Source organism: Mesorhizobium sp. WSM4307 (assembly GCF_007003945.1).
Taxonomy (GTDB): Bacteria; Pseudomonadota; Alphaproteobacteria; order Rhizobiales; family Rhizobiaceae; genus Mesorhizobium.
The window spans coordinates 391,197-447,612 of record NZ_VFTB01000002.1 but is presented as its reverse complement, the minus strand read 5'-3'; the positions used below and the strand labels follow the sequence as shown (position 1 = coordinate 447,612).

Annotated in this window: 52 protein-coding genes and 2 tRNA genes (1 of these 54 running past the window's edge); 35 read left to right on the top strand and 19 right to left on the bottom strand. The window is 63.1% G+C overall.

Annotated features, from left to right (window positions below):
* Positions 1–432: the start of an enoyl-CoA hydratase/isomerase family protein gene (locus tag FJV83_RS05765; RefSeq protein WP_142876373.1), read on the bottom strand. 612 nt of this gene lie to the left of the window's left edge; the window shows 432 of its 1,044 coding nt (coding positions 1–432); its start codon is at positions 430–432; its stop codon lies beyond the left edge, outside the window.
* A gap of 185 nt (positions 433–617) precedes the next feature.
* On the opposite strand from FJV83_RS05765, the gene FJV83_RS05760 reads away from it, so the two are divergent.
* The 3 genes from FJV83_RS05760 (at position 618) to FJV83_RS05750 (ending at position 3,653) form a co-directional block, all read left to right on the top strand.
* Positions 618–1,439, top strand: a complete 822-nt coding sequence (locus FJV83_RS05760) for a DUF2066 domain-containing protein (RefSeq protein ID WP_142884755.1) — start codon at positions 618–620, stop codon at positions 1,437–1,439.
* Between the two features lie 146 nt (positions 1,440–1,585).
* On the top strand, positions 1,586–2,617 hold the full coding sequence (gene hemB / locus FJV83_RS05755) for a porphobilinogen synthase (RefSeq protein ID WP_142884756.1): 1,032 nt from the start codon (positions 1,586–1,588) through the stop codon (positions 2,615–2,617).
* 388 nt (positions 2,618–3,005) lie between these two features.
* A complete protein-coding gene (locus FJV83_RS05750) occupies positions 3,006–3,653 on the top strand; it encodes a dihydrofolate reductase family protein (protein WP_142884757.1) in 648 nt (215 codons plus the stop codon).
* 139 nt (positions 3,654–3,792) lie between these two features.
* On the opposite strand, the gene ppk2 is transcribed toward FJV83_RS05750, so the two are convergent.
* Positions 3,793–4,713: a polyphosphate kinase 2 gene (gene ppk2 / locus FJV83_RS05745; protein ID WP_095770448.1), complete on the bottom strand. Its 921-nt coding sequence runs from the start codon at positions 4,711–4,713 to the stop codon at positions 3,793–3,795.
* Between the two features lie 281 nt (positions 4,714–4,994).
* Between ppk2 and FJV83_RS05740 the strand changes: the two genes are divergently transcribed.
* Positions 4,995–6,038: an aldo/keto reductase gene (locus FJV83_RS05740; protein WP_142884758.1), complete on the top strand. Its 1,044-nt coding sequence runs from the start codon at positions 4,995–4,997 to the stop codon at positions 6,036–6,038.
* 3 nt (positions 6,039–6,041) lie between these two features.
* On the opposite strand, the gene FJV83_RS05735 is transcribed toward FJV83_RS05740, so the two are convergent.
* Positions 6,042–7,028 carry a glycosyl transferase family 90 gene (locus FJV83_RS05735; RefSeq protein ID WP_142884759.1) on the bottom strand — a complete coding sequence of 329 codons (987 nt, stop codon included), beginning with the start codon at positions 7,026–7,028 and terminating at the stop codon, positions 6,042–6,044.
* Between the two features lie 196 nt (positions 7,029–7,224).
* Here FJV83_RS05735 and FJV83_RS05730 point away from each other — a divergent pair, with 196 nt between their 5' ends.
* Positions 7,225–7,371: a hypothetical protein gene (locus tag FJV83_RS05730; protein ID WP_142884760.1), complete on the top strand. Its 147-nt coding sequence runs from the start codon at positions 7,225–7,227 to the stop codon at positions 7,369–7,371.
* Between the two features lie 54 nt (positions 7,372–7,425).
* On the opposite strand, the gene FJV83_RS05725 is transcribed toward FJV83_RS05730, so the two are convergent.
* Complete coding sequence (locus tag FJV83_RS05725; protein WP_010915577.1) at positions 7,426–7,686, bottom strand: DUF982 domain-containing protein; 261 nt, start codon at positions 7,684–7,686, stop codon at positions 7,426–7,428.
* Positions 7,687–7,788: 102 nt separating this feature from the next.
* Complete coding sequence (locus FJV83_RS05720; RefSeq protein ID WP_095770451.1) at positions 7,789–8,454, bottom strand: GntR family transcriptional regulator; 666 nt, start codon at positions 8,452–8,454, stop codon at positions 7,789–7,791.
* A 117-nt stretch (positions 8,455–8,571) separates the two neighbouring features.
* On the opposite strand from FJV83_RS05720, the gene FJV83_RS05715 reads away from it, so the two are divergent.
* A complete protein-coding gene (locus tag FJV83_RS05715) occupies positions 8,572–9,825 on the top strand; it encodes a multidrug efflux MFS transporter (RefSeq protein WP_142884761.1) in 1,254 nt (417 codons plus the stop codon).
* 24 nt (positions 9,826–9,849) lie between these two features.
* A complete protein-coding gene (locus FJV83_RS05710; RefSeq protein WP_142884762.1) occupies positions 9,850–10,215 on the top strand; it encodes a DUF423 domain-containing protein in 366 nt (121 codons plus the stop codon).
* Positions 10,216–10,232: 17 nt separating this feature from the next.
* On the opposite strand, the gene FJV83_RS36340 is transcribed toward FJV83_RS05710, so the two are convergent.
* Complete coding sequence (locus tag FJV83_RS36340; protein WP_095770454.1) at positions 10,233–10,382, bottom strand: hypothetical protein; 150 nt, start codon at positions 10,380–10,382, stop codon at positions 10,233–10,235.
* A 358-nt stretch (positions 10,383–10,740) separates the two neighbouring features.
* On the opposite strand from FJV83_RS36340, the gene FJV83_RS05705 reads away from it, so the two are divergent.
* Positions 10,741–11,817 (top strand): substrate-binding domain-containing protein, encoded by a 1,077-nt coding sequence (locus FJV83_RS05705; protein ID WP_142884763.1) that lies wholly within the window; start codon positions 10,741–10,743, stop codon positions 11,815–11,817.
* An 8-nt stretch (positions 11,818–11,825) separates the two neighbouring features.
* Here FJV83_RS05705 and FJV83_RS05700 read toward each other — a convergent pair whose 3' ends face one another.
* Complete coding sequence (locus FJV83_RS05700) at positions 11,826–13,004, bottom strand: OpgC family protein (protein WP_095770456.1); 1,179 nt, start codon at positions 13,002–13,004, stop codon at positions 11,826–11,828.
* A 201-nt stretch (positions 13,005–13,205) separates the two neighbouring features.
* Here FJV83_RS05700 and FJV83_RS05695 point away from each other — a divergent pair, with 201 nt between their 5' ends.
* Positions 13,206–13,865: an alpha/beta hydrolase gene (locus tag FJV83_RS05695; protein WP_142884764.1), complete on the top strand. Its 660-nt coding sequence runs from the start codon at positions 13,206–13,208 to the stop codon at positions 13,863–13,865.
* Positions 13,866–13,924: 59 nt separating this feature from the next.
* Here FJV83_RS05695 and sthA read toward each other — a convergent pair whose 3' ends face one another.
* On the bottom strand, positions 13,925–15,310 hold the full coding sequence (gene sthA / locus FJV83_RS05690) for a Si-specific NAD(P)(+) transhydrogenase (RefSeq protein ID WP_095770458.1): 1,386 nt from the start codon (positions 15,308–15,310) through the stop codon (positions 13,925–13,927).
* Positions 15,311–15,523: 213 nt separating this feature from the next.
* Between sthA and FJV83_RS05685 the strand changes: the two genes are divergently transcribed.
* The 3 genes from FJV83_RS05685 (at position 15,524) to FJV83_RS05675 (ending at position 17,923) form a co-directional block, all read left to right on the top strand.
* On the top strand, positions 15,524–15,994 hold the full coding sequence (locus FJV83_RS05685; RefSeq protein ID WP_142884765.1) for an RDD family protein: 471 nt from the start codon (positions 15,524–15,526) through the stop codon (positions 15,992–15,994).
* 139 nt (positions 15,995–16,133) lie between these two features.
* A complete protein-coding gene (locus tag FJV83_RS05680; protein ID WP_142884766.1) occupies positions 16,134–16,898 on the top strand; it encodes an arginyltransferase in 765 nt (254 codons plus the stop codon).
* Positions 16,899–17,026: 128 nt separating this feature from the next.
* Entirely contained in the window at positions 17,027–17,923 is an 897-nt protein-coding gene (locus FJV83_RS05675; protein WP_142884767.1) for a DMT family transporter, read from the top strand.
* Between the two features lie 38 nt (positions 17,924–17,961).
* On the opposite strand, the gene FJV83_RS05670 is transcribed toward FJV83_RS05675, so the two are convergent.
* Complete coding sequence (locus FJV83_RS05670) at positions 17,962–19,179, bottom strand: AI-2E family transporter (RefSeq protein WP_095770461.1); 1,218 nt, start codon at positions 19,177–19,179, stop codon at positions 17,962–17,964.
* 252 nt (positions 19,180–19,431) lie between these two features.
* The gene (gene parC, locus FJV83_RS05665) at positions 19,432–21,684 is read right to left on the bottom strand and encodes a DNA topoisomerase IV subunit A (protein ID WP_095770462.1); all 2,253 of its coding nucleotides are present in this window, start codon (positions 21,682–21,684) and stop codon (positions 19,432–19,434) included.
* A gap of 327 nt (positions 21,685–22,011) precedes the next feature.
* On the opposite strand from parC, the gene FJV83_RS05660 reads away from it, so the two are divergent.
* Positions 22,012–23,202, top strand: a complete 1,191-nt coding sequence (locus tag FJV83_RS05660) for a hypothetical protein (protein WP_095770464.1) — start codon at positions 22,012–22,014, stop codon at positions 23,200–23,202.
* 118 nt (positions 23,203–23,320) lie between these two features.
* Here FJV83_RS05660 and aspS read toward each other — a convergent pair whose 3' ends face one another.
* Positions 23,321–25,111: an aspartate--tRNA ligase gene (aspS, locus tag FJV83_RS05655; RefSeq protein ID WP_179295939.1), complete on the bottom strand. Its 1,791-nt coding sequence runs from the start codon at positions 25,109–25,111 to the stop codon at positions 23,321–23,323.
* Positions 25,112–25,350: 239 nt separating this feature from the next.
* Between aspS and FJV83_RS05650 the strand changes: the two genes are divergently transcribed.
* The 4 genes from FJV83_RS05650 (at position 25,351) to FJV83_RS05635 (ending at position 29,190) form a co-directional block, all read left to right on the top strand.
* Entirely contained in the window at positions 25,351–25,533 is a 183-nt protein-coding gene (locus FJV83_RS05650) for a hypothetical protein (protein ID WP_245438043.1), read from the top strand.
* 136 nt (positions 25,534–25,669) lie between these two features.
* A complete protein-coding gene (locus tag FJV83_RS05645) occupies positions 25,670–26,914 on the top strand; it encodes an MFS transporter (RefSeq protein WP_142884768.1) in 1,245 nt (414 codons plus the stop codon).
* A gap of 75 nt (positions 26,915–26,989) precedes the next feature.
* On the top strand, positions 26,990–28,141 hold the full coding sequence (rnd, locus tag FJV83_RS05640) for a ribonuclease D (protein ID WP_095770467.1): 1,152 nt from the start codon (positions 26,990–26,992) through the stop codon (positions 28,139–28,141).
* 14 nt (positions 28,142–28,155) lie between these two features.
* Positions 28,156–29,190: an acyltransferase gene (locus tag FJV83_RS05635; RefSeq protein ID WP_095788419.1), complete on the top strand. Its 1,035-nt coding sequence runs from the start codon at positions 28,156–28,158 to the stop codon at positions 29,188–29,190.
* 7 nt (positions 29,191–29,197) lie between these two features.
* Here the strand turns inward: FJV83_RS05635 and FJV83_RS05630 are convergent, their stop codons facing one another.
* From FJV83_RS05630 to guaB, 3 genes are read right to left on the bottom strand one after another with little or no spacing between them, the layout of a single operon-like run.
* The gene (locus tag FJV83_RS05630) at positions 29,198–29,617 is read right to left on the bottom strand and encodes an MAPEG family protein (RefSeq protein WP_142884769.1); all 420 of its coding nucleotides are present in this window, start codon (positions 29,615–29,617) and stop codon (positions 29,198–29,200) included.
* A 25-nt stretch (positions 29,618–29,642) separates the two neighbouring features.
* Positions 29,643–30,266 (bottom strand): hypothetical protein, encoded by a 624-nt coding sequence (locus tag FJV83_RS05625; RefSeq protein ID WP_142884770.1) that lies wholly within the window; start codon positions 30,264–30,266, stop codon positions 29,643–29,645.
* Positions 30,217–31,719 carry an IMP dehydrogenase gene (gene guaB, locus FJV83_RS05620; RefSeq protein WP_010915551.1) on the bottom strand — a complete coding sequence of 501 codons (1,503 nt, stop codon included), beginning with the start codon at positions 31,717–31,719 and terminating at the stop codon, positions 30,217–30,219. Before guaB ends, FJV83_RS05625 begins: the two co-directional genes overlap by 50 nt.
* 262 nt (positions 31,720–31,981) lie before the next feature.
* Between guaB and FJV83_RS05615 the strand changes: the two genes are divergently transcribed.
* Entirely contained in the window at positions 31,982–33,403 is a 1,422-nt protein-coding gene (locus tag FJV83_RS05615) for an MFS transporter (RefSeq protein ID WP_142884771.1), read from the top strand.
* 8 nt (positions 33,404–33,411) lie between these two features.
* Here FJV83_RS05615 and FJV83_RS05610 read toward each other — a convergent pair whose 3' ends face one another.
* Both FJV83_RS05610 and FJV83_RS05605 read right to left on the bottom strand, forming a co-directional pair.
* The gene (locus FJV83_RS05610; protein WP_095788417.1) at positions 33,412–34,209 is read right to left on the bottom strand and encodes an RlmE family RNA methyltransferase; all 798 of its coding nucleotides are present in this window, start codon (positions 34,207–34,209) and stop codon (positions 33,412–33,414) included.
* A complete protein-coding gene (locus tag FJV83_RS05605) occupies positions 34,206–35,618 on the bottom strand; it encodes a Ppx/GppA phosphatase family protein (RefSeq protein ID WP_246691805.1) in 1,413 nt (470 codons plus the stop codon). The genes FJV83_RS05610 and FJV83_RS05605 overlap by 4 nt, the downstream gene beginning before the upstream one ends.
* 354 nt (positions 35,619–35,972) lie before the next feature.
* Here FJV83_RS05605 and FJV83_RS05600 point away from each other — a divergent pair, with 354 nt between their 5' ends.
* From FJV83_RS05600 to FJV83_RS05575, 6 genes are all read left to right on the top strand, one after another.
* A complete protein-coding gene (locus tag FJV83_RS05600; protein WP_095770473.1) occupies positions 35,973–36,905 on the top strand; it encodes a lysylphosphatidylglycerol synthase domain-containing protein in 933 nt (310 codons plus the stop codon).
* Between the two features lie 176 nt (positions 36,906–37,081).
* Positions 37,082–37,155: transfer RNA gene (locus FJV83_RS05595), tRNA-Gln, on the top strand.
* A gap of 529 nt (positions 37,156–37,684) precedes the next feature.
* Complete coding sequence (locus FJV83_RS05590; protein ID WP_246691804.1) at positions 37,685–38,809, top strand: HlyD family efflux transporter periplasmic adaptor subunit; 1,125 nt, start codon at positions 37,685–37,687, stop codon at positions 38,807–38,809.
* Positions 38,793–41,531 carry a ribosome-associated ATPase/putative transporter RbbA gene (gene rbbA / locus FJV83_RS05585; RefSeq protein ID WP_142884772.1) on the top strand — a complete coding sequence of 913 codons (2,739 nt, stop codon included), beginning with the start codon at positions 38,793–38,795 and terminating at the stop codon, positions 41,529–41,531. Before FJV83_RS05590 ends, rbbA begins: the two co-directional genes overlap by 17 nt.
* A 1-nt stretch (position 41,532) precedes the next feature.
* Positions 41,533–42,660, top strand: a complete 1,128-nt coding sequence (locus FJV83_RS05580; protein ID WP_245438041.1) for an ABC transporter permease — start codon at positions 41,533–41,535, stop codon at positions 42,658–42,660.
* Between the two features lie 355 nt (positions 42,661–43,015).
* Positions 43,016–43,396, top strand: a complete 381-nt coding sequence (locus FJV83_RS05575; RefSeq protein WP_095770476.1) for a cupin domain-containing protein — start codon at positions 43,016–43,018, stop codon at positions 43,394–43,396.
* A gap of 186 nt (positions 43,397–43,582) precedes the next feature.
* Here the strand turns inward: FJV83_RS05575 and FJV83_RS05570 are convergent, their stop codons facing one another.
* Positions 43,583–44,038, bottom strand: coding sequence for a hypothetical protein (locus FJV83_RS05570; RefSeq protein WP_245317971.1), 456 nt, complete (start codon positions 44,036–44,038; stop codon positions 43,583–43,585).
* A gap of 158 nt (positions 44,039–44,196) precedes the next feature.
* Between FJV83_RS05570 and FJV83_RS05565 the strand changes: the two genes are divergently transcribed.
* From FJV83_RS05565 to FJV83_RS05550, 4 genes are all read left to right on the top strand, one after another.
* Entirely contained in the window at positions 44,197–44,829 is a 633-nt protein-coding gene (locus FJV83_RS05565; protein ID WP_142876390.1) for a hypothetical protein, read from the top strand.
* Positions 44,830–44,934: 105 nt separating this feature from the next.
* Positions 44,935–45,008 (top strand) — tRNA-Cys (locus FJV83_RS05560).
* A 370-nt stretch (positions 45,009–45,378) separates the two neighbouring features.
* The gene (locus FJV83_RS05555) at positions 45,379–46,059 is read left to right on the top strand and encodes an outer membrane protein (protein WP_179295929.1); all 681 of its coding nucleotides are present in this window, start codon (positions 45,379–45,381) and stop codon (positions 46,057–46,059) included.
* 225 nt (positions 46,060–46,284) lie between these two features.
* A complete protein-coding gene (locus tag FJV83_RS05550) occupies positions 46,285–47,964 on the top strand; it encodes a hypothetical protein (RefSeq protein ID WP_142884773.1) in 1,680 nt (559 codons plus the stop codon).
* A gap of 520 nt (positions 47,965–48,484) precedes the next feature.
* On the opposite strand, the gene FJV83_RS05540 is transcribed toward FJV83_RS05550, so the two are convergent.
* Complete coding sequence (locus FJV83_RS05540; RefSeq protein WP_095770482.1) at positions 48,485–49,267, bottom strand: hypothetical protein; 783 nt, start codon at positions 49,265–49,267, stop codon at positions 48,485–48,487.
* A gap of 78 nt (positions 49,268–49,345) precedes the next feature.
* On the opposite strand from FJV83_RS05540, the gene FJV83_RS05535 reads away from it, so the two are divergent.
* Genes FJV83_RS05535 through FJV83_RS05505 form a run of 7 tightly spaced genes read left to right on the top strand, consistent with a single transcriptional unit; the run spans position 49,346 to position 55,662 of the window.
* A complete protein-coding gene (locus FJV83_RS05535; protein ID WP_246691803.1) occupies positions 49,346–50,041 on the top strand; it encodes a DUF4129 domain-containing protein in 696 nt (231 codons plus the stop codon).
* The gene (locus FJV83_RS05530; protein WP_142884774.1) at positions 50,038–51,252 is read left to right on the top strand and encodes a DUF4350 domain-containing protein; all 1,215 of its coding nucleotides are present in this window, start codon (positions 50,038–50,040) and stop codon (positions 51,250–51,252) included. Before FJV83_RS05535 ends, FJV83_RS05530 begins: the two co-directional genes overlap by 4 nt.
* Positions 51,239–52,195, top strand: a complete 957-nt coding sequence (locus FJV83_RS05525) for a MoxR family ATPase (protein WP_142884775.1) — start codon at positions 51,239–51,241, stop codon at positions 52,193–52,195. The genes FJV83_RS05530 and FJV83_RS05525 overlap by 14 nt, the downstream gene beginning before the upstream one ends.
* Positions 52,192–53,496 carry a DUF58 domain-containing protein gene (locus FJV83_RS05520; protein WP_142884776.1) on the top strand — a complete coding sequence of 435 codons (1,305 nt, stop codon included), beginning with the start codon at positions 52,192–52,194 and terminating at the stop codon, positions 53,494–53,496. Before FJV83_RS05525 ends, FJV83_RS05520 begins: the two co-directional genes overlap by 4 nt.
* Positions 53,493–54,512 carry a stage II sporulation protein M gene (locus FJV83_RS05515; protein ID WP_142884777.1) on the top strand — a complete coding sequence of 340 codons (1,020 nt, stop codon included), beginning with the start codon at positions 53,493–53,495 and terminating at the stop codon, positions 54,510–54,512. The genes FJV83_RS05520 and FJV83_RS05515 overlap by 4 nt, the downstream gene beginning before the upstream one ends.
* Positions 54,499–55,362: an RDD family protein gene (locus tag FJV83_RS05510; RefSeq protein ID WP_142884778.1), complete on the top strand. Its 864-nt coding sequence runs from the start codon at positions 54,499–54,501 to the stop codon at positions 55,360–55,362. The genes FJV83_RS05515 and FJV83_RS05510 overlap by 14 nt, the downstream gene beginning before the upstream one ends.
* A gap of 24 nt (positions 55,363–55,386) precedes the next feature.
* Positions 55,387–55,662, top strand: coding sequence for a hypothetical protein (locus FJV83_RS05505; RefSeq protein ID WP_142884779.1), 276 nt, complete (start codon positions 55,387–55,389; stop codon positions 55,660–55,662).
* A 19-nt stretch (positions 55,663–55,681) separates the two neighbouring features.
* On the opposite strand, the gene FJV83_RS05500 is transcribed toward FJV83_RS05505, so the two are convergent.
* Complete coding sequence (locus tag FJV83_RS05500) at positions 55,682–56,368, bottom strand: D-lyxose/D-mannose family sugar isomerase (protein WP_095770488.1); 687 nt, start codon at positions 56,366–56,368, stop codon at positions 55,682–55,684.
* Positions 56,369–56,416 lie beyond the last annotated feature (48 nt).

Below are 56,416 nucleotides of genomic sequence, written 5' to 3'. Positions count from 1 at the left end.
GAAAAAGCCGATGCCGACCTCCGGCATGGCGAACTGGGCATTCTCGGTCATCACCCGGTGCGAGCCGTGAAAGGAAACGCCGACGCCGCCGCCCATGACGATGCCGTCGATGAGCGCCACATAGGGTTTCTTGAAGCTGTTGATGCGGGCGTTGAGCCTATACTCGTCGGCGAAGAACTCGACCGGCAGCTTTCCAGCCCGGCCGGCTTCATAAATGTGCAGGATGTCGCCTCCAGCCGAAAACGCCCTGCCCTCGGCCTTGACCAGGACGACGTCCACGCCGTCGTCGCGCTCCCAGGCATGCAGGGCCTTGCCCAGCGCCCTGACCATGCGATGGGTGACGGCATTGAGCGCCTGCGGTCGCGTCAGCGTGACGACACCGGCCCTGCCCAAGCGCTCGAAGCGAATTTCGTCGCCTCCATCAAAATCCATCGCCAGAGAATCCCTCCCCCGCGCCTGCGGGACTGAAGTGCTAAAGGCGGCGCATGGGTGCGTCAATGGCAGCAGCCTCCGCGCCGTGGTCTTGGCGACCGGCGGCGGGCGGTGCTACGAAGATCGCCGCCGTTGCAAGCGACGCGCCGATATCGCGCACAGACGGCGTCGGGGAACAGCTGGCCATGCCCGAATTTCTTCGTGCCGTGCTTTTGACGATCGGGGTCATGATCGCTGGCCTGGCGCCTCGTGCCGCATTGGCCATCACGACCGACGATCTCTACCAGTCGCGGACCATCGTCACCGGCCAGGGCGAGGTGAACCGCCGGATAGGCTTCAAGGATTGCCTGGACCGGGTTCTGGTCAGGGTTTCAGGCGATCAACGCCTGCTGGAGAAACCCGAAATGGCGGCTCTGCGCGACAAGGCAGGCGATTTTGTCGACTCCTTCCGCTACCATGACCGGCTGGAGGGCATTCCGATCCATGACGAGCAAGGCACGCATGACCGGCCGCATGATCTGAACTGTCTCTACAAGCCCGCCACGGTCAACAAGCTGCTCGCGCAGCTTGGCAGCAAGCCCTGGCTTGGCGAACGGCCAACGCTCGCCGTCTTTCTCACCGTCGAACAGGGCGCGAGGCATTTCGCGCTCAGCGCCGAGGAGGAGCGTGGCAAGACGATGCGCGAGTCTTTCGCCAATGCCACCGATCCGCTGTTGATGCATGTCGTATTTCCGAAGGCGGTACAGCTGGCCGAGCTGGGCGAAAAAGGGCTGCGCACCGACGACATGGCAAGGCTGGATCTGCTGGCCAAACAGGCCGGTGGCGCGCAAGCGCTCGCTGGCAGCATCGTCTGGAGCGACAAGGATCTCGGGTGGATCGCCGATTGGCGCCTGGCCGATCACGGCAAGAGCTATCGCTGGCGGGTGCGTGGCGTCAGCTTCGACGAGGCGTTCCGCGTGGCAATTGGCGGCGCCGCGCAGGTTCTTTCGGGTAATGGGCAGCCCTGACCGGATAGATATGGCGGGACGCGCCCATCTCGGCTTTGCCGATCTGCCCACAAGGCGGAGATTGGCGGCTTCGGCCTGGCACAATCGTGTCGCATTGGTCAGCGGCAAGGGCTCGTGATAAAACCTGCTGATCCGGAGTATTGGCCATGAACAAATTCACCCCGACAAAGCCAGCCGGCGCGCGCAGCGTCGACGACGTGACCGGCAGCCGCCGCCTGCGCCGCATGCGCAAGGCCGACTGGTCGCGCCGCCTGGTCCAGGAGCACAGGCTTTCGGTCGACGACCTGATCTGGCCGATCTTCGTTGTCGAGGGCAGGAATGTGCGCGAGCCGATCGCCGCCATGCCTGGCGTCTTCCGCCTGTCGGTCGATCTTGCCATCAAGGAGGCCGAACGCGCGGCCAGGCTCGGAATTCCGGCACTCGCCACCTTCCCCAATGTCGAACTGGCCTTGCGCGACCAGACCGGCTCGCACATTCTCGACCCGGAAAACATCATCAACCGCGCCACTCGCGCGATCAAGGACGCGGTGCCCGGGATCGGCATCATCACCGACGCGGCGCTCGACCCGTTCACCAGCCACGGCCATGACGGCATCCTGCGCGACGGCATCATCGTCAACGACGAAACGGTCGAACAGGTCGCGGCGGCGGCCGTCATCCAGGCAGCGGCCGGCGCCGACATCATCGCGCCATCCGACATGATGGACGGCCGGATCGGCGCCATACGCGACGCGCTCGACGCCAACGGTTTTCAGGACGTCGCGATCATGTCCTATGCGACGAAGTTCGCCTCGGCCTTCTACGGCCCCTATCGCGAGGCCGTCGGCACCGCAGGCCTGCTCAAGGGCGACAAGAAGACCTATTACATCGACCACGCCAATTCGGATGAGGCGGTGCGCGAGGCCGAGCAGGACATCGCCGAGGGCGCGGACATGCTGATGGTCAAGCCCGGCCTGCCCTATCTCGACATCATCCGCCGGCTCAAGGACGAATTCCAGATGCCGACCTTCGCCTACCAGGTGTCGGGCGAATATTCGATGATCAAGGCGGCGGGAGCCAATGGCTGGATCGACGGCGAGAAGGCGATGCTGGAATCGCTGCTCGCCTTCAAGCGCGCCGGCTGCGACGGCATCTTGACCTATTTCGCGCCCGAAGTGGCCGAAATGCTGAAGGGGTAGTCCGGCCTGGCCGGCAAAGCCTTTCAGTAGACGTCACCAATCTTTCGACCGGTCGGCATTTCTTTCGAATTCCCGCAGACAAAAACCGGCAGCCCCGGCTATGATAGCCGCACGGCCGGAGACGGCCGGCAGCCCGCACGTCGCCAGGAGGCATGGCGAACGCCTCCAGAGGATACGTCCTGACCCGCTTCACCCGTCGGGCGATCGGCGGCCGTCCCAGCGGCCGGTTGTGATCCGAATCGATCGTCACGAAACGATAGGGACATCGCTTGGAGGCGAGATCCGGGTATGTGTCTTTTTCCCCTTAGAAAATAGCGCTTGCAATTTGCAATTGGTTTGCTAAACAACAACCGATTGCAAAACGCAACTGGTTATCGAGGAGGCTTTCATGTCCATGCTGCGTGTCAACGCATTCACCCTATCGCTCGACGGCTATGGCGCCGGCCCCGATCAGGATCTGCAAAATCCGCTCGGCATCGGCGGGGAATCCTTGCACAAGTGGTTTATCGACACCCGCACCTTCCGTGAGATGGTGCTAGGGCAAGAGGGCGGCACCACCGAAATCAACGAGGCGTTCGCGGCGCGCAGTTTCGAAAATGTCGGCGCCTGGATCCTCGGCCGCAACATGTTCGGGCCGATCCGCGGCGAATGGCCTGACGACAGCTGGAAGGGCTGGTGGGGCGACAACCCGCCCTACCATGTGCCGGTGTTCGTGCTGACGCACCACGCGCGGGCACCCATCACGATGGAAGGCGGCACGACCTTTTATTTTGTGACCGACGGCATCCATTCGGCGCTCGAGCAGGCGAAGGCGGCGGCCGGCGGCAAGGATGTGCGGATCGGTGGTGGGGTCGCCACCATCCGGCAATATCTGCAGGAGAGCTTGATCGACGAGATGCATCTGGCAATCTCGCCGGTGTTGCTTGGCAAGGGCGAGCACCTCTTCGCCGGCCTGGATATGTTGAGGCTTGGCTATCAATGCACCGAGCAGGTGGCGACGGCGCTTGCCACGCATGTGGTGATCAAGCGGGCGTAGTTACAGCGCTTTCTCCCCGCCAGCGGCAATTTCATCAGAACAGGATTGGCTGCGCAACGCCAACGATCGAAGTCAGCGCCGCCCCTCATCCGCCCTTCGGGCACCTTCTCCCCGTAAAACGGGGAGAAGGAAAAGGTGTTCAATACTTCTCCGGCACGTAGAGCTCGCGCGGCAGCGTCTGGCGCTCGTATTCTGGGTTGAAGACGCGTTCCGGCAGCGTGATCTCCTCGTGCGGCACCTCTTCATACGGCATCTGCTTGAGCAGATGATCGATGCAGTTCAGCCGCGCCCGCTTCTTGTCATTGCCCTCGACGATGAACCAGGGCGCCTCGGGAATGTTGGTGCGGGCGAAGGTCTCTTCCTTGGCCTTGGTGTACTGCTCCCAGCGCACGCGCGACTGCAGATCCATCGGCGACAGTTTCCACTGCTTCATCGGGTCATGGATGCGCATCAGGAAGCGCATCTGCTGCTCCTCGTCGGTGATCGAGAACCAGTATTTGACCACGGTGATGCCGGAGCGCACCAGCATCCGCTCGAACTCGGGAACGTCGCGGAAGAATTCCTCGACCTGGCCGGCATCGGCAAAGCCCATCACCCGCTCGACGCCGGAGCGGTTGTACCAGGAGCGGTCGAACAGCACGATCTCGCCGCCCGCCGGCAGGTGCGGGACATAGCGCTGGAAATACCATTGCGACTTCTCGCGCTCGGTCGGCGCCGGCAGCGCCACGACACGGCAGATGCGCGGGTTGAGCCGCTGGGTTATGCGCTTGATGACGCCGCCCTTGCCGGCGGAATCGCGGCCCTCGAAAATCACCACCAGCTTCTTCTTATGATAGGCGACCCAGGACTGCAGCTTGATCAGTTCGGACTGCAAGGTGATCAGGTCGCGAAAATATTGCATGCGGTCGATCGAAGGCGGATGCGCGTTCTTGTAGATCTTGGCGATCTCCATCGACAGCGCCGGCTCCGACATTTCGAGCTCATAGTCTTCGTCGAGCGTGTCGGCGAGCTCGGCTTCGAGCCAGTCCTTGGCGGGAGAATTCTGTCTTTGCTCAGTCATTTGCACTGCTCCGCTTGCAAGCCCTGTCGGTTCCCATACGGCGCCCCAAATTGCTGGCTAGCGGCCTGGAAGGGAAACACCTGAGCCGACCTCAATATAGAGCGGCAGTGACGGTTTTATTGCAGGCGGACGCTATAGCGGCCGCAGCGGCGTCCGCCATGTCCAATCGATCCATCGCCATGGCATGGCGACAAGCCGGCCGAATTGTCCTACAAATCCTCTGTCGCATTCCGGGCTGCCCTTTGGCCCCGCCCCCATTTAACGCAATCGCGAGGACTGACATGGAATACCGCATCCTTGGCCGTTCCGGCCTGAAGGTTTCGACACTGACTTTGGGCACCATGACCTTCGGCGGCACCGGGCCCTTCGCCGCGGTCGGCAACAGCGATCTTGGCGAAGCCAAGCGCATGATCGACATGTGCATCGATGCCGGCATCAATCTCATCGACACGGCCAATGTCTACTCCAACGGCCTGTCGGAGGAGATCATCGGCGAGGCACTCGGCGGCAAGCGCAGGAACGACGTGCTGATTGCCTCCAAGGCGCGCATGCGGATCGGCAGTGGACCGAACGACGAAGGCCTGTCGCGCCACCACCTGATCCGCGAATGCGAGAAGAGCCTGAAGCGGCTGAAGACCGACGTCATCGACATCTATTTCGTCCACCAGTGGGACGGGCTTACCCCGGTCGAGGAAACGGTCGCGGCGCTCGACACTTTGGTCAACCAGGGCAAGGTGCGCTATATCGGCTGCTCCAACTGGTCCGGGTGGCAGGTGATGAAGGCGCTGTGCGTCAGCGACAGCCGTCACCAGCAGCGCTTCGTCACCCAGCAAATCCACTACACGCTGGAGGCACGCGAGGCGGAATATGAACTGCTGCCGATATCGGTCGACCAGGGGCTGGGCGTGCTGGTCTGGAGCCCGCTCGCCGGCGGCCTGCTGTCCGGCAAATACCACCGCGACAGCCCGACCGCACGGCAACTCGCCGGCTGGTCCGAGCCGCCGATCCGCGACGAGGACCGGCTCTGGCGGATCGTCGATGTGCTGGTCGAGATCGGCAAGGCTCGCGGCGTATCGGCCGCGCAGGTGGCGCTGGCCTGGCTACTCGGCCGTCCCGCTGTCTCCTCGCTGGTGATCGGCGCCCGCAACGATGCCCAGCTCAAGGACAATCTCGCGGCCGCAAGCCTGGCGCTCAGCCCTGAGGAACGCCAGCGCCTCGACGCGGTCAGCCGGCCGCCCGTGCTCTACCCCTATTGGCACCAGCAATTGACGGCCAAGGATCGCTTCGGCCCTGCCGACACGGTTCTCGACCGCAGCGTCATCTGACCATCAGGCGGAGGCGCGCTTGCCCTCGATGAAGCGCCAGAGCTCGGGATCGGGCTCGATCTGGCCGCTGAGCACGAAGTATTTGTAGAGCACGAGCAGGGAGATCGCCTGCTCGTCTCGCTCATTGGAGAATTTCCGGCAATAGGCATTGGCCGCGGCAATGATGCGCTCTGCCTGCGCCGGATGTCGTTCGAAATGGCGCACCTTTTCGTCGAGATCAGCGAAATCCGGATCGAGCGGCACATAGTGGACATTGGCCTCGAGCTGGCGCTCCGCGAACCATGTCTCGTATGTCGGCGGCGGCATCAGGCAAAGCGACTTCGAGCTCAAGATCCATTTGAGGTTGGTCGCCACGTCATTGCCCTCGAGCGAGACGATGTAGCGGTAGCGCTGGTGCTGGCTGATGCTGAGAAAGGGCTTGGCGTATTCGGCCGGTGCGTTCGGCTTGTGCGAGCCGGCATCGCAGAATGGCAGGTCGCGCACCGCTTGCAGAAACCGTGTCCTGATCGGATTGTTGAGATCACCGCGCCAGACCACCATAGACAACTTGTCGGCGAACGAGATGGTGTCAGCCGGCATCTGGAAGTGACGGAATTTGTCGAGCTTCATGATGACCGCGTTCTGGTCGTCATCACGAATCGGCCTATCCTTGACGATCGTCGGCACCTTCGGCACGTCCCTGACGTCGCCGAATTCGACGTCGATGAGCAATCCGGGATCGAAATAGCGGGCGAATTCCTTCAGGTCGTAATAGTACATGGTCGGCGTGAACGGCAGTTTGCTGATGCGCACCGCATTGGCGCTTGGCGCGAAACCGTCCTGCAGCTTGTTGTAGTAGTTCAACCGCCGCCGCGCCGCCTCGTCGGAACGCATGGCCTGTTCGAGGCGAGCAGCCAGCCTGCGGCGGAACAGGGCTTGGGGAATGACATCGCGCACGACGTTTCGCGCATAGTAGAAAACCCGTGCCGACGTCCGCGCAATTGTAGCCATGATTCACTTGGTCAAAACAAACGGGCAGCACTCAAATACGCTGGCGCCCCGCGTTTCCTACATCATTATGGCGCCGATCTGGCAAGCCCCTCGATCTCCGGGGCCGCGCCCGTGCACTGTCGTTTCAGCTGTTGTGTTTGACGGCTAATGCTCCTAGGCAGGGTCGGAGCCGCAAGGCAGGTCAAAAGGAGCCGATATGGCACGAGCACCAAACTACGATCAGGAACGCAAGGAACGCGACCGGCAGAAGGCGGCGAAGAAAGCCGAAAAGCTGGCGGCCAAGGTTGCCGCGCGCGAACGTTCCAAGCCCGAGGCAGAGATCGAAAACGAAACGCCGGAATGACGGCAAAAGGCCCGCATATGCGGGCCTCGCGTCAATCCAGGCTGTGGTCCTGCGTCAGGCAGGAGCCTTGTCGCTGACAAAAACGTCCACTTCGCGCGCCGCGGCGATAAAGGCGCGCCGCGCGTTCATCGCCGGCTTGTCGCCGGCCAGTGCGTCGTGGCAGGCCTGCAGCGCCGCGCGATGCTTGGGACTGCGCTTGCCTGGCCAGCTGTTGAGGAGGTATTCGGATGCCTCGCGGGCCGTTCGCAAGAGCTGGGTGCTTCCCGCCGTGACGGACTTGACGGTCACTGGTGTTTCAAATCGGTTGTTTTCCATCGCCGCTCTTACGCCATCGGCGTCCGTGAAGCGAGGCCGAAAGTGCGCTTGGCGCGAGGCGTCGCCTGTTTTTGCCGGCGAGCGCCCTGCCCCATAGCGGCGCTAAGCAGCGACGACGGCAAATCCCCTGGCGCGAAGGCCGCGCCGGTCGTTGGCGAGCGACGTCACCAGCCGGTCGCGGCTGCCGACGATGTGCGCAGAAAGCAGGCGGGCCGCTTCATCGGCATCGCCAAGGCGTGCCGCGGCCAGAATGGCGCGGTGTTCGGCCCAGGCGCGACCAAGGGCCGCTTCGTCACGCACTTCCAGCCAGCGAGCGCGCGACAGGCGCGTCATGGCATCGCGCACCGCCCTGAACAGAAATTCGTTGCCGGACAGGCGCGCCAGCTCGATGTGAAAATCCATGCCGACACGATGCCACTCCTCGCGCGGCGTATTGTCGTCGCAGGAATCGAGCATCGCCTCGATCACGTCGATGGTGCTGCTTTCGGCATGCGTGCATGTCAGCCGGACAGCCGCGACCTCGACTGCTTCGCGATAGACCGCGATCTGCTCGAGCTCGGCAAGGTTGATGGGCGATACCGTCCAGCCGCGGCCATCCCTGCCGACCAGCCCCTCGGTCTCCAGCCGCAGAAGTGCTGCCCTGACCGGCGTGCGCGAGGCGCCGAAGCGGCCTTCGATCCAACGCTCGGTCAATTTCTCGCCTGGACCGATCTCAAGCCCCAGGATCATCTCGCGCAACTGCCGTTCGACATTCTGCATCTGCGACATAGCGCTTCCTTGTTCCGAAGCCGCATTGACAGCAGCCGGGTTGGAGTTCATGACGGATACCAGTTTGGTATCCCAAAATGGTATCCGCAACAAGCGCTGATATCGGGCAGGCAGGACATGACACAGGAAGACACGCAACAGAGCGGCTACAACATCCACTGGCGGCGCAATCTCGCCGTCTGTTTCGGTGGCTCGTTCAGCACGCTCATCGCCATGACCCTGCTGTTGCCCTTCCTGCCGCTTTACGTCGAACAGCTCGGCGCGCAAGGCCATGCCGCCATCGTGCAATGGTCCGGCATCGCCTATGGCGCCACCTTCTTCGCCGCGGCCTTGGTCGCGCCCTTGTGGGGACGGCTGGGCGACCGCTACGGCCGCAAGGTGATGCTGGTGCGCGCCAGCTTCGGCATGGCGATCTGCATGTCGCTGACAGGCATGGTCGAGACGGTCTGGCAACTGGTGCTGCTGCGCCTGCTGATCGGCTTTGCCGGCGGCTATTCCTCGGGGTCAACCATATTGGTGGCCATGCAGACGCCCAAGGACCGTTCCGGCTGGGCGCTGGGCGTGCTGTCTGCGGGAATAACGGCGGGCTCGCTGGTCGGGCCCCTGCTTGGCGGTGCGCTGCCGCCAGTGATCGGCATTCGCGCCACCTTCCTTCTGTCCGGCGGCGTCATCTTCCTTGCCTTCCTGGCAACGACCTTCCTCATCAAGGAGACCCCGCGCCCGAAGCCGGTAAAGGCGGGATCTGGCGCCAGGCCGAAAAGCGGCTGGTCACGGATTCCAGACAAGCGCCCGGTCGTGGCCATGCTGATAACCGGTATGCTGCTGGCCTTCGCCAACATGTCGATCGAGCCGATCATCACCGTCTATGTGCAGCAGCTCATCGAGGATCAGAGCCGGGTGACGATGGTCGCCGGCGTGGTGATGTCGGCGGCGGCGCTGGGCACCATCCTGTCGGCGTCCTGGCTCGGCAAGCTCGCTGACCGCGTCGGTCACTGGAACGTCGTCGTCGGGGCGCTGACCGTCTCGGCCCTGCTGCTGATACCGCAAGCCTTCGTCACCAATGGCTGGCAACTGATCGGCCTGCGCTTCCTGATGGGTCTGGCGCTCGGCGGCTTGCTGCCCTGCATCACCAGCGTCATCCGCCACAACATCCCGGACGGCGTCGGCGGCAATGTGCTTGGCCTGGCGATCTCGGCGCAGTATGTCGGGCAGGTTGCGGGACCATTGACCGGCGGCTTCGTCGGCGGTCATTTCGGCATGCGGGCGGTGTTTCTCGGCACATCGGCGCTGATGGCCGGCGGCGCCGTCTACAACTGGATCGTCCAGTCGCGGCGCATACGGCATATGGCACTGGAAGCAAGTGAGTCCTGAGAGCGTTAGAGGGAGCTGGCCGACATGAATTCCGCCGAACCAAGCGCCAGCCGCCTCCTCGTGCTTGCCGGCGGTCTCTCCGGCGCGGCGGGCGTGGCGCTGTCGGCAGCGGCCGCGCACCGCGGCGGCGCCTTTACCGGCACGGCCGCGTCGTTCCTCTTGATGCACGCGCCTGTCTTCCTCGCCGTCGGCCTCATCGGCGCGAATCGCTGCCTGCGGATCGCGAGCCTCGTCCTGCTTGCCGGGCTCCTGCTTTTCGCGGGCGATCTCTTCGCCCGCGATTTCCTCGGATCGAGACTGTTTCCGATGTCGGCGCCAATCGGAGGCACCCTGCTCATCGCCGGCTGGCTGGGGATAGCGATCTCCGCCCTGGTGCGTCCGCGTTCCTGAGACCGACTACGCGGGTATCAATCCTTGGGACGTTCGGTACGTACCCAAAGATCGCGATTGCGCGCGGCCGGCTTCGTCAGGCGCCGCACCCTCGGCCGCTCGGCGGCCGGGGCGATGCCCCAGTAGTTGCGATAGATGTCCTCGAACAAATGCTTGATGGGATGCATGGTTCTTCTCCCTTTCAATTGAATCGATCCAATCAGTGAGCAAAAAATGCGTCGCTTAGCTGCACTTGCGCTCCACAAGGAAGCGAAGATCGCGAATCCAAGGGCCGGTCCTGCCCCGGCGCCTGGAGCTGTTGGCGGATCCGATCCGCCAGCCGTTGCGGTAGATGTCTTCGAACAGATAATTGACGGGATGCATGGCTACCTCCTCCTTGTCACTCAGCAGAGGCAAATCTGCAGTTTGGATCGATTCAAATATAGTCCTCAAGGCATCTTCGGTCAAGCAAAATTTGAATCGATCCAACGAAAATGCTAGATGCAAATCCGGAACGTGCTAAATGCATGTCAGGAGGCACGCACAATGGCGTCACTCACCGCAGGCAATCGAAGACCCGTCCGGCTGGCCGACATCGCCAAGGCCGCCGGTGTTTCGCACGGCACCGCATCCAATGTCTTCAGCCGCCCGGAGATCGTGCGCGAGGAAGTCCGCGAAAGGGTAAAGGCGGCGGCCGAGGCGATGGGCTATGGCGGGCCGGATCCCAAGGGCCGCCTGTTGCGGGCGGGCAAGGTCAACGCCATCGGCGTTGCCACGGCCGAACCCCTCTCCTACTTCTTCGACGATCCCTTCGCGCGCGTCATGATGGCGAGCATCTCGCAGGCCTGCGACGCTACGGGAGCCGGCATCTCCCTGGTCTCGGCCGCCAACAATGAACAACTGGCCTGGAACATCCAGAGCGCCTTGGTCGACGGCTTCATCGTCTTCTGCATCGAAGGCGGCTCGCGCCTCGTGGAACTGGCACGCGAGCGCAAATTGCCCTTCGTGGCGCTCGACCTGGACTCCGAGGATGGGGCGGTAGCGGCGATCGGCGTCGACAACATCGCCGGCGCCAGCCTGGCGGCTCGCCATCTGACGGATCTCGGACATCGCCGCTTCGCCGTCCTGGCACTGCCTTTTGCCGACGGCAGGACAGGGCTCGTTTCACCCGAGCAGGTTCGATCCGCGACCTATGCGGGAACGCGCGACCGCCTCACCGGCTATCTCCAGGAACTCTCGCGGGTCGGCATCGACACATCCAAGGTGCCCGTCTACGAGACCGCCAACGATGCGGCCAGCACGAAAGCGGCGCTCGAAACCATCTTCGCCGCCAAGGAGCCGCCCACGGCCATCCTAGCGATGTCGGACAAGATAGCCCTGGTGACGCTCGAATGGCTGAGCGCACGCAAGGTCAACGTCCCAAACGATGTTTCCATCGTCGGGTTCGACGGTGTTCCGGAAGCCGCCATGTCGGAGCCGCCCTTGACCACGATCGCCCAGCCGATCGCCGAAATGGGCCGCCTTGCCGTCAAGGCGATCCTGGAGAGCGACGGCAAGGTCAGCCGGCAATTGCTGCCGGTCGAGCTGATCGTGCGCGCCTCGTCGGCTCCCCCGCGCGGCTGAACCGCCCCTCAGCGATTGGCCCTTGCTACCGCCGAGATGCCGAAAGACGCACGCACCGGCGTGATGTCCTTTTGCGGCGCGCGAACCTTGCCCAAGCCACCGATGGCCGACAGCCATTCGAGATAGAAGGCCAGCGCGAACTGCATGGCGATGCCGGCCGACAGCAGCAGGGTGTCATAGGCAAGCCCGCCCGGATTGATCAGTTTCATCACCTGCGCGACCATGGCGATCACCGTGCCGGCGATGAAGACCGGCAGAGAGCGCTTGCCGAGTATCGCCAGCGGGTGATCAGGGCTGGTGCGGAACAGGTTCGACAGCGCCGGCAAGGCGACGATGAGGTAGCTGACCGCCAGTATATGCAACAGCCGCGGCAGCGACAGGAACGTCTTGTCGAAGCCACCGAGCACCACGGGAAGCTTGAACCAGGTTATCTGCCCCCAAAGCGGGCTGTGCACCCAGACCAGCGCCGTCGCCACATAGGCCGCGGCCGCGCCGACCAGCCAGCGGTTGACCGGAATGACTCCGCCGCGCCTGACATGCAGCATGGCGGCAAGGCCGATGTTGAACAGGAACTGCCAGGACAGCGGGTTCAGGAACCAGAAGCCGGGCTCGGGATAATTGGGCGGGGCAATCTGCCAGATGCCGGCGACGAGCCACAGCGCACCGGACGCGGCAAGTGCCGCGGCAGGCCGGTAGCTGATGAGCAGGACGAAGGCCGGAGCCATCAAGAGCAGCGCGGCGTAGACTGGCAGGATGTTGTTGTAGCCAAGCTGATGGCCGAGCGTGACGATGCCGACCAGCACCTCCGGCGTGTTCTTCATCAATGGCTCGATGTTGATCAGTTTCAGCAGCTCCGGGCGCCTGGCGAACACCGCCACGGTGCAGAACAAGCCGATCACCACCATCGTGGTGACGATGTGGGCGACGTAGAGCACGGCTGCGCGCCGCCACATCTTCAACGTGGCCAGAAGCCGACCACCCGGCCGGAACTTGGTGCCGTAGGCGAGCGCGACCGAGATGCCGGAAATCAGCACGAAAGCCTCGGCCGCGTCCGAAAAACCTAAATTCTTGTAGGTCAGGGTTTCGAAAGCCGTGCCGGGCACATGGTCGATGAAAATGATGATCAGGGCCAGCGCGCGCAGCACATCGATACGCGTATCGCGTTGGGGCGAAATAGGGGTAGTCATCGACAAAAGGCCTCAAAGCTGGTTGTTCATGTCCAGCAATGCGACCCCCGGCGCACCGCTTCGATTCCTCCCACGCGGAGTATATCGGCGCATAAACGGGCCGGAATGCGCCCGGTTCAATCAACTTTCGCGGAGCATGAAAATATTGCGTTTTGAAGCCGGCAAATTGAGCGGAACCTCATATAATCAAGAGGATGCGGGATGATTGGCGACGACCCCGAAAACGCCCCCCTGGTCACGGATATGGCCTTTGCCTATCGCCTCCTGGCCGCTGGCAGAGACAGCCGTGAGTGCCTGTTCCTGCTGCATGGGTCGGGTGTCGACGAGACGACCCTGATACCGCTGGCAAGACGGATCGCGCCCCGCGTCACGCTGGTCGCGGCGCGTGGCCGCATCCCCCAGGAGGACGGTTTTCGCTGGTTCGAGCGGATAAACCCGACGCGCTTCGAACAGAAGAGCATCCTCGTAGAGACGGCGGCTTTCGCTTCATTCGCAAGCGAGGCAGCCAGACGCCATGGGCTCGATCCCGATCGCGCAACGTACCTCGGCTATTCGAACGGCGCCAATCTGGTTTCCAGCCTGATGCTGCTCCATCCAGGCATCGTCCGCCAGGCGGCACTGCTGCGACCGATGCCCGTCCTCGACCATGTGCCCGCGACGGACCTGGCGGGAACAAGGACGCTGATCATCGCCGGTGCCGCCGACGAGACCTACGGACCGTTCGCGCCGGCGCTGGTGACGCTGCTCAGCCGCCACGGCGCCGAGATCGACGCCCGGATCATTCCCTCGGGCCATGAAATCGGCGATCCGGACGCGGCCATAGTCAGGCAATGGCTGGTGGGATCGGCTGCCGTGGCGTAGGCCCAATCGCAGGCCGCGACCCGTGCCTGCACTCCGGCAATCGACAGAAGGACTGGAGCCTACCGCCCCATCCTGTTCCAGGCATCAAGCCCGGCTATCTTGTAGGCTTCCGCCAGCGTCGGATAGTTGAAGGTGTTGTTGACGAAGAAGTCGACGGTGCCGCCCAGATTGATGACGGCCTGGCCGATGTGAATGAGCTCTGTGGCGCCCTCGCCCACGATGTGCGCGCCGAGCAGGCGGCGCGTTTCGATCGAGAACAACAGCTTGAGGAAGCCGGTGTTGACGCCCATGATGTGGCCGCGCGAGGTCTCGCGGAAACGCGCCACGCCGACCTCATAGGCGGCCCCACTTTCACGCACCTGTTCCTCGGACTGGCCGACGGTCGAGATCTCCGGCACCGCATAGATGCCATAGGGGAAGGTTTCCGGCGGTGGCGGTAGCGTCACGCCGAAAGCGTGGCAGGCGGCCACCCGGCCCTGCTCCATCGAGGTCGAGGCTAGACTCGGAAAGCCGATGACGTCGCCGGCGGCGTAGATGTTGGGGACGCTGGTCTGGAAGGTCTGCGGATCGACCTTGATACGGCCTCGGGAGTCTGCCTCGATTCCGACCACGTCGAGGCCCAGGCTGCCGACATTGCCGGTGCGGCCTGCGGCGTAGAGCACGACTTCCGAACGGATGGTGCGGCCATCGGCCAGTTCCACTTCGGCGGCTTCGGGCTTGGAGCGGATTTCCTTCACCGCGCTGCCAAGCCTTATCGTCATGCCGCGATCGCGCATCTGGTGGATGAAATCGTCGACGATCTCGCGGTCGACGAAATCGAGGATGGAATTGCGCGGCTCGACCAGCGTCACCGGCACGTCGAGCGCGGAAAAGATCGTGGCGTATTCGACGCCGATGACACCGCCTCCGATCACCGTCAGCGTGCGCGGCAGGCGGTCGAGTTCCAGCATCTCGTCACTGTCGAAGACGCGGGTCTTGTCGAAGGGCACATCGCGCGGCCGGTGCGGCCTGGTGCCGACCGCGACCAGGGCGTTGGCGAATCCGACTTCGCTGTAATCGCCATTGTCTGATGTCAGGCTGACCTTGTTGGGGCCGAGAAATTTCACCGCCGCGCGGGCGCTCTTGACGGTGTTGCGGATGAACTGGTGCTGCAGCACCTCGACCTCGTGATCGAGCGTCTTGTGCAGGCGTTCGATCAGATCGCCGACGGAAATGTCCTGCTTGACCCTGTAGCCGCGTCCATAAAAACCGCGCTCGCGCCAGCCCGAGAGATTAAGCACGGTTTCGCGCAGCGTCTTCGAGGGGATGGTGCCGGTGTGTACGGAGACCCCGCCGAGGCGCCGGCCGCGGTCGACCACCAGCACCGATTTGCCGAGCTTGGCCGATTGCACGGCGGCGCGGCGGCCGGAGGGGCCGCTGCCGATGACCAGCATGTCATAGTCCATAGTGCCCCGTCCCTCTGCCCCTGAGCGCATTTGTTGCGCCGCAGCAAGCTAATGCCATCCGCCCGGCAAATTCAACCGATTCGGATCGTGTCCTGTGTCGCTCGCGCCTTGCGCCCCCCGACGGGATCCCGACCTTGATTCCTACACAGGCCTTCACCATTTCATTGGCGTGCGGCCCGCACCCTATGTCGGGCCTTGTTACGAGGAAATGACATGAACGCGCGCGTTCTTGACGGCGAAATCATCAACACCCGGCTTGACGATGCCCGGGCCTATGAAGGCGTGCGCACACGGCGCATCCTGGCCTTCGTGCTCGACTACATCATCGTTGCTCTGCTCACCGTTCCCTTCGCCATACTGGTGTTCTTCCTCGGGCTTTTGACCCTCGGTCTCGGCTGGATGCTGTTCGGCGTCCTGGTGCCGGCCGTCGCCATCCTCTACATCTGGAACACGCTGGGCAGCGCCGACCAGGCGACCACGGGCATGAAGATGATGGGTATCCGCCTCGATCGTCTCGACGGGCGGCCGATCGACGGCCTGACCGCGGTCGTCCATTCCGTGCTGTTCTGGGCGGGCAACGTCATCCTGTCGCCGCTGGTCCTGCTGGTGACCTTGTTCTCCGACCGCAAGCGCACGCTGCACGACCTTTTGCTTGGCACGGTGGTCAGCCGCACCGACCGTTAAGGGCGTTTTTCGGGAGCGCTTCTGCCTTGTCGGCGCAAATGTGAAGGCGTTCGCATGCCTGCGCCTTCACAATCCTGTTGAATTTTTCGCTTTCCGCGCCAAAGGTAGAGCGACTCGAAGGAGCGTTTCCAAGACGTAAATGACGCAGCATCCGATCCAGTCGCCGCAGTTTTTCCTGACAGCGCCGTCGCCGTGCCCCTATCTCGACGGCCAGTTCGAGCGCAAGGTGTTCACGCACCTGGTCGGCGACAAGGCGTCGGAGATGAACGACCTGTTGACGCAAGGCGGGTTCCGGCGCTCACAGAACATCGCCTACCGCCCGGCCTGCGAGACCTGCCGCGCCTGCGTTTCGGTGCGCATCCTCGCCCAGGAATTCACCGCCAGCCGCAACATGAAGCGTGTGCTGCAGCACAATTCCGACCTCGTCGGCGCCATGCACAATGCCGAGCCCTCGACGGAACAATATTCGCTGTTCCGCAGCTATCTCGATGCCCGCCACCGTCGCGGCGGCATGTCCGACATGACGGTGCTCGACTATGCCATGATGGTCGAGGATACCCATGTCGACACCAAGGTGATCGAGTACCGGCGGCGTGGGCCCGACACCTTCATCACCGGCAAGGGTCAGGGCGAACTCATCGCGGTGGCGCTCACCGACAAAATGGCCGACGGCCTGTCGATGGTCTATTCCTACTTCAATCCCGATTTCGAGGAGCGTTCGCTCGGCACGTTCATGATCCTCGATCACATCGCCCGCGCCAGGGCGATGGGCCTGCCCCATGTCTACCTCGGCTACTGGGTCAACGGCTCTCGCAAGATGAATTATAAGATGCGCTTCATGCCGCAGGAGCATCTCGGCCCCAAGGGCTGGGAGCGCTACACCAACGAAGCGGTTTCACGCTGAGTTTATCCACGATCCGCGCTTAAACGGTTTCAAGGCAGGGGATGCTGGTCTTTCAGCCGGTCGGCTGGAGAGAGTGCGCCATTGCACCGGTCAGCCCTCGGCCTGCATTTCATTGCGAAAGTTCCTGCATGTCCTCTCACAACCACCACCAGAAGGGCCTCTTGATAACCGCCATTGGCGGGCTGACACTGACCGTCGACATTCCGCTGATCCGCCTCGCCGATGGCGGCGCATGGACGATCCTCATGTTGCGCACCGGCACCACTTTCATGGCTGCCTTGGTCATCTCGGCAGTCTGGCGCTCGCTGAGCAAGAACGCGCCGCAACTCATTCCGGGCTGGACAGGACTCGTCGTCGCCGCGTTCTACGGGCTTGGCTCGATCGCCTTCATCACCGGCGTCTTCAATACCTCGACGGCCAATCTCGTCTTCATCCTGGCTTTCACCACCATGTTCTCCGCGCTGCTGTCATGGCTGTTCCTGAAGGAGCGGCCGCGGCCTGCGACGCTCGCCGCGCTGGCGCTGATGATCTTCGGCGTGGCCATCATCGTCGGCGATTCGATCGGCGCGGGACATCTCTTCGGCGACCTGATGGCGCTGTGTTCGGCCTTCTGCATCGCTTCGGCCATCACCATCTCGCGCGCCAGCGGCAAGGACATGGGTTTCACGGCTCTGATCGGCGTCATCCTGCCGCTTATCGTTGCGGTGTTCATGGTCTCGAAGACCGGCTTTCACGTGAACGCGCCCTGGTGGATCATCTTCAACGGCGCCGTCATCATGCCGATCTCGTTCTTCTGCCTCGCCGCCGGGCCGAAATACATTTCGGGGCCGGAAGTGGCGATGTTCTATCTGCTCGAAACCGTGCTGGCGCCGGTCTGGGTGTGGATGATCTTTGCCGAGACACCGACCCGCAACAGTCTGATCGGTGGCGCGATCCTGATCGTCACGCTGGTCGCCCATTCGCTCTGGCAACTGCATGACGGCCGTAGGCAGCGGGGTGACCTTGCGGTGCACCATCCGGTCTGACTTGTAATTGATGTGCCGGCGCAAGTCGCGTTTCGGGATCAGGCGCTGGCTTTCTTCGCCACGCCGGGTTCCGGCAGGATTTCGATCTGCGGCGGCCCGCCTTCGATTTCGGCCGCCGAGTCGGCGGTCAACTCGTCGACCAGTTCCACCTCGCGCAGCCACTCGCGCCAGATGGCGACCAGCAGCGCCATCAGCACCGGGCCGATGAACAGGCCGAGGAACCCCATCGTCTTGACGCCGCCGATCAGGCCGAAAAAGGTCGGCAGGAAGGGCAGCTTTATCGGCCCGCCGACGAGCTTCGGGCGCAGTGTCTTGTCGACGATGAACAGTTCGACCGCGCCCCACAGGAACAGCGCCAGACCGGCCATGGGCGAGCCGCTGGCGGCCAGATAAATCGAGACAAGGGTGAAGGACAAAGGCGCCCCGCCGGGGATGAGCGCCATGACGCCGGTCAGGGCGCCAAGCGTCACCGGCGACGGCACGCCAGCCAGCCAGTAGGCGATGCCCAGCACCAGCCCCTCGCCGATGGCGATCACGGTCATGCCGGTCACCGTCGAGGAAATGGTCGCCGGGACGACTCGCGAAATCCGCTCCCATCGCGTCGGCAGGATGCGTTCGCCCAGGCGATCGACCTGGCCGGCAAAATGCTCGCCGTCGCGATAGGCGAAGAACAGGGCGATCATCATGAACAGCAGCGTCAGGAGCAGCCCAAACGCACTGCCGCCGGCGGCGAGCGCGCCGCGATAGATGCTGCCTATGTTTGCGCCGCTGATCAGCTGGATCAGTTCACCAATGCCGCCGGGATGACCAAAATTGGTCGTCCATTGCTCGTTCAGCCAGTCGCCTACGACAGGCATGGTCGCGATCCAGTGCGGCGTCACGGCCCCATGCCGATTGGTCTCGATCGCCCAGCCGACCCACTCGCGCACCTCGTTGATGGCGTAGGTGCCGGCGAGCGCGATCGGTATCACCAGGAAGGCGAGGATGAACAGGATGGCCAGAGTGGCGGCGATAGTGCGGTTGCCGCCGACACCAGCCAGCAGCCGCTGGTAAAGCGGCCAGCTGGCGAAAGCGATGACAAGTGCCGCCAGCACCGGGAACAGGAAACCGTGGAAGAAATAGACGCCGGCGGCGACGATCAGCACCAGCAGCCAGCGCGCCGCCGACAGCGGCGGAATGACGGCCGACCGCAGCGGCGTCGACAGGCCGAACAGGCGCTGCTGCCGTTCCGGTTTCTGGATCCTGGATTCTTTCAAACGCCCGTCTCTCCCAAACACCTTTCCCCGTTATGCACTGATATAGTGCAGCAATCGTGACGATACTCCAAATGCCCTGGAATCGGCCCCCTTGAGGGAGGTGGCCGGCAGGCCAGAGGGGTTGCCGCGCGTAAAGCGCCAGCGTTCTCTGCTCAAAGTATTAGGTCGCGTCCGGTCGAAGCCGGAGGCCGGTCCGGTCGAACCGACCCCTCTGTCGCCTTTGGCGACGTCTCCCCTCGAGGGGGAGAGCAGCTACCCGAACTTGCCCGTCCTCGGGAAACCCTTCGGCACCATGCGGCCGGCCGATGCCCGGGCGCCGATCCATTCGGCCAGTTCCTCGCGCGACCTCGTGAAGGTGCGGTCGGCCGAATCCTGCCAGGACAGGCCCGTCTCCAAGCTGAACGGCTTGAGATCGAGCAGGCCGCCATCCTTGTATTTCTGCAGCCGCACGCCCTTGCCGCGGCCCATCTCGGGAATTTCCGAAAGCGCGAACACCAGCATTTTCCGGTTCTCGCCGACGATGGCGAGGTGATCGCCGGTGACCGGCACGCAACGCTTGGCCTCGTCCGGCGCCTTGACGTTCATCACTTGCTTGCCCTTGCGGGTGTTGGCGACCACTTCCTCCTCCGGCACGATGAAGCCATTGGCGTCATATGAGGCCAGCAGCAGCTTGCGCTTCGGATCGTGGACGAAGGCGGTGACGATGTCCTGGTCATTGTCCATGTCGACGATGATGCGGATCGGCTCGCCATGGCCGCGCCCGCCGGGCAGCCGGTCGGCGCCGATTGTGTAGAACTTGCCGCCGGTGGTGAAGACCAGCACCTTGTCGGTGGTCTGCGCGTGGAAGGCGAGCTTGAGGCTGTCGCCTTCCTTGAAGGTCAGCGTCGAAAGGTCGGCCAGATGCCCCTTCATCGCCCGCAGCCAGCCTTTTTCCGAAACCACCACGGTGACCGGCTCGCGCTCGATCATGGCGTGCGCGATGTCGGTCAGGTCGTGCTCGGGTGCATCGGCGAACTGGGTGCGGCGCTTGCCGAGTTCGGTCTCCGGGCCGAACTTGTCACGGATGTTGGTGACTTCCCACTTGATCGTCGACCATTGCTTGGCATCGGACGCCAGCAGCGCCTCGATCTGCTTCTTCTCGGCGCTCAGGCCATCGAATTCCTTGCGGATCTCGAATTCTTCCAGCTTGCGCAAGGCGCGCAGGCGCATGTTGAGGATGGCCTCGGCCTGGTTGTCGGTGAGCGACCAGCGGGCCATCATCACCTGCTTGGGCTCATCCTCCTCGCGGATGATCTTGATCACCTCGTCGATGTTGAGATAGGCGATCAGGTAGCCGGCAAGGATCTCCAGCCGTCTTTCGATCTCGCCCAGGCGATGTTTCGAGCGGCGGATCAGAACGTCGCGGCGGTGGTCGAGCCATTCCTGCAGCACGCCCTTCAGCGACAGCACGTTGGGCACCTTGCCGCGCGACAGCACATTCATGTTGAGGGGGAAACGGCTTTCAAGCTCGGTGAGTTTGAACAGCGATTCCATCAGGATGCCCGGATCGACGGAACGGCTCTTCGGTACCAGCACGACGCGGATATCCTCGGCGCTTTCGTCCCTAATGTCCTCGAGCAGCGGCAGTTTGCGGGCCATCAGCAGTTCGGCGATCTTCTCGATCAGCCGCGCCTTCTGCACGCCATAGGGGATTTCGGTGACGACAATGCTCCAGGTGCCCCTGCCCTGGTCCTCCTGGCTCCATTTCGAGCGCACACGAAAACCGCCGCGGCCGGTCTCGTAGGCCTCGAGAATGGAGGCGCGGCTGTCGATGATGATGCCGCCGGTCGGGAAATCCGGACCCTGGACGAAATCCATCAGCTTCGACACCGGCGCATCGCGATGCTCGATCAGGTGCAATGCGGCGTCGCAAAGCTCGGCCGCATTGTGCGGCGGGATCGATGTCGCCATGCCGACCGCGATGCCGGACGAGCCGTTTGCCAAGAGGTTCGGGAAGGCGCCGGGGAGCACCACCGGCTCCTCGTCCTCTTCATTGTAGGTCGGCCGATAGTCGACGGCATCCTCGGTGATGCCGGACAACAGTTCGGTCGCCACATCGGTCATGCGCGCTTCGGTGTAGCGCATGGCGGCAGCGTTATCGCCGTCGATGTTGCCGAAATTACCCTGCCCGTCGACCAAGGGATAGCGCATCGAAAAATCCTGCGCCAACCGCACCAGCGCGTCGTAGATCGACTGGTCGCCATGAGGGTGGAACTTACCCATGACCTCGCCGACGATGCGGGCGCATTTGGCAAAACCCTGGTCGGGGTTGAGCCTGAGCAGCCGCATGGCGTGCATGATGCGGCGATGGACCGGCTTCAGCCCGTCGCGGACGTCGGGCAGCGCCCGGTGCATGATGGTCGACAGCGCATAGGCCAGATAGCGCTCTTCCAGCGCCTTCTTCAGATCGACCGGTTCAATGTGATCGCCACCGCCATCTTGAGGCGGCAAAAGCCTTTTTCCCATGGGCTGGAACTAGCCGAGCGGGCGATTCGCGGCAAGAGGCCGACAGATATACCCGCCGTTCTGCAACATGAAACCGTATGCCTGGGGATGTCGACCAACATCAGCCTGTTACATCAGGCCTTTATGGCCAAGCGTGATGATATCGGGCAACCGGCTCTTCATGACAAATTCACCGGTTTGCGCCAAGACGGTGGGATCGAGTTTGCCTTTCACCGTGATTTTCGACCATGGTACCGGGACACGCCTTTTTCCCGTCCAGTTCGTCACGGAATGGTGATGGCGCGAAGAATTGAAAAACAATTTCAGGACACTCTCAGGGACCTTGCGATGACAATCAAACGCTCAACTCTCCGGAAATTCGCTCTTTCGACCTTCTTGTTCACACTGCCGCTGAACGCGGCCCTTGCCCAGGATGCCGCAGTTGCCGACCGGCTGAAGGCCGCGCTGGCTGCCCAGGGCGTCAACATCTCCTGGACCGGGGTGACCGGCGACAACACCAGCATGGTGCTGCAGGGCGTTGCGATCAAGCCGGCCGCGGAAAAGGAAGCCCTCACCATCGGCGACGTCAAACTCGAGAACGTGACCGCGGCCAATGGTGGATTCGATATCGGCACCGTCTCGACCTCGGCCTTCGAGCACGCCAAGGACGGCGTCACCCTCAACCTCAGCCCCTTCGTCATCCATGACATGGTGGTTCCGGCCGATGGCGCCACCGGCCCGCTGGGCTCGCTGATGATGTACAAATCCGCCGAACTCGCCAACATGACGGTCAAGGTCGCCGACAAGACCGCCTTCTCGATGGATGGGCTTGCCATCCAGATCACGCCGCCCGCGGACGGCAAGGCGATGGAATTCACCGGCAATACGGAAAAATTCACGGCCGATCTCTCTTTGGTCGACGACCCCAAGTCCAAGGAAGTCATCGATGCGCTGGGCTACCAGAACATTTCGGGCAATCTCGCAATGGCTGGCACCTGGCAGCCCTCGGACGGCAAGATGGAACTGTCGAAATACGACATCTCCGTCGAGAATGCCGGCACGCTCGGCATGACCTTCGACCTCGGCGGCTACACGATCGACTTCATCAAGTCGCTGCAGGAAATGCAGAAGAAGATGGCCGCGCAGCCTGAAGGCGCGGACAATTCGGCGCAAGGCATGGCCATGCTCGGCCTGTTGCAGCAGCTGTCGTTCAACGGCGCCTCGATCCGTTTCGACGACGATTCGCTGACCGGCAAGGTGCTGGAATATGTCGGCAAGCAGCAAGGCATGTCGGCCAAGGACATCGCCAACCAGGCCAAGGCGATCGTGCCCTTCGGCATGGCGCAGCTCAACAATCCGGAACTGACGGCGCAGGTGACCGCGGCGGTCAGCAAATATCTCGACGACCCGAAGAGCCTCGAAATCTCGGCCGAGCCGCCGGCCTCGGTGCCGTTCGCGCTGATCATGGCCGGCGCCATGTCCAACCCGCTCGACCTGCCGAAGACGCTCGGCATCAGCGTCAAGGCGAACGAAGACTGATCGAACGGCCTCAGAATACAAAAATAGCCCGGCAGCGATGCCGGGCTATTTTTTTTGGATTATCGAGTCGAAAGAATCGGTTCTGGCGGGTTTTTAAAGTACCGCCCGAACCTCGCCATCAGGCGTCCTTCCTGGTCGGGGCGACACGCAGTGCCAGTTCGCGAAGCTGCTGCGGGCTTGCTTCCGACGGCGCGCTCATCAACAGGTCGTAGGCCTGCTGGTTCATCGGGAACATGGTGATCTCGCGCAGGTTCTTGGCACCGACCAGCAGCATGACGACGCGGTCGACGCCGGCCGCCATGCCGCCATGCGGCGGCGCGCCATACTGGAAGGCGCGATAGAGGCCGCCGAAGCGCTCCTCGACGGTGGCACGGTCCAGTCCGACCGTCTCGAACGCCTTGACCATGGTTTCGGGCAGATGGTTACGGATGCCGCCTGATGCAATCTCGAAACCGTTGCAGACCATGTCGTACTGGAAGGCCTTGATGCCGAGCAGGTCCTCGCCGTTCAGCGCATCGATACCGCCCTGCGGCATCGAGAACGGGTTGTGGGCGAAGTCGATCTTCTTCTCCTCCTCGTTCCATTCGAAAAACGGGAAGTCGACGATCCAGCACAATTCGAAGCGCTCGCGGTCGACGAGATTCAGTTCCTCACCGGCGCGCGTGCGGGCCGCACCAGCGAAAGAAACGAACTTCTTGGGATCACCGGCAACGAAGAAGGCGGCGTCGCCATCGGCAAGGCCGAGCTGCTGGCGGATCGCCTCGGTGCGCTCCTCGCCGATGTTCTTGGCAAGCGGACCGGCGCCTTCGAGCTTGTCGCCCTCCTTGCGCCAGAAGATGTAGCCCAGCCCCGGCTGGCCCTCGCCTTGCGCCCAGGAGTTCATGCGGTCGCAGAAGGCGCGGCTGCCGCCGGTCTTGGCAGGAATGCCCCACACCTCGGCCTTCGGGTCGTTGGCCAGGATGTTGGCGAACACCTTGAAGCCGGAATCGCGGAAATGATCGGAGACGGCCTGCATTTCGATCGGGTTGCGCAGGTCTGGCTTGTCGGAGCCGTATTTGCGCATAGCGACATCGTAGGGAATGCGCTGGAACTTCTGCGTCACCGGCTTGCCGTTGGCGAAGGTCTCGAAGACGCCCCGCATCACCGGTTCCATGGTCGACAGCACGTCGTCCTGTTCGACAAAGCTCATTTCCAGGTCGAGCTGGTAGAATTCGCCCGGCAGACGGTCGGCGCGCGGGTCCTCGTCGCGGAAGCACGGCGCGATCTGGAAATAGCGGTCGAAGCCCGACACCATGATCAGCTGCTTGTACTGCTGCGGCGCCTGCGGCAGCGCGTAGAACGTGCCAGGATGGATGCGCGACGGCACCAGGAAGTCGCGCGCCCCCTCGGGCGACGAAGCCGTCAGGATCGGCGTCGAGAATTCGGTGAAGCCGACATCGTTCATGCGCTTGCGCATCTCGGCGATGATTTTTGTGCGCGCCACGATGTTCTTGTGCAGCGTGTCGCGGCGCAGGTCGAGGAAGCGGTACTTCAGCCTGATGTCCTCGGGATAGTCCGGCTCGCCGAACACCGGCAGCGGCAATTCCTTGGCCGCCGACAGCACCTCGATCTCGCGGGCGAAGATTTCGATCTCGCCGGTCGGCAGGTTGGCGTTGGTGGTCTCGGGCAAGCGCGCCTTGACCTCGCCGTCGACGCGGATGACCCACTCGCCGCGCACGGTCTCGGCGACCTTGAAGGCCGGCGAATCGGGATCGGCGACGATCTGGGTCAGGCCATAGTGGTCGCGCAGGTCGATGAACAGCAGGCCGCCATGGTCGCGCACGCGATGCACCCAGCCCGACAGGCGAACGGAAGAGCCGACGTCGCTCTTTCTCAACTGGGCACAGGTATGGCTGCGGTAACGGTGCATTGTCATTGGTAAAGTCCGGGGTGCTGGGTGGCAGGCCAAAGCATCGAAGCCCGGCCCAAAATTTGCGCGAAAAGCGCATGGGAGGCCGGATTTGTCAAGGCAAGGAGACGTTGGGCCGTATCCAGGTTCGACCGTCAGGGCTCAAGTCTTTGCCGGCCTCCACGCATTGCCGCTGGACGTGTTTCCTGAGACAACGCCTCTATCAAGCGATCTGGTATGAAGCGACCTGGAGACGCCCAGTGCCAAAACGCACTCTCCCGCCGGGCATTGGGCCACACAATGGCCGCGAGCTGGAACTGATGCTTCAGGGCGACAAGCCAATGGCCTTGTTCCAGGCCGAACCGGGCATGGACACCGAAGATATTGGGGACGCCGTCGCACATGCTGCATCGCTGAAACTGCTAAATTCCAGCATGGATTGAACGACTGCGTCCCAAGCCGGGACGAATTCGCCATGGAATGCAACGGCCTGCCCCCTCAATGCCGGCCTAGATTTGCCGCTGGCATTGACGAGGGTAATGGTTCAAGAAGGGATCACCGATACGTGATCGCCTTTTCATGTCCTCCATCCGCCCGCTGATCCCGCTTCTTCTCGCCGCAGGCATCCTGCTCGGCGGCAATGGGCTGCAAAGCACGCTGATCGCACTGCGCGGCGCGCAGGAGGGGTTTTCCGCTTCCGACATTGGCCTGATGGGCACCTTCTATTTCGCCGGCTTCCTGCTCGGCTGCCTGGCCATTACCCGCATCATGAAGGCGGTCGGCCATATCAGGGCGTTTTCGGCGCTGGCCGCCATTGCATCGGTCGGCACTCTGCTGTTGGTGCTGGTGCTCGATCCGGTGATGTGGTGCGCCGTGCGCTTTGCCGGCGGCTTCTGCTTCGCCGGGCTGTTCACCATCGTCGAAAGCTGGCTGAATTCCGGCGTTACCAACAAGGATCGCGCCCGCGTGCTGGCGATCTACCGGATGGTCGACACCGGCTCGGTGACATCGGCCCAGTTCCTGATCCCGGTCTTCGGCGCCGGCGGCTTCACCATCTTCGCCATCATGTCGATCATGATAACGCTGTCGCTGGTGCCGGTCTCGCTCGGCGACCGCTCCAACCCGACACCGCCGGAGGAGGTCAAGCTCGACCTGGCGCGCGTCTGGCGCATTTCGCCGCTCGGCTGCTTCGGCTGCATCGCAGTCGGCGTCACCAACAGCGCATTTCGCACGCTGTCGCCGGTCTATGCCGAACAGATCGGCATGTCGGTCGCCGATGTCGTAACCTTCGTCAGCGTCGGCATTTTCGGCGGCGCCATCATCCAGTATCCGCTCGGCTACCTCTCCGACCGCTGGGACCGGCGCCGGGTGCTGTTGCTGACGACCTGCTGCGCGATGCTTTCAGCCCTGGCGCTGGTGTTCATCGCCGGCAGCAATCCCCTGCTCAACTTCATCATCATCTTCATCTTCGGCTGTTTCGCCATGCCGCTTTATTCGCTGTCGGCGGCGCATTCCAACGACCGCGCCGGCACGGGCGAGTTCGTGCTGATCAATGCGGCGCTGATGCTCTTCTACTCCTTCGGCGCCATCGGCGGCCCTTTCGCCGCCTCGACAGTGATGCAGCATTTCGGGCCGAGCGCGCTGTTCGTTTTCAGCGCCACCGTCTATGCGATCTTCATCGCCGTCATCCTCTACCGGATGCAGGCACGCTCCGGCGTGCCCGTGGGCAAGCGCAGCCGCTTCATCGCGCTGTTGCGCACGTCGACCGTCTTCGCGCGGCTGGCCAGGCGCAATGGCGATGCCGATGGCCCGGGAAGCGCATGATGGCGGCGCCAAAGCTTGACGAAAGCCTTCCCGGCTGAAATCTAGGAAGACCTTACTCCTGCCAAAAGCGATTTGATGCACGTCATCACCACACAGAAAGAACTCGAGACCGTTCTCGCCGCTTTCGAAAAGTCGGATTTCGTTACCGTCGACACCGAGTTCATCCGCGAAACGACCTTCTGGCCGATCCTGTGCCTGATCCAGATGGCGGCGCCCGGCGTCACCGCGCTGATCGACCCGCTGTCGCCCGACATCAACCTCGCCCCGTTCTTCCGGCTGATGGCCAACGAGGCCGTGGTCAAGGTCTTCCATGCGGCGCGCCAGGACATCGAAATCATCGTCCATCTCGGCGATCTCGTGCCGCACCCGGTGTTCGACACGCAGGTCGCGGCCATGGTCTGCGGCTTCGGCGACAGCGTTTCCTACGATCAGCTCGTGCAGCGCATCACCGGCGCGCGGCTCGACAAGTCGTCGCGCTTCACCGACTGGCGCCACCGGCCGCTGTCCGAGAAGCAGCTCGATTACGCGCTCGCCGACGTCACCCATCTGATCGAGGTCTATCAGCATTTGAGCGCCGAACTGGCGCGGGAGAACCGTGCCCACTGGCTGAACGAAGAGATGGACGTCCTGACCTCGCGCGAGACCTACGATCCGCATCCCGAAGACGCCTGGAAGCGGCTGAAGATGCGGCTGCGCAAGCCGCAGGAACTGGCGATCGTGCAAGCCGTGGCGGCATGGCGCGAACGTGAGGCGCGCGAGCGCGACGTGCCGCGCGGCCGCGTGCTCAAGGACGACGCGATCTACGAGGTGGCGCAGCAGGCGCCGCGCGACACGGCTGCCCTCGCCAAGCTGCGCACGACGCCCAAGGGCTGGGAGCGCTCCTCGACGGCGACGGCCCTGCTTGGGGCGGTCAATACCGCGCTGGCCTTGCCCAAGGAGCAGATGCCGAAACTGCCGAAGAATTTCCAGCCGCCGGAAGGCTCGAGCGCCGCCGCGGAACTGTTGAAAGTGCTGCTCAGAATCGTCGCCGAAAAGCAGGGCGTGGCCTCGAAGGTGCTGGCCTCCAGCGACGACATCGACCGCATCGCCGCCGAAGGCGAGGACGCCGATGTGCCGGCACTGCAGGGCTGGCGGCGCGCCGTGTTCGGCGAAGCGGCGCTGAAGCTGGTGCGCGGCGAGATCGGGATAAAGTTCGACAAGCGTAAAATAGCGGTGTTCGACCTCTAGAGGCTTTCTAGCCGATGCGTTCGGATCAGGACGAGAACCGGCGATACGAAGCGATCGACGCATTGCGTGCGATTGCCGTGATGCTGGTTCTGATCTTCCACTATACGTCCCGCTTTCCCGCCGACTACATCGGGTTCGACCACCAGATGACGCTGCCATGGCAAGGGATAGTTGGCGTCTTTCTCTTTTTCATTATCAGCGGCTACTGCATCGCGATGACAGCAGAGCGGTCTGGAACCGTGTGGATGTTCTGGCTGCAGAGATTTACGCGGCTGGAGCCCGCGCTCATCGCCTGTATCTCGATCACGCTTGTCGTGGTTGCGGCTCTGGGTCTTCCGGGTAGGGAGGTTTCAGCGCTCGACGGACTGAAAAACGCAAGCTGGGTAACCCTGTTCGCTCCAACGCCGCTTGTCGACGGCGCCTACTGGTCACTGCTTGCGGAAGCAAAATTCTACTTCGTGTTCGGCCTCATCTTCTATCTCTGGCCAAATCGCGTTCTCGTCCTTTTCACCGGCTTTACCGTTCTGGGCGCAATTGCACAGTTTTCAGGGTTGTGGAGAGACCATCAGGCTCTGATTTACCCCTTCAAGGGCGTCGCCATGCCGTATTTTCTGTTCCCCTACAGCCTCTTCTTCTTGATGGGCATCGCGGCGAGGCGATCGACCCGAACTGTGCAGACGGTCGTGACAGCCGGATGCCTGGTGGTTGTTGTCAAGCTGTGGGGCGGTTCAGCATTCAGTGCCTGGGTGATCGCGCTTTCAATTCTTGGGGTCATCGGCGTCCAGCTGCGCGATATCAAGATCTGGCGAAGCGTGAGTTACATCGGCTTGATCAGCTATCCTCTGTATCTTCTGCACCAGAATGTCGGTGTCGCGATCATACGATGGCTGGCTCCGTGGATCGCCTCCCCGTATCTTCGGATCGGCATAGCGTTCTGCACCGTGGTCGCCCTTGCAGCATTCGTCGCGTGGGCGGTCGAGCATAGATTTCGGCGGAGGATCGAAATCCATGCGGCGCGCTTGATGTCGAGGGCCGCAACCCCCGCATGACCCTGCCTCAGACGATGTCGAGCAAATGCAGCGCAAACCAGATCCAGGCCAGCGCCAGCACCACCGCACCGGCGAAGAAAGAGCGGCTGCGCAGCCGCAGATTGTTGCTGGTCAGGTGAACCCAGGCATGAAAATAACGCGTCAGGACGAAAATCCACGCCAGCGCCAAGGTCAGATAGTTGACCCCGTTGGTGACGTGGAGCGTCACGCACAGCACATAGAAAAGCACCGGCAGTTCGAACTGATTGCAGAGATTGGCGGCAACGGTGATGCTGGACGCCGGCTCGGTCGAGCGGGCCTTGTACTGTCCGACCTCGGCCTCACCTGATCTGATTGCGCCATTTCTGCGGCGCCCCAATACGCCGTAGACGATGTAGACCAGAGCCACATGCGCCAGAACGGGCCAGAAGATCGTCGTCTGGTTCATGATATTTCCCCTGCCCTGTCCGGCATCAGGCCTGGCGTCTTTGGCCCACCAGCCAGAAAGCGGCGATGACGACCACCGGGATGGCGAGAAGCGCGAATTTGGTGACGATAAGAGCCGAAGCGAAAGACAGTGAATCCGGGTTGGCCGACAGGAAGTCGGACAGAAGCCGCGCCACGGCGATGTTCTGGGCATAGTCGGCCAGCGTGTAGGGAAGCACCAGAACCAGCGCGAAGATCGACTGCACCTGCCCGGGAAGCTCGCGGAAGTTCTGCAGGCGCCGGCCGGTGGCAAGGACAAGGCTCACCAAGGTCAGCGACAGCAGCGCTGGGAACAACAGATCGAAGGTCAGATAGTGCCAGACCAGAATGATCTCGCCGCCGCGACGCCCGAGCGCCGTCAGCCAGGCCATGCCTTCGTCGGGCGTGAAGCCGAAATAGCGCATGTCGAGCGACGGCAGGCCGCCGCTCAACTGGCGGAAATAGAAAAATTCCATCACCGTCATGGCGATGAAAACCGCCGCCGACAGGAAACACAGTGCGGCCGCGTGGCGTGGCAGCCGCAGTACCGTCGCGGTCAGGCTCCGCCCGAGCCCGTATTGTTCAGGCTCCGCCGGGATAGTTCGGGCTTTCGCGGGTAATCGTGACGTCATGGGCGTGGCTTTCACGAAGTCCGGCGTTGGATATGCGCACAAAAGTGGCGCGCTCGCGGAAATCGGCAAGGTCGCGGCCACCGACATAACCCATAGCGGCTTTTAGGCCGCCCGCAAGCTGGTGCAGCACGCCAGACACAGGTCCTTTGTATGGAACTTGGCCCTCAATGCCTTCCGGGACCAGTTTGAGGGTATCGCGCACCTCGGCCTGGAAGTAGCGATCGGCCGAGCCGCGCGCCATGGCGCCGACCGAACCCATGCCGCGATAGGCCTTGAAGGAGCGGCCCTGGTGCAGATAGACCTCGCCCGGGCTCTCATCGGTTCCGGCCAGCAGCGAGCCGATCATGGCGGCACTGGCGCCGGCGGCGAGCGCCTTGGCGAGATCGCCGGAATATTTGATGCCACCGTCGGCAATCACCGAGACGCCCGACTTATGCGCCGTCTCGACGGCGGACATGATGGCTGAAAGCTGCGGCACGCCGACACCGGCGACGATGCGGGTAGTGCAGATGGAGCCCGGGCCGATACCGACCTTGACGGCGTCGGCGCCGGCGTCGATCAGCGCCTGCGTGCCTTCGGCGGTGGCAACGTTGCCGGCCAGGATGCGCACCGAGTTGGAGAGTTTTTTCGCCCGGGTGACGGCGTCGAGCACGCGCTGCGAATGGCCGTGCGCGGTATCGATGACCAGAAGATCGACCCCGGCGTCGATCAGGCGCTCGGCGCGCTCGAAGCCATCGTCGCCGACGCTGGTGGCGGCCGCCGCGCGCAGGCGGCCCTGCGCATCCTTGGTGGCGTGCGGGTTGAGCTGCGACTTCTCGATGTCCTTGACGGTGATCAGGCCGACGCAATTGCCCTGCTTGTCGACGACGACGAGTTTTTCGATGCGGTGCTGGTGCAGAAGCCGCTTTGCTTCGTCCTGGTCGACATTCTCCTTGACCGTGATCAGGTTCTCGCGGGTCATCAACTCATAGACCTTCTGCGCCGGGTCGGAGGCAAAGCGCACGTCGCGGTTGGTCAGGATGCCGACCAGCCTGCCGGTCTTGTGGCCGCCAGTGCCGCCATTCTCGACCACCGGAATGCCCGAGATCGAATAGGTTCGCATCAGCGACAGCGCATCGGCGAGCGTGGCGTCCGGACCGATGGTGACCGGATTGACCACCATGCCGGATTCGAATTTCTTCACCTGCCGCACCTGCTCGGCCTGTTCGGCCGGCGAGAAATTGCGGTGGATGACGCCGATGCCGCCGGCCTGGGCCATGGCGATGGCAAGACGCGCCTCGGTGACGGTGTCCATCGCGGCGGAGAGGATCGGCACGTTGAGATCGATGTCGCCCGCGATGCGGGTGCGGACATCGGTTTCGCCGGGCATGACCTCGGAGTGACCCGGCTGCAAAAGCACGTCGTCAAAGGTCAGCGCCAGTGCGCCTGTGGACGTTTCGATGATTTTTGCCATGGCCAGCCCTTTAGAATGCGGAAAAAGCGCTGGACCGGAATGGACAGCGCCGACTCTCATCTTCCCTTTCAGGATTGGCGCTGGCTGGTAACACGTCGCGACGCGGATGAAAAGCCGATCGTTGCATTGCACAACAGCCACCCACGGTTGCGGTCGCACAAAAGTGACAGCAATTTAACACGACATAGGTGTCTAGCCATGATAACCGCCCCCTGTATCGGTTCGCCCCCGGCCGAAGAGAAAATTTGAAACGGTCACGCTCGTGAATCGCACCATTCCGCTGATCCTGGCGGTCGCACTTTTCATGGAAAACATGGATTCGACCGTCATAGCGACATCGCTGCCGGCGATCGCCGTCGACATCCACACCAGCCCGATCGCGCTCAAGCTGGCACTGACGGCCTATCTGGTGTCGCTGGCGATCTTCATTCCCATCAGCGGCTGGATGGCCGACCGCTTCGGCGCCAAGAACATTTTTCGCGCCGCGATTGCGGTGTTTATCGTCGGTTCGGTCGCCTGCGCCTTGTCCGGTTCGCTGCCGGCCTTCGTGGTGTCGCGCTTCCTGCAAGGCATTGGCGGCGCCATGATGACGCCGGTCGGGCGCCTGGTGCTGGTGCGGGCCACGCCCAAGAGCGACCTGGTCGCCGCCATGTCGTGGCTGACCGTTCCCGCGCTGGTCGGACCGCTTGTCGGCCCGCCGATCGGCGGCTTCATCACCACCTACTTCACCTGGCACTGGATCTTCCTGATCAATGTGCCGATCGGCCTGGTCGGCATCTGGCTGGCGACGCGCTTCCTGCCGGAAACCGAATCGATGGAGACGCCGCCGCTCGATTTCATCGGCTTCGTGCTGAGCGGGCTTGCGGCATCCGGCGTGGTCTTCGGCCTGTCGGTGGTCAGCCTGCCCTATCTGCCGCCTGCGACCGGATTCATCACCGTGGGGGTCGGGCTACTGTCGGGCGCACTCTACCTCATGCATGCGCGGCGCGCCAAAAATCCACTGCTGGCGCTCGAACTGTTCCGCAACCAGGTGTTCCGCTCATCGGTGCTTGGCGGCTCGCTGTTTCGCATCGGCATCGGAGCAGTGCCGTTCCTGCTGCCGCTGATGTTCCAGATCGGTTTCGGGCTGACGCCGTTCCAGTCCGGCATGATCACCTTTGTCTCGGCGGTCGGCGCCATCGGCATGAAATTCGTCACCGCACTGATTTTTCGCCTCGCCGGATTCCGCCGCGTGCTGATCGTCGGCTCGCTGGTCGCCGCCGCATCGATCGCCATCTACGGCCTTTTCACCCCGGAAACGCCTTACGCACTGATGTTGGCCATATTGCTGGTCGGCGGCTTCATCCGCTCGATGTTTTTCACCGGGGTCAACGCGCTCTCCTATGCCGAAGTGTCGGCCGAAGACACCAGCAAGGCAACGCCGATTACGGCGGTGTTCCAGCAGCTGTCGATCGCGCTTGGCGTGGCGCTGGCCGGCGGCATCCTGGAAGTCTCGACCTCGATCCATGGCGGCCCGCTGACGCTGGGCGATTTCCACATCGCCTTCTTCATCGTGGCGGCCGTATCGGCGGCGGCGTCGCTGTTATTCATGCGGCTGGCGCCCGATGCCGGCAATGCCGTCTCCGGCCATGGCCGGCTGACGACGCCCAAGACGCTGGAACCGGCGAGATCGCCGGGCGAGTGAGGGCCAGCTCAGCGGTCAGCGTCCCCCGGCCCTTCGCTATGGCTCCGGGCGCTCGAGTCCTTCGGAACGTCCACTGGACGTTCCGATCCGCCTGATGGCGGAACGGACTCTCGCCCTTTGAAGTCCTTTGCCAACAGATAAAGCTCGACCGATTCATCGCGCGAGGCCGGCGGCTTGACGTGGTGGACGGAGCGGAAATTCTTCTTGAGCATGGACAGCAGTTCGTTCTCGGCGCCGCCCTGAAAAGTCTTGGCGAGGAAATGGCCGCCAGGCTTCAGGACGGACAGCGCGAAATCGGCCGCCACTTCGCACAGATGCATGGTGCGGATGTGGTCGGTGCGCTTGTGGCCGGTGGTTGGTGCCGCCATGTCGGACAGCACGACATCCGGGTTCCCACCCAACGCCTCGGCGAGCTTGCGCGGCGCATCCGCATCCAGGAAATCCATCAAAAGCACCGGTGCGCCGGGCACGGCATCCATTTCCAGATAGTCGATGCCGACGACATGCGGATTTTCCGCCGTCGATTTCGTGCGCGCGGCCGCGACCTGGCACCAGCCGCCGGGGGCGGCACCGAGGTCGATCACCTTCATGCCGGGCTTCAGCAAATGGTGCTTGTCGTCGATCTCGATCAGCTTGTAGGCCGCGCGCGAGCGATAGCCGTCAGCCTTCGAGCGCTGGACATAGGGATCGTTGATGTGGCGCTGCAGCCAGCGCCGCGACGATTCCTTCAGGCCGCTCTTTTTCTTGATCCGCGTCTTCAGCACGCGAATGCCGGCCGATCCTGGATTTTCCGGTTTCTTGGTCATTGACGGCCACGCCCATCGTTGCGCCAGACGCCGTCATCGGCCATCAGCTCGCTCAATATGCCTTCGCGCAGGCCGCGGTCAGCGACGCGCAGCCGCTCCGAAGGCCAGACGGCGCGGATCGCTTCGAGGATGGCACAGCCGGCCAGCACCAGATCGGCGCGGTCGGCGCCAATGCAAGGGTTGGCGCAGCGCTGCTGGAAATCCCAGCCGACCAGTCGCTCCACCATGCGGTCGACGCTGTCGCGGTCCATCCACAGCCCGTCAACCCGACGACGGTCGTAACGCTCGAGATCGAGGTGGACGCCGGCCAACGTCGTCACCGTGCCGGACGTGCCCAGCAGATGGAAATTCGGGTTGGCCTTGAGGTGGCTCAGCCGGTCGCGGCCGTCGAAGCTCGCCAAACGGCCGGCGACGTCGTCGACCATCGCGCCGAAGATCTCGCGCGTCACGGTACGGCCACCAAAGCGCTCGGCCAGTGAGACGACGCCGACCGGCAGCGACGTCCACGAGACGATATGATTGGCGAGCCGCGGCGAACGGCGGCCAGTGAGATCGATCAGCGCGATCTCCGAAGAGCCGCCGCCGATGTCGAACAGGACGACGCCCTGCGTGTCGCGCTCGACCAGCGAGCCGCAGCCGGAAACCGCCAGCCGCGCCTCGGTCTGGCGGTCGATGATCTCGAGCTTCAGGCCGGCCTCGCGCTCGACGCGTTCGAGGAATTCGACGCCGTTCTCCGCCGAGCGGCAGGCTTCGGTGGCAATCAGCCTGGCCTTCCTGATCTTGCGGCCGCGCAATTTGTCGCCGCAGATCTTCAGGGCCTCGACGGCGCGATCCATCGCCGGCTGGCCGAGGCGGCCATTGGCGGTGAGCCCCTCGCCCAGCCTGACGATGCGTGAGAAGGCGTCGATGACGCGGAACTGGCCATGCCGTGTGGGAACGGCGACCAGCAGCCGGCAATTGTTGGTGCCGAGGTCAAGGGCCGCGAAGACCGGCAGCTCATGCACCGGCGGCCGGCGCGTGCCCTGTTCGGGGCGTGGCGCGGGAGCGGTGGGGGAGACTGCCGGCGCCGTCGGCAGCTTCGCTTCCAAAGCCGGAACAGCCTGGCCTGGCACCGGCGCTCGATTGCCCTGCGTTTCGTCGCGCGCAAAAACCTTGCGCCCGCGCCTTCGCTTGCGCCGCTTCTTGGGCTTGCCCTTCTGGTGATGGGTCGCGTCACCCGCCTGCCCACCGGCGGAGCGCGGTTCCGTCGGGCGGCGTTTCTGCCAACCGGCTGTCCCCGAGCCCGATGGCCCTGGGGAAGCGCTGGACGCGCCCACCTCCGACGCGCCTGCGCCGGTGTCGCGGTCTTCCACTGTCGTTCCTTCCGGCGCCGCGCGAACCGGTGAAGGACGCAGCAGGCGCTTTGGCATGTTTCAAGTTGCCGCCAGACTAACAGTGCCGTGGCCGATCACCAAGAGCCGCATGCCGAATTTTGCCGGCTGGGCGCGCACGGCCTTTTTAAGCTACCGCGTAATGTACCGGCAAGGCTGGATTGGTAGCGCGGATGCCGGCGAGGACAATGCTGGTCGAAGCCGATGCGTTATCCCCGCCGTTTGCGCCGCCTCGGTGCGAGCAGATCTTGCCGGCGGCCAGCGCGACGAGTGTTCGCGGTTGAATAGCCGGCTTCGATGAGGCATTTCTGAAATGAATGGAAGTCACCGGGCAGCCGGCCTCCCACCATCAAGCGAAAAGGACGCGGGCACGCAGCGCATGGCAGTCAGGCAATGAACTGGAAACGCTATTTCTGGCCGGTCGTCGGCATCGCCGCGGTGATCTTCTCGCTGCTGCTGCTCTGGCATGAACTGCGCGGTATTTCGCTCGACGATGTCTGGGATGGGCTCGCCGCCATCCCAACCCGCGGCTGGGTGCTGGCGGCGCTGAGTTCCGTCATCGCCTATGCCGCGCTCGCCGGCTACGACCACATCGCACTGCTGCATATCGGCAAGCGTGTGTCGTGGCTGTTCGTGACCCTTTGCTCCTTCACCACCTATGCGCTGTCGCACAATATCGGCGGATCGGTGTTTTCGGGCGCCGTCATCCGCTACCGCGCCTATGGCACCAGGGGGCTGACCGGTCAGGATGTCGGCGTGCTGGTGGCGATCTGCTGGATCACCTTCGTGCTGTCGACGATTCTCGCCTCCGGCCTCGTGCTGGTGTTCGAGCCTCAGATCATCGATCGCTTCTCTGGCATCGCCCATCATGGCCTGTCGGAAGCGGCGGGCATCGCGATGCTGCTCCTCGTCGCCGCCTACATCTTCGGCAGCTGGCTGCATTTGCGCCCGTTGAAGATCGCCAGATTCCAACTGCACTATCCGGCACTGCCGATCGTCGCCAGGCAATTGCTGATCGGCCCGATCGAACTGATTGCCGCCGCGGCGATCATCTTCTTCGCCCTGCCCGAGGCGCACAATCCCGGCTATTTCGTCGTGCTCGGCGTCTTCCTCGTCTCCTTCTCGGTCGCCCAGATCTCGCACGCGCCGGGCGGCCTTGGCGTGTTCGAGGTGGTGTTCCTCACCGGGCTTTCCGACATGGAGCCGGTCGGCGTGCTAGCGGCGCTGCTGGTGTTCCGGCTGTTTTACCTGATCATCCCGCTGATTCTGGGCCTGGGCGTGGTGCTGTTCTTCGAGCGTTCGCAGTTCAGCCGGACGGAGAGCTGAGGCGCGGATTGGATTTTGTGCCCGCCCCCGCGCACCTGAACCCCGGCGTATGAAACCCAGCTGTCAAAACGTAGCGATTGAACCGCAGAGCAGGCTTGACTATTTTCCGCTGGTGGCTACAAGGCAGCGCTCAAGCGGCTCAGCCGTTCGGCCCGCGCGGTTCATACCGCGCCTGCTGGGGAATAGGTTAACGGTAGACCCACGGACTCTGACTCCGTTAGTCCTGGTTCGAATCCAGGTTCCCCAGCCATATATCTTTAGGTCCGTTCCTGGCACGTGGATTACGGTTTTTACCGGAGGCATGGGTAACACTCTTGGCCCGAACGGGTTTGGAGTGGTTCGAGCCTGCATGCATCATCATCGAAGCCAGATACGGTCCTCAACCTGTTTGATGCCGATCTCGAAGCCGATCGTTCGCCGAAGTGCTTCGCCAGCACGCCTTTGATGCGCTCTGCCGACCAGTCCATGGCGCGCGCCGCCACGATCAGCGCCTTCGTGGAATCGAAGCCGCCCGACGCGCCCATGATTGCGTGCTCGAGGTTGGTGGCCGAAAGCCGCGTCGCCAGACCCTGGACTTGGATGTGATTGGCTTTGTCCCAATCTTCCTGGCCCCGTTTAGCTGGTTTCCTGGCACTTTGGTACGTTTCCTAGGCTTTGCCGCCTTCATATTCGTAACTTGCTGACAGAACCGTCTGCGCGCCTGCCAACTACTTTTGACACAGATCAACGTCCGGTCGCCGCATTCGGGCGAAGTTAAGTCTGGCTGATTGGATCGACGAATGCAAAACACCGATTTCATTGACGCAGGCAGTACCGAGTTGATCCCCCCGAAGGACCGTTCGGTGAGCCGAATGCTCGTGCCGAGTTTACCCGAGCCTACTTCTCTGCAACCTGTCGCTTCCGCCGTGAGACCGCGCCGCCGGCTTTGGCTTGGGTTGGCGCTGGGTTTAGCCGCGGCCGCGGCCGCGGCAGGCGGATATTGGTGGCAGCATGCCGAGCCTGGACTTCCAGCAGGCATCGCCTTCGGCAACGGCCGGGTCGAGGCCGACGAGATCGACATCGCAGCCAAGTTCGGCGGCCGCATCGCCGCGCTCCTTGCCGACGAGGGCGACGGCGTCCGCGCCGGCCAGGTAGTCGCTCGGATGGATACGCAAGACCTCGAAACGTCGCTCCACAAGGCCGAGGCACAGATGCTCGGAGCGAGCCGCATGCTCGACGAGGCGAGCGCCAGCGTCGAGCAGCAGAAGGCACAGGTGAAGCTCGCTGAGCAGCAGCTCGCCCGCGCAATCTACCTTGCCGACAAAGGCTATGCGACGACCGAGATCCTCGACCAGCGCCACCAACAGATGGACGCCGCCAACGCTGCATTTGCGGCAGCCAACGCGCGTGTCGGCGAGGCCGAACAGACACTGGCTGCGGCCAACCACGATGTCGACCTCTATCACATCAACATCGCTGACAATTCGCTCGTCGCGCCGCGCGCTGGTCGCATCCAATATCGCCTCGCGAATGTCGGCGAGGTGATCGGCGCCGGCGGCAAGGTCTTGACCATGCTCGACACCGGCTATGTCTATATGGATGTCTTCTTGCCCACGGCAGAAGCCGGTCGCGCGATGATGGGCAGCGACGCCCGTGTGGTGCTCGACGCCAGGCCTGATGCACCAATCCCGGCCAAGGTGGTCTTCGTCTCCGACCAAGCACAATTCACGCCGAAGGCGGTAGAGACCAAGGCGGAACGCGACAAGTTGATGTTTCGGGTCCGCGTGCGGGTGGACGCCGACTATCTGCGCGCCCACTCGGCAGAGGTGGGCTCCGGTCTTCCAGGCTTGGCTTATGTTCGACTCGATCCGGGCACGGAATGGCCGATTTCGCTTGCAGGCCGGACCGATGAACAGTCCCGATGATCCCGTCATAGCCGTCGACGGGCTATCGCACCGCTATGGCCGGACACTGGCGCTTGACAATGTGACGCTCGTCCTTTCGGCCGGCGCACTCGTCGGGCTGATCGGCCCGGACGGTGTCGGGAAATCGACGCTGCTCGGCCTCATCGCCGGTGCAAAGCGCATCCAGAGCGGCTGTGTGGCGGTGCTTGGCGGCGATATGGCGGACCGCGGCCACCGCGTCGCCGCTTGCCCGCGCATCGCGTATATGCCGCAAGGCCTCGGCAAGAATCTTTATCCCGATCTCAGCGTGCGGGAGAACATCGACTTTTTCGGCCGCCTATTCAGCCAGCCGGCACTCGAGCGCCATCGACGTATCGACGCCCTTCTCGAGGCGACCGGCCTCGCCCCTTTTCCCAACCGTCCGGCCAAGAAGCTCTCCGGCGGCATGCGGCAAAAGCTCGGCCTCTGCTGCGCCCTCGTCCACGACCCAGATCTCCTCATCCTCGATGAGCCGACCACCGGCGTCGACCCTTTGTCGCGCAGGCAGTTCTGGGAACTGATCGAGCGCATGCGCACCGCACGCCCTGGCATGAGCGTGGTTGTCGCCACCGCATATATGGAGGAGGCAGAGCGCTTCGACGAAATCATCGCCATGAATGCCGGCCGCATCCTCGCGATAGGCTCGCCGGCCGAGTTGAAGGCGCGCACAGGACAGCCTAACCTGGAAGAAAGCTTCATCGCGCTCCTGCCCGAGGCAGTCCGCGCCAGGCGGCGGACGCTCTCCGTCCCACCGCGTCCGTCCGGCGAGCGCGAGGCGGCGATAGTCGCCCGCAACCTGACCCGGCGCTTCAGCGACTTCGTCGCTGTTGACGGCGTGAACTTCACCATCGAGCGCGGCGAGATTTTCGGCTTCCTCGGTTCGAACGGCTGCGGCAAGACCACGACGATGAAGATGCTGACCGGGCTGCTGCCAGCATCCAGTGGCACGGCTTGGCTGTTCGGGCAACCGATCGACGGCACCGACATGCGCCTGCGCAGACGCGTCGGATATATGTCGCAATCCTTCTCGCTCTACACGGAGCTCACCGTGCGGCAGAACCTCGACCTGCACGCACGGCTCTTCCACCTGCCCGCCAACAAGGCGCGAGTCCGCATTGCGGAACTGGTCGAGCGCTTCGGCCTAGGACCCCATATCGATCAGCGGGCAGCGCAGTTGCCTCTTGGCATCCGCCAGAGGCTCTCGCTTGCTGTCGCAGTGGTTCATGAGCCGGAACTCCTTATTCTCGACGAGCCAACCTCGGGGGTCGACCCACTCGCTCGTGACGGCTTCTGGGAACTTCTCGTCGATCTGTCGCGCCGTCACGGTGTCACCATCTTCGTCTCCACCCATTTCATGAACGAAGCGGCGCGCTGCGATCGTCTCGCGCTCATGCAAGCGGGGCGTGTGCTGGCCACCGGAACGCCTGCCGAACTGGTCACCGCCACGAGTGCGGCCAATCTCGAGGACGCCTTCGTCGCCTATCTTGAAGCCGGTGAAAGAGAAACGCCCCGGCCCTCGCCGGCCCGCCATGCAGTCGGCCCCGCCGTTGGCCCGGTGCGCGCTACGCCACGGCGGGGCTTCAGCCTCGGGCGGCTCCTCGCCTATTCGCTACGCGAAGCGCTGGAGGTGTGGCGGGATCCTGTCCGGCTCGGCTTCGCACTCCTCGGCACGGCCTTCCTCATGATTGTGTTTGGGCTCGGCATCAACACCGACGTCAACCAACTGAGCTTCGCCGCGCTAGATCGCGACAACACGCCGGAGAGCCGCACCTATCTGCAAGAGTTCCGCGGCTCGCCTTATTTCACCGAGAAATCGGTGCTCGCCGACTACAGCGACCTGGAAAATCGCCTGAGGAGCGGCATTGTGACGGTGGCCATCGAAGTGCCACCCGGTTTCGGCCGCGACGTGCGGCGAGGGACTTCCGCCGAGATTGGCGCCTGGGTGGACGGCGCGATGCCGTTCCGAGCCGAGACAGCGCGGGCCTATGTGAGCGGCGTACATCAGCAATACCTGACCGATCTGGCGCGTCTGCAGCCGAACGGCCCGTCGGCGGCGGCTCCGGCCAGCATCGAGACGCGCTTCCGCTATAACCAGGACTTCGACAGCATCTACGCGATGGTTCCCGGCACCATCGCCATGCTGCTTGCCTTCATCCCGGCTATCCTCATGGCCGTGGGCGTGGTGCGCGAGAAGGAGCTCGGCTCGATCACCAACCTCTATGTAACGCCGGTCCGTCGCCTGGAATTCCTGCTCGGCAAGCAACTCCCCTATGTGGTGGTCGCCTTCGTCAGCTTCTTGAGTCTGCTTGCCATGGCGATCTTCCTGTTCGGCGTGCCGCTCAAGGGCAGCCTGCTCGCGCTGCTGGTCGGCGCGGTCCTCTATGTGACCGCCATGACCGGGTACGGATTGGTGATCTCGACCTTCACCAACACCCAGATCGCTGCCATCTTCGCCACCGGCATCATGACTTCTCTACCGGCCGTGCAGTTCTCAGGCATGCTGACGCCCGTCTCCTCCTTGGCGGGTTTTCCGGCCTTCATGGCCCACACGTTCCCGGCGATGTATTTCCTGCGCATCTCGGTCGGCACCTTCACCAAGGCGCTGGGCTTCCAAGAGCTTGCCGGAAACCTGCTGGCACTTGCGGTCTTCATCCCGCTTCTCACCTTGATCAGCCTGGCATTCCTCCGCCGGCAGGAGCGGTGACGTGACCCAGCACATGGCGAACATCTTCTGGCTCGGCGTCAAGGAGTTGCGGAGCTTCTCGCGCGATTTCGTACTCTTCGGCTTCGTCGTCTACTCCTTCTCGTTGGCGGTCTATACGCAGGCTGAGAGTCCCGCACAGGAGATCCACAACACTGCCGTCGCTATCGTCGACGAGGACCACTCGGTCCTCTCGCGCTCGATCGCCACGGCTCTGCTGCCGCCCTATTTCAGCCGTCCAACCGAGGTAGCAGCCGGCAAGGTTGACGAGCTGATGGGCGCCGCCCGCAGTACGTTTGTCCTCGACATCCCGCCCTATTTCGAGCGCGACGTCATGGCAGGGCGCCGGCCGGCTATCCAGGTCAACGTCGACGCCACCGCTATGATGCAAGCCGGCATCGGCGCTGGTTATCTGCAGCAGATCATCGCCGGCGAAATCGCTCGCTCTGCCGCTCATGCCAAACCGTTACGATACGACCCGGCAAATCTCGCTGTCCGCGTCGCCTTCAATCCCAACCTCACCACGCAACTTTTCAATGCCGTCATGGCCATCATCGGCAATGTCAACATGCTAGCCATCATACTTGCGGGCGCTGCAATCATCCGCGAGCGTGAACACGGCACCCTGGAGCATCTGCTGATCATGCCGCTTACGCCTCTCGAGATCGCAGCTGCCAAGGTGTGGGCGAACGGCCTGGTAATCACCGTCGCGGTCGGCCTGTCGCTTTGGCTGGTGATAGAGACATTGCTCGGAATTCGGATCGTCGGATCCATTCCGCTATTCATGGCAGGCGTCATGCTCTATTTGTTCTTTGCTACCGCCATCGGTATCTTCCTGGGCACGGTCGCCCGCTCAATGCCGCAGCTAGGGCTCCTGTTCATCCTGATCGCCCTGCCGATGAACATCCTCTCCGGTGGCAATACGCCGCTCGACAGCATGCCAGCATTCCTGCGGGCGGTGATGCAGTTGTCACCATCGACCCATTTCGTCAGCTTCGCCCAGGCAATCCTCTATCGCGGTGCTGGTTTTGACGTCGTGTGGCCGCAATTTGCCGTTGTTGGCCTGGTCGGCGGCGGATTCTTTGCCCTGTCCGTCATGCGTTTCCGCAAGATCAGTGCCATGGTGATGTGAGTAACCGCGCAGTCTCCATGCCATACTCCTCAGTTGAGGGACGGGCACGTGCGGACGTGCTGATCAAGCTTGCCCCATAGCGCCTCCTGATATCCCGATCTCAGCCATGAGCACGCGCAATTCGGCCGGAGGTGCAAGGCAGAAGTTCGAAAAGCTTCCAAGAACCCCAGCCAAGTTTATTCATAATTTCAATCAGCAGCTTACACAGAACTTTATGTCCTGATGCAGGCCATTCCAGGTCACCCGTTCAGGTGGTGAGCGCGGCTGTGGTCGACCTTCGCGAGATATAAAAGCAATTGCTAATATATTGAAAAGGTGACAGCATCGGGCTCCGCGTCGCGTATGGGAGGATGCCATGGCCGATGGTGGAATAAATGTCACCAAACTTGAATCCAAATCTCACGACAACCCGGATGAGGTTCGCTCGCCCGACAAGACACGTGTCGAGGTGGTGCGGCTTCCAGGCTTTACGCTCGGGCGGCTCAACATGGAGCCGGGATGGAAATGGTCCGAATGCGTGAAGCCAGTCGTCAAGACGGATAGCTGTCAGGTATCGCATGTCGGCTACGTCGTTTCCGGAACCATCACCGTCAAGATGAACGACGGAACCCAGAAGACGTTAACGAAGGGTACGTCCTATACGATCCCGCCCGGCCACGACGCCTGGGTGGAAGGCAACGAACGCTTCGTCTGCATCGAGGTCATGAGCGCCGAGCAATACGCCAAGCCGGCGTAGGGCAAACTGCTGGGCTGCTGGCTAAGAGGTTTCTCGTCGGGCGGCGAGGCTGCTGTCGCGACATGAATATGGCTGCAGCTCCGCCCGTCGGCCGCAGGCAGAAGACAAATCCTTTCGTTTCTCGAAAACGGAAGGATTTGGCGAACCTCCCTTGCCGGATACTGTCGTGGTTGCACGCCGGTCGCCTCATGCCTTCCACATCGTCGATCGAAGAACAGCCTGCATATGCTCTGCGAGGTCGAGTTCGCCGCGCGCCTCTATCTCCAAAAGATATCGGGCCTTGGCCAGGCGATCGCCTTCCTCAACCGCGGCATGGCCGCAGATGGCGAGCAGCGCCCTCTCCTCCTCCCGGCTGGCCCTGTCGGAGTCGCCGCCTAAGTCGTGCAGCGCCTTGCCGAACGCCGCGTATGCCGCCCTGTGCGCCTCGATCAGCTCTCGCAGTCTATCGGACGGTTCCTGGTCTTGGCCCGGCGACCCTGTGCCGCGTGCGGTTGCCGCAACCGTCGAGGCGACGACTGCGCTGCCGGAGTGGAAAAGCAAGGCGCGGCGGTTGATCCTGGACGTGGCGAACTCTCCCATTTGCTGCGATCGCCATGCGCTCGATGACATGACACCATCTGACTGTAACACGACGGTTTGCATATTCTTGTCAGGATGGAAGGTTCGAGGCAGCCGACAGCAAGCGGCGCGTCACTCTTTAGGCGGCTCGAGGAAGGTGATATTTCCCGAGTGAAGAAGATTGATGGTGGCAGGTGCGTTCCAATGGCTAAGCTGCCTGAAGTTCTGCACGAGGCCGGATAATGGTCACCGACACCGAGTTCATTCACGAAAGCATCAGCCAAGGCTGCGTGACGCTTGCCAATGGCGAATTCCTCATCGACAGGCTGGTGAAATATGTCGGCAACGGAAGGATCCGTTGGCATGTCGAGTTTCGTGGGCATCGCGTCGAGTTCACGACCGGCCAGCTCAAGAAGCAACCGACCTTCCGAAGGAAGATACTCGAACAGGCCGGCGTGCTGCCGCCCCAGCGTGCCGGGGCCGATTACAGGCGATGGGCCATCGAGTTGAGGAAGAAGGCCGTCGAACTGCCTTGGCGGGACAGGCCGGTCGATGCCGGTTTCTCCATCGACAGCCTTGTCAGTCTTGGAGGCGATCGCTGGACGATCGACTATCAAGGCAAGGTCATCAAGTTCACGACGACCAAACTGCGCAGGCAAACCAGTTTCCGCAAACGCATGCTGGCCAAGGCCAAGGTGCTGCCGCCGCAACTGGATCCGGTCGCCTATCGGAAGTGGGTGGACTGGCTGATTCGAAACGCCATGGAGGCCGCACCGCAGGCCCGAGATACTTTGATGAGCGAGAAAAGTTGGCTCGACGACCTGCCGGAGCTGGCCGGCTGGCAAAACGAAGGGCCGCACGACGGGACCAATTAAGGGCGGCGCGCCACCTACAGTCCCCGTATCGTCACCCAAACCGCGCAGGGGCACGCCGACAGAACAGGTTGACGCGTGTTGGTGGGGCGGCCTTAAGACCAGCACGGTCTGAGGGCGGGACGGTGACGCATCGGTCTGCAAAACCGACGTAATGGGTTCAATTCCCATTCAGAGCTCCATTTTCAACAGCCGCCCACGCTGGCACAAGCAGGGCGGCTTTTTTGTCAGAGACGCCAGCCCTACCCCTCTTAAACAGCGGCGGTGCAACCATGGCGTTTGCAATGCTTGGAGGCACACATTGATGGCGAAGGAATCCAGGCGAGGCTGGCTCACCGTGGCGACGCGGGTCCTCCGCGAACTCGAAGATCGGAGCGACAATCGTTCGGGAAACAGGCCAAACGCCCCTCCAAAACACCCTTTTGTTGCGCCGTCGCAACATACTTTGGGAAAAGTGTGCGCCTCGACCCTGCAATTGCCTTCCGTAAGGGAACTCCTGTGATACTGATACACAGAGCTAGGATTAGGCATAGCTCCATGCGGGGACAGGCCATGAAATACCTTTTGGCAGCAGCATTTTTGGGCGCCACCCTTACTTCGGCCATGGCGGCAGATGTTGTGAACGAGCTTCCGGTCGCTTCCACGTACGATTGGACAGGCGCCTATATCGGCGGCCAGATCGGTTACGCGTGGGGCAAGGACCATATCCAGGACGAGAACATCGCCAGCGGCGATTCAGATTATTCGGATAGCTTCAGGCTCCGTGGGGTCACCGGCGGTATTTTTGCCGGCTACAATATGCAATGGGGCAATATCGTCGGCGGCGTCGAAGGCGATATCGAGGCCTCCGGAATTGTCGGCCACAACCCGGACTGGCCGTTCGGAAGTGACGACAATACCCATGTCGATGCCCAGGGTTCGTTGCGCGGGCGCCTGGGCTATGCCTTTGACAACTGGCTACCCTATGTCACCGGCGGTTTGGCGCTGGGAGACATTCATACGAAGTTCGAAGACGGGCCGGCAACGGATTCCAAGTCTACCATCAAGGCCGGCTGGACGGTCGGTGCGGGTCTCGCTTACGCTTTCAACAAGAACTGGGTCGGCCAGGCCGAATATCGCTATACAGATTTCGGCAAGGTTACGACTGCAACCGATAACACTGACTCGGGTTGGGAAGAGCACGAACACCTCAAGACCAACGAGGTCCGAATCGGGATCGCCTATAAATTCTGATTTGCAGATCCTGTTTTTCAGGTCACCCGCTCAGCAGTTCCAAATATCGGTGCGTGTTCCGTACAGTGGTGCCACGATATATAGTGGTGCCATATAGGGTGATGCGGATATGCGGGTTAAAATAGCCAAACTGCAAGTTAGTCTGGATTGTGCTGAAGGTCAGAAAGCATTGGGCACACCGACTGCGCTTGTCTGACGAAGACAATGAGTCAGACGAGCCGGGAAATGGACCGCTTCAACCTTGGCACCTATCGCCGCCCGATCTCCACCCGCTCGACTGAGACCCAGCGCTGGTTCGATATCGGGCTGAACTGGTGCTACGGCTTCAACCATGAGGAAGGCATCAAGTGCTTTGAGAAGGCCTTGGAGACCGATCCCGGCTGCGCGATGGTGCATTGGGGCATCGCCTATGCCGCCGGGCCTTTCTACAATCTGACCTGGAAGGAACATGGTGAGGTCGAGGTCAACAGCGCGACCAGGCGCTGCTTCCAGCATGTCCGGCTTGCGCGTGCACACGCGGCCGGCGCCAGCGATGTCGAACGGCGATTGATCGAGGCGCTGGCCTCTCGCTTCCAGAAGCCGCACAAGGTCAGCCCGCAGGAATTCGAACGATGGGATGATGCCTATGCCGCCGCGATGCGGCGGGTCTACCAGGATTTTCCCGACGACCATGATGTGATGGCGCTGCTGGTCGAGGCGCTGATGATGCGCACGGTGCGGCGGCTGTGGAACCTCAAGACCGGCGAGCCGGCGCCGAATTCGGACGTGCTTGAAGCGCTGGAGGTTTGCGAGCGGTCGATCCGGCTTGCCGACGAGGCAGGCGCGGCGCAACATCCGGCGATCCTGCACCTGCACATCCATCTCCTGGAAATGTCCACCATGCCGGAGCGCGGCCTGCGCTCGGCCGACCGGCTCGGCGAAATGTGTCCCGATGCCGGGCACATGAACCACATGCCGGGGCATATCTACGTGCTGTGCGGCGACTATGAGAAGGCGAGGATCGCCAGCGAAAAGGCGGTCCGCGCCAATGACCTCTATCTCGCCTATGCGGACGAGCCGACCTATTACCTGCTCGGCTGCTGCCACGACCTGCATCTGATGATGTTCACCTGCATGTTCCTTGGCCAGTACCGGCCGGCGCTGTGGGCCGCCGACAAGGTGCGCAGCCTGGTGACGCGAGACGTGGTCGCCATCCTGGACCGGCCCAAACTGACGCAAACGGTGGAGGGCTACCATGCGATGAAATCGCACGTGCAGGTGCGCTTCGGCCGCTGGCAGGAGATCATCGACGAACCGGCGGTCGAAGAGCCCGGCCTCTATGTGCTGACTGCGGCCATGCAGCATTACGCCAAGGGCGTCGCGCATGCGACGCTGAGGCAATTCACGGAAGCCGAGCGCGAGCGCGACCGGTTCCACCGGCATATGGAGACCATTCCGGCCGAACGGCGTTTCCTCAGCAACCCGACCCGCGCCTCGCTCGCTGTCGGCGTCGCCTTGCTCGACGGTGAGCTTGCCTACCACAAGGGCCGACACGAGGAGGCCTACGCCCATTTGCGCCAGGCGGTCGAGCTGGATGACAACCTCTCCTACACCGAGCCATGGGCGTGGATGCACCCTCCCCGCCATGCGCTGGCGGCCTTGCTTCTCGACCGGGGCCACGTGCAAGAGGCCGAGCGGGTCTATCGCGACGATCTCGGCATCAGCGGCAAGGTGCAGCGCTGCGCCCAGCACCCGGACAATGTCTGGGCGCTGCATGGGTTGGTTGAATGTTTGAGGCGGCGTGGCGAGAGCGAGGAGCTGCCGGCCCTGCAGGCAAGGCTCGCCACGGCGCTAGCCAAGGCGGATGTGACGATCAGCTCGTCATGCCTGTGCCGGACGAGCGTGCGGCGCGGTTGTTGTCACTGAGATTCCGATCTGAGGATGTTTCTTCAGAAGATCTTCAGGCGATGGAAGCCCGAGCCGCCACAGCACGGACCGGGCAGCGCGGCGGCATCAGCCGATCAGGCCAGGCTGAAGGAACGGCTTTCCTCAATTAGTGCGGAGCAGTCGATCTCATCATGAAATTGGGCGCATGCATCAGGTGCAAGCCAGGAAGCGTAAGACCGAAGCCGTTTGAGCCTGGCTGTTTTCTCGAGCCGCGCCAGGCGCTCATCTTCGGCTGGTTGGGTATGAGGCGGCCTTTTGTTCCTCTCGGCGGGATCTTGCATATCGACTGTCCTCGGTCGGAGCCTACAAAGAGGCCCGCTTAATGAGGGAGTTGGCCCACTCACCGGAAGATAGGATCACCTGTTGCTCGGGGGGCCGCTCTCCACCTGGGCTCGATGCCACCACAGGCGCGGACGAAAGTCGCCATCCATTTTGATGACGCTGCCGCGAATTGGCGTCGGACCCGGCAGCTGTAGCCCTCATGTGATGGCGCCGTCCGCTACGAGAATATCCGCGCCAGTTCGTCGATGCTTGCGCCTTCCTTGACCTGGCGCAGCTCGACATAGCTGACCGCGGCGGCGATCGACAGCACCATGGAGACCACGGTCTGCACCAGCGCGGCGCCCAGCTGCGCGAGAATCCCGCCAAACAGGACGAAAACCAGCAATATCCCCCACTGGATGACCATCGCGATGATCATCAATATGAGAAACAGGCCAAACAGCGACCAGCGGTTGCCCTTGGTCAGGGCACGGCTGCGCGACATCGAGCCGAAAACGCCCCGCCGCTCCTGAATCAGGACCGGCACCGACATCGACCATCCGAGCCACAAGATGATGCCGGGCACAATCAGGGCCAGCATGGCAAGGACCGAGCCAAAGGCGACGAGGAAGCCAATCGCCAGCGTCGGCAGCAGGAAGCGGATCGCAATCTGAATGCAGTCGCCGAAGGAGGGCCGCCTGCCGTTCAGGTCCTCGATCGTCGCCCGGACCAGTGACGACTGAAGCAGCATGGTGAAAACGAAGGAAACCAGCCCGGCGACGAGGCTGAGGTAGGAATTGCGAAACATCGCATGGGGATCCGCCATCGCGCCCGGATCGCCATGCAACATCGCGTCGACCTGAGGCTGGGTCCACAACCGGACAAGCAGCGTCGGCGCGCCGGCGAACAGCGCGGCAAGGCCAAGGCAAAGCCCGATGTTGCGGCCGATGACGGCAAAGGTGTTGTTGAACACCCTGCCGATCTCGAATCGGCCGGGTTGTCCCAATGTCGCAGTGGTCATTATATTCCCCCGAGCCGCCACAACATCCAAACAACCAACCTCGAAAGTAAATCTGGCAAGATTAAAAGGCTTCGTCCAGTGGCCTTGCAATTGTCCAGGCGTATTGCCAGTGTCGGCACCAAACCGCAGGTGCAGAGGGGCGAGCGGGTAACAGTCGCACAGCCGCAGGACGCCGAATGGCTGGCAAAGATACACAAGCAGTTGCTTGCGGACGATTCCATCCAGTTTGACCTGCCGACGCTGGTGCAGCCCGAGCCGCCGGAATGGCTGCGGCCTTTCCTGGAAGCATTGGCGAAGATCGGCCCTTACATGATCTACCTGTTCTGGGGCGCGGTGATCGTCGGCGTCGCGGTCATCGCGCTTCTCGTTGCCCTGGAGACCAAGGGCGTGGCATGGCGCCTGCCGTGGCGGCGCGCCCGTAAGCAGGCAGAGGCGGAAGAGGCATGGCGCCCGGATGTTGGTGCCGCGCAGATCCTGCTGTCCGAGGCCGACGCGCTCGCCGCGCGCGGCGACTATGACGAAGCGGTGCATCTTCTGCTTCGCCGCAGCGTCGCCGACATTGCAGGGCGGCTGCCCGACTTTCTGCGCCCGTCGCTCACCTCGCGCGACATCGCCAGCGCCACATCGTTGCCGGCGCGGGCACGCAGCCCCTTCAGCGAGATCGCGCGCATCGTCGAGGCAGCGCTGTTTGCCCGCCGGCCGGTCGGAGCCGATGGCTGGCAGCAGGCGCGCGGCGCCTATGAACGCTTCGCCTTCAGGGATGCCTGGACATGAGCGCGCCGGCGGTCGAGGCCGCGCAGGAACCGTTCAACCGCAAAACCCTGTTCTGGGGCATTTTTGCCAGCCTGCTGGCGGCAGCGGGATTTTTCCTGCTGTCGACTTACGCGCCGGATTTTCGCCAGCCGGAAGGCGGCGGCACGCCGCTCTCCAAGGGCGGCTCCGGCTATGCCGGGCTCGTCGAATGGCTGAAACTCGCCAACGGACAGACGCCCCCGATGGCGCGTAGCGAGGAAGCGCTGAGCTCCGGCCTGGCGTCCGAATTCCTGCTGATCGTCACCATCGCGCCAAACAGCGACCCGGGCGCGCTGGCAAGAATCATCAAGCTTCGCTCGGGCAAGGCCACGCTGTTCGTGTTGCCCAAATGGATCACCTTGCCGTTGCAGGACCATGAAGGCTGGGAGATGAAGCTCGAACGGCTGCCCGATACCGTCGTCAATGACTGGCTCGGGCGCATCGCTAAGGCCAAGCTTGGCGAAGGCAAGAGTTCGGTCGGGCAGATCGACGTCGCCGGCCGCATGGTCGCCGCGCCGGAAGACCTGCAATGGGTCGCGGACGATCACCCCTTGATCGCGGCGGGCAATGGCAAGGCCGTTCTCACGGAGCTCGACGAAGGGCCGTTCTACATCCTGACCGACCCCGATCTTATCAACAACGCGGCGTTGAAGGATCCGCAAAAGGCGGCGGCGGCACTCGACATCATCGCCATGCTGGAGCCCGGCAAGGGCGCGGTGATGTTCGACCTGACGCTGCATGGCGTCGGGCAGAAATACGATCTTGCCAAGCTTTTGGTCGAGCCGCCCTTCCTGGCGCTGACGCTGTCGGTGCTGGCGGCGGCGGCCCTCGCCTTCCTGCATGGGCTCGGCCGGTTCGGGCCGCCGCGCACCGAGGCCCGGGCGATTGCCTTCGGCAAGCGGGCGCTGGTCGACAGCACGGCGATGCTCTTGAAGCGCGCCGGGCGGCTCGGGGAGCTCGGCGATCGGTATGCGGCGCTGATGCGTGCGCGTGCCGGCGCATTGCTCGGCGCGCCGCAAGGCTTGCCGGGCGAAGCGCTCGACCGCTGGCTCGATTCTCGCGACCGAAGCGAAACGCAGGGCTTCAGCCGTCGCTTCAAGGCCGCGAGCGAAGCCGGGACTCTGGCGCAAATGCATCAAGCAGCGGAAGCGCTGCATGACTGGACGACAAGGAGGCTCGGTGAACGTCGATGATGTGAGGGCCCTGGCGACCGCGATCAGGGAAGAAGTGGCGAAAGCAATCACCGGGCAGCGCGACACGGTCGATCTGATGCTGACGGCATTGTTCGCCGGCGGTCACATATTGCTCGAAGGCCCGCCGGGAACCGCCAAGACCATGACCGCGCGATGCTTCGCGCAAGCGCTTGGCGTCGCCTATGGCCGCATCCAGTTCACGCCCGACCTGATGCCTGGCGATATCGTCGGCTCCAACATCTACAATTTCCAGAGCGGGCAGTTCACGCTGACGCGCGGGCCGATCTTCTGCGACCTTTTGCTTGCCGACGAGATCAACCGCACGCCGCCGAAGACGCAGGCCGCCCTTCTGGAGGCCATGCAGGAACACGCCGTCACTTTCGACGGCACCACACATGCGCTCAGCCAGAACTTCATGGTGGTGGCGACGCAGAACCCGATCGAGCATCAGGGCGTCTACCCCCTGCCCGAGGCACAGCTCGACCGCTTCCTGTTCAAGCATCGGGTGAGCTATCCCGATCTCAAGGAGGAACGGGCCATCATCGTCCATCATGGCGGCGGCACCGCCTCGCACGATATTGCGCAATACGGCATCAACGCGCAGACGGACCGCAAGACGCTGGAAACAGCACTTGCCACGGTTGGTGACGTGACGCTGGTCGACGATGTCGTCGGCTATATAGCGGCCCTGGTGCGCCGCACGCGCGAAAGCCCGGACCTTGAGGTCGGCGCCAGCCCGCGGGCGGGCGCCATGTTAGCCCGGGCCGCACGCGCCAGGGCGGCACTCGACGGCCGCGCCTATGTCATCCCCGACGACGTCAAGGCGCTCGCCATACCAGCGCTGCGCCACCGCGTCATCCTGTCGCCGGCGGCGCAGATCGATGGGCGGCTGGTCGAGCAGATCGTTTCCGACCTGGTCGACCAGACGGAGGCGCCGCGTTGATCTACCCGACCGGCAGAGCGGTGTGGGCTGCGGCGGCGGGGGCGATCCCTGCCTTCCTCATCGCGCTTGCGCTGCCACATGTCTGGTACCTGGGCCTGCTGTGGATCTGTGTGCTGCTTGCATTTCTCGCGGTCGACGCGGCGGCCGGGCGTGGGCGTGCCTCGCTCAGCGCCAGTCTCTCGGCACCACCGCAGGTCGGCGTCGGCGGGCGCTTTACCGTGCATGTCGCGGCCAGCCTCGGCCAGCAGGCGCGCGTGCTGCAAGCGCGTGTCGGCCACGATCAGCGTGTGGAGCCGGTCGGCCACACAGGCGGCGCGTTGCCGGCGAATGGCGGCACGCTCGATCTCGAATTCACGGCGCGCAGGCGCGGCATTGCCAGTTTCGACCGGGTCTGGCTGCGCTGGAACGGCCCGTTCGGGCTGACCTGGAACCAGGTCGTGCTGCCGATGGACCGCAAGGTGGCGGTACTGCCCGACGTCAGCAGCGCGCGCGACGAGGCGATCACTTTGCTGCAGCGCTCCGCGCTGGCCGACGGCCACGCGCAGAGGCGAGCCGGCCAGGGCCGCGAGTTCGAGGCGCTGAAGGACTATCAGCCAGGCATGGGCCGGCGGATGATCGACTGGAAGCGCAGCGCCCGCCACGGCAAGCTTCTGGCGCGTGAGTTCAGGATCGAGGAGAACAACAACATCGTGCTGGCGATCGACAGCGGCCGGCTGATGTGCGAGCCGGTCGACGGCGTGCCGAAAGTCGACCGGGCGGTGACGGCGGCACTTCTGTCGGCCTTCATAGCGCTCAAGGGCGGCGACCTCGTCAGCCTGTTCTCCTTCGATGCCACGCCCCGCGTCTCGAGCGGCGCGGTGCGCGGCTCGCCGAGTTTCACGATGATCCAGAAGCGCGCCGCCGAGATCGACTATTCCGGCGAAGAGACCAATTTCACGCTGGCGCTGACGACATTGGCGGCCAAGCTCGACCGTCGCTCGCTGGTCATCGTCTTCACCGATTTCGTCGACCCGATCAGCGCCGAACTGATGCTACGCACCGTCGGCCGGCTGACCGAGCGGCATCTGGTGCTGTTCATGCTGATGAAGGATGTCGAACTGGAGACATTGGCCGACATGCAGCCCGCGAAACCCGAGGATGTGGCCCGCGCGGTCACCGCGGGCGGCCTGCTTCGGGAACGGCAAGTGGTGATCGGGCGACTGCGGCTGCTGGGCGCGCATGTGATCGAGGCCGACCATCAGCGGCTCGGTCCGGCCTTGGTCGAGCGTTATATCCAGCTCAAGGAGGAGAACCTCCTATGACGCTGCCCGCCGGCACCGATGCCGTACGCCAGTCGCTGGCAAGCTTCCGCCAGGAGCGCGAGGCCGACTGGAAGGCGTTCGAGGCGCTGCTGGCCCGCGTCGAAAGACGCGCGCCGCGCACGCTTTCTGAAGACGAGTTGCTGTCGCTGCCATTGCTCTACCGTTCTGCGCTGTCCTCCCTCTCGGTGGCCCGTGCGACATCGCTCGACAGCGCGCTGATCGCCTATCTGGAGGCGCTCAGCCTGCGCGGCTATTTCTATCTCTATGGCGCGCGACGAAGTTTGAGGGAGCTCGTCGGCGATTTCTTCCTGCGTGACTGGCCGGCGGCGATCCGCGATCTGTGGCGCGAGACCTGGGTGTCGGTCGCACTGACGGTGACCGGCGCCATTGCCGGCTACTGGCTGGTGGCCTCCGACAAACGCTGGTACGACGCCATCATCGCACCCAGCCTTGCCGGCGGGCGCAATCCGGATTCGTCGACCGAAGTGCTGCGCAGCGTGCTCTACGATGGCGGGAGCAGCCATTTCCTGTCCGGCTTTGCCGCCTATCTGTTCACCCACAACACGCAGGTGGCGATCCTGGCCTTTGCTCTCGGCTTCGCCTTCGCGGTGCCGAGCGTTCTGATCATCCTGATGAACGGATGCATGCTGGGCGCGCTGTTCCAGGTCTATGCGGCCAAGGGGCTGGGCTTGGAGCTTGGCGGTTGGCTGTCGATCCACGGCACGACGGAGCTGTTCGCCATTGCGCTGGCGGGCGCGGCCGGCATGCGCATCGGCACGCGCATCGCCTTCCCCGGCGAACTGACCCGGATGGCTGCCGCCGCCCAGGCCGGGCGGGTGGCGGCGACCGTGATGGTCGGCGTGATGATGATGCTTCTGTTTGCCGGCCTGCTCGAAGGCATCGGCCGGCAGACGATCACCAGCGATGCGACGCGCTACGCCATTGGCGGCGGCATGCTGACGTTGTGGATCGCCTATTTCTACCTGTTCCGGATGGTGCGACATGGCAACGGCTAGGAACCCTGCCGAGCTGACAAGGCCACTGATCACGCCGGAAGGCGTCGACCTCAGGATCAAGCTGGCGGACGCCGGTACGCGGGCTTCGGCCTTCCTGCTCGATGTGGTGATCATCGTCGCGGCCGCTGTTGCGGTCACCCTCGTCGTCATCTTCGGCCTCGGCGGCCTTGGCGTGAAGGAGGCGGAGCCGCTCTTCATCGTCTGGATCATCTTCATCTTCCTGCTGCGCAACGTCTATTTCATCGCCTTCGAGGCGGAGCGGCGGGCCGCGACGCCCGGCAAGCGGATCGTCGGCGTGCGGGTCGCCTCGCGCAGCGGCGCGGGTCTCACCGTCGACCAGGTCATCGCGCGCAACCTGATGCGCGAGATCGAGGTTTTCCTGCCGCTGTCGATCATCGCCGCGCGCGGCGGCGCCGGCGTCGCCGACACGCTGTCGACGATTTTCGGCCTGGTGTGGGCGCTGCTGTTCTCGCTGTTTCTATTGTTCAATCGCGACCGGCTGCGCATTGGCGACCTGCTTGCCGGAACCTGGGTGGTGGAGACGCCGAAATTCAAGCTGGTCGAGGACCTTTCGCAGCGAAAGGATCCGGTCGCCAGGCGCTTCCATTTCAGCCCGGCGCAGCTCGATGCCTATGGCATCGCCGAATTGCACAAGCTGGAAGAAGTGCTGCGCCGCGACGATTATTCTGCGATGAAAGCTGTGGCGGAAACGATCGGCCGCAAGATCGGCGCGAGGATCGAGCCGATCGATTCGAAGGCCTTTTTGACCGCCTACTACAGTGATCTGAGGGCGCATCTCGAGCGCAAGCTGCTGCTCGGCAACCGCAAGGCGGACAAGTATGCGCGGTAGCAACCTACAGCCTGCGGGACTGCCATGAACACATCGCCATCCGACCTCGAACTCCAGGAAATGGAGGCCCGGGCGGCCATGGCCCAGCCCGGACCGTGGAAGTCATGGATCGAAGGCCGGGATTTTCTAAGCGGATCGAATTTCATTCAAATCGGGGCAGGAGCTGGCCGAGGCAAAGATATCGAGCTGAGCGGCGCTACTGTCGCCGACCAGGATTTCATAGCAGCCGCACGCCAGGACATCCCTCGCCTTGTGGCCGAAGTCCGCAGACTTCGCGGAATCCTCGATCGTCAGGAATAAGGAGGCAGCGAGGCCTGCCCTACCTCAGCCACTTCTCATAGTCGGCCACCAGCAGGTGCACCGGGGCGACATCTTCGTCGATGTTGGAGAAGCGGCCGATCGGCTCGCGGAAAACATTGTCGGTGAGATCGTCGTTGACGGTCGACACCTCACCGATCAGCACATCCTTGCCCTCGGCCCAGAAGGCATGCCAGACGCCCGGCAGCAGCGTGACGCTCTGGCCCGGGTCGAGCTTCAGCAGGCCGCCAGCCGGCAGCCGGTGGATGGTTCCATCGACGGGCACCGACACCTCGGCCTTGAGATCAATGCCGCCGTCGCGGTCGTGCATGAACAGTTCCAGCACCAGCTTGCCGCCGCCACGGTTGATGATGTCCTCGGCCTTGATGTTGTGGCGGTGCATGGGCGACAGCTGGTCCTTGCGCGAGATCATGATCTTCTCGGCATAGAGCATGCCCATGCCCTTCTTCATGTCCTCGTAGCGGCCGTTGCGCACGGTGAACAGGAACAGGCCGAGCTCGTTGAATTTTTCCTGGCCGTAATCCGTGATGTCCCAGCCGAGTCGCGAGGTATAGATCGCCGAGGAATCGACCTGGCGCGCCTTCATCTCCTCGGGCGACCAATAGGCGAAGGGCGGCATGATATAGCCGAACGAGCGGATGAAGGCGTCGGCTTCGCGGATGATGTCGTTGATGGCGGAGCGTTTCATGATCGTGACCCTTCGTGTGGATTTTTTAGACAAATCGCATAGCCGAAC

What these genes read in the sequence shown, in the direction of transcription:
- FJV83_RS05760 (WP_142884755.1), top strand. Translation starts at nt 618, where the DNA reads ATGCCCGAATTTCTTCGTGCCGTGCTTTTGACGATCGGGGTCATGATC.
- hemB (WP_142884756.1), top strand. Translation starts at nt 1,586, where the DNA reads ATGAACAAATTCACCCCGACAAAGCCAGCCGGCGCGCGCAGCGTCGAC.
- FJV83_RS05750 (WP_142884757.1), top strand. Translation starts at nt 3,006, where the DNA reads ATGTCCATGCTGCGTGTCAACGCATTCACCCTATCGCTCGACGGCTAT.
- ppk2 (WP_095770448.1), bottom strand. Translation starts at nt 4,713, where the DNA reads ATGACTGAGCAAAGACAGAATTCTCCCGCCAAGGACTGGCTCGAAGCC.
- FJV83_RS05740 (WP_142884758.1), top strand. Translation starts at nt 4,995, where the DNA reads ATGGAATACCGCATCCTTGGCCGTTCCGGCCTGAAGGTTTCGACACTG.
- FJV83_RS05735 (WP_142884759.1), bottom strand. Translation starts at nt 7,028, where the DNA reads ATGGCTACAATTGCGCGGACGTCGGCACGGGTTTTCTACTATGCGCGA.
- FJV83_RS05730 (WP_142884760.1), top strand. Translation starts at nt 7,225, where the DNA reads ATGGCACGAGCACCAAACTACGATCAGGAACGCAAGGAACGCGACCGG.
- FJV83_RS05725 (WP_010915577.1), bottom strand. Translation starts at nt 7,686, where the DNA reads ATGGAAAACAACCGATTTGAAACACCAGTGACCGTCAAGTCCGTCACG.
- FJV83_RS05720 (WP_095770451.1), bottom strand. Translation starts at nt 8,454, where the DNA reads ATGTCGCAGATGCAGAATGTCGAACGGCAGTTGCGCGAGATGATCCTG.
- FJV83_RS05715 (WP_142884761.1), top strand. Translation starts at nt 8,572, where the DNA reads ATGACACAGGAAGACACGCAACAGAGCGGCTACAACATCCACTGGCGG.
- FJV83_RS05710 (WP_142884762.1), top strand. Translation starts at nt 9,850, where the DNA reads ATGAATTCCGCCGAACCAAGCGCCAGCCGCCTCCTCGTGCTTGCCGGC.
- FJV83_RS36340 (WP_095770454.1), bottom strand. Translation starts at nt 10,382, where the DNA reads ATGCATCCCATCAAGCATTTGTTCGAGGACATCTATCGCAACTACTGG.
- FJV83_RS05705 (WP_142884763.1), top strand. Translation starts at nt 10,741, where the DNA reads ATGGCGTCACTCACCGCAGGCAATCGAAGACCCGTCCGGCTGGCCGAC.
- FJV83_RS05700 (WP_095770456.1), bottom strand. Translation starts at nt 13,004, where the DNA reads ATGACTACCCCTATTTCGCCCCAACGCGATACGCGTATCGATGTGCTG.
- FJV83_RS05695 (WP_142884764.1), top strand. Translation starts at nt 13,206, where the DNA reads ATGATTGGCGACGACCCCGAAAACGCCCCCCTGGTCACGGATATGGCC.
- sthA (WP_095770458.1), bottom strand. Translation starts at nt 15,310, where the DNA reads ATGGACTATGACATGCTGGTCATCGGCAGCGGCCCCTCCGGCCGCCGC.
- FJV83_RS05685 (WP_142884765.1), top strand. Translation starts at nt 15,524, where the DNA reads ATGAACGCGCGCGTTCTTGACGGCGAAATCATCAACACCCGGCTTGAC.
- FJV83_RS05680 (WP_142884766.1), top strand. Translation starts at nt 16,134, where the DNA reads ATGACGCAGCATCCGATCCAGTCGCCGCAGTTTTTCCTGACAGCGCCG.
- FJV83_RS05675 (WP_142884767.1), top strand. Translation starts at nt 17,027, where the DNA reads ATGTCCTCTCACAACCACCACCAGAAGGGCCTCTTGATAACCGCCATT.
- parC (WP_095770462.1), bottom strand. Translation starts at nt 21,684, where the DNA reads ATGGGAAAAAGGCTTTTGCCGCCTCAAGATGGCGGTGGCGATCACATT.
- FJV83_RS05660 (WP_095770464.1), top strand. Translation starts at nt 22,012, where the DNA reads ATGACAATCAAACGCTCAACTCTCCGGAAATTCGCTCTTTCGACCTTC.
- aspS (WP_179295939.1), bottom strand. Translation starts at nt 25,111, where the DNA reads ATGCACCGTTACCGCAGCCATACCTGTGCCCAGTTGAGAAAGAGCGAC.
- FJV83_RS05645 (WP_142884768.1), top strand. Translation starts at nt 25,670, where the DNA reads ATGTCCTCCATCCGCCCGCTGATCCCGCTTCTTCTCGCCGCAGGCATC.
- rnd (WP_095770467.1), top strand. Translation starts at nt 26,990, where the DNA reads ATGCACGTCATCACCACACAGAAAGAACTCGAGACCGTTCTCGCCGCT.
- FJV83_RS05635 (WP_095788419.1), top strand. Translation starts at nt 28,156, where the DNA reads ATGCGTTCGGATCAGGACGAGAACCGGCGATACGAAGCGATCGACGCA.
- FJV83_RS05630 (WP_142884769.1), bottom strand. Translation starts at nt 29,617, where the DNA reads ATGAACCAGACGACGATCTTCTGGCCCGTTCTGGCGCATGTGGCTCTG.
- FJV83_RS05625 (WP_142884770.1), bottom strand. Translation starts at nt 30,266, where the DNA reads ATGACGTCACGATTACCCGCGAAAGCCCGAACTATCCCGGCGGAGCCT.
- guaB (WP_010915551.1), bottom strand. Translation starts at nt 31,719, where the DNA reads ATGGCAAAAATCATCGAAACGTCCACAGGCGCACTGGCGCTGACCTTT.
- FJV83_RS05610 (WP_095788417.1), bottom strand. Translation starts at nt 34,209, where the DNA reads ATGACCAAGAAACCGGAAAATCCAGGATCGGCCGGCATTCGCGTGCTG.
- FJV83_RS05605 (WP_246691805.1), bottom strand. Translation starts at nt 35,618, where the DNA reads ATGCCAAAGCGCCTGCTGCGTCCTTCACCGGTTCGCGCGGCGCCGGAA.
- FJV83_RS05600 (WP_095770473.1), top strand. Translation starts at nt 35,973, where the DNA reads ATGAACTGGAAACGCTATTTCTGGCCGGTCGTCGGCATCGCCGCGGTG.
- FJV83_RS05590 (WP_246691804.1), top strand. Translation starts at nt 37,685, where the DNA reads ATGCAAAACACCGATTTCATTGACGCAGGCAGTACCGAGTTGATCCCC.
- rbbA (WP_142884772.1), top strand. Translation starts at nt 38,793, where the DNA reads ATGAACAGTCCCGATGATCCCGTCATAGCCGTCGACGGGCTATCGCAC.
- FJV83_RS05575 (WP_095770476.1), top strand. Translation starts at nt 43,016, where the DNA reads ATGGCCGATGGTGGAATAAATGTCACCAAACTTGAATCCAAATCTCAC.
- FJV83_RS05570 (WP_245317971.1), bottom strand. Translation starts at nt 44,038, where the DNA reads ATGCAAACCGTCGTGTTACAGTCAGATGGTGTCATGTCATCGAGCGCA.
- FJV83_RS05565 (WP_142876390.1), top strand. Translation starts at nt 44,197, where the DNA reads ATGGTCACCGACACCGAGTTCATTCACGAAAGCATCAGCCAAGGCTGC.
- FJV83_RS05555 (WP_179295929.1), top strand. Translation starts at nt 45,379, where the DNA reads ATGAAATACCTTTTGGCAGCAGCATTTTTGGGCGCCACCCTTACTTCG.
- FJV83_RS05550 (WP_142884773.1), top strand. Translation starts at nt 46,285, where the DNA reads ATGGACCGCTTCAACCTTGGCACCTATCGCCGCCCGATCTCCACCCGC.
- FJV83_RS05540 (WP_095770482.1), bottom strand. Translation starts at nt 49,267, where the DNA reads ATGACCACTGCGACATTGGGACAACCCGGCCGATTCGAGATCGGCAGG.
- FJV83_RS05530 (WP_142884774.1), top strand. Translation starts at nt 50,038, where the DNA reads ATGAGCGCGCCGGCGGTCGAGGCCGCGCAGGAACCGTTCAACCGCAAA.
- FJV83_RS05515 (WP_142884777.1), top strand. Translation starts at nt 53,493, where the DNA reads ATGACGCTGCCCGCCGGCACCGATGCCGTACGCCAGTCGCTGGCAAGC.
- FJV83_RS05510 (WP_142884778.1), top strand. Translation starts at nt 54,499, where the DNA reads ATGGCAACGGCTAGGAACCCTGCCGAGCTGACAAGGCCACTGATCACG.
- FJV83_RS05505 (WP_142884779.1), top strand. Translation starts at nt 55,387, where the DNA reads ATGAACACATCGCCATCCGACCTCGAACTCCAGGAAATGGAGGCCCGG.
- FJV83_RS05500 (WP_095770488.1), bottom strand. Translation starts at nt 56,368, where the DNA reads ATGAAACGCTCCGCCATCAACGACATCATCCGCGAAGCCGACGCCTTC.